47 protein-coding genes, 2 tRNA genes and 1 pseudogene are annotated in these 50,719 nt (G+C 49.7%); 22 read left to right on the top strand and 28 right to left on the bottom strand.

Annotated elements, in window-relative coordinates; translation table 11 throughout:
• The 4 genes from AB1757_29495 to AB1757_29480 all read right to left on the bottom strand — a co-directional run.
• A partial coding sequence (locus AB1757_29495; protein MEW6131200.1) for an Ig-like domain-containing protein occupies positions 1-3,601 on the bottom strand: 3,601 nt, incomplete at its 3' end.
• Between the two features lie 406 nt (positions 3,602-4,007).
• Positions 4,008-4,538: a tail fiber protein gene (locus tag AB1757_29490; protein MEW6131199.1), complete on the bottom strand. Its 531-nt coding sequence runs from the start codon at positions 4,536-4,538 to the stop codon at positions 4,008-4,010.
• A 126-nt stretch (positions 4,539-4,664) separates the two neighbouring features.
• Complete coding sequence (locus tag AB1757_29485) at positions 4,665-5,174, bottom strand: tail fiber protein (protein ID MEW6131198.1); 510 nt, start codon at positions 5,172-5,174, stop codon at positions 4,665-4,667.
• Between the two features lie 11 nt (positions 5,175-5,185).
• On the bottom strand, positions 5,186-5,689 hold the full coding sequence (locus AB1757_29480; protein ID MEW6131197.1) for a tail fiber protein: 504 nt from the start codon (positions 5,687-5,689) through the stop codon (positions 5,186-5,188).
• Between the two features lie 476 nt (positions 5,690-6,165).
• On the opposite strand from AB1757_29480, the gene AB1757_29475 reads away from it, so the two are divergent.
• Positions 6,166-6,648 (top strand): hypothetical protein, encoded by a 483-nt coding sequence (locus AB1757_29475; protein ID MEW6131196.1) that lies wholly within the window; start codon positions 6,166-6,168, stop codon positions 6,646-6,648.
• A 161-nt stretch (positions 6,649-6,809) separates the two neighbouring features.
• Here AB1757_29475 and AB1757_29470 read toward each other — a convergent pair whose 3' ends face one another.
• The 8 genes and pseudogenes from AB1757_29470 to AB1757_29435 all read right to left on the bottom strand — a co-directional run bounded on the left by AB1757_29470 (position 6,810) and on the right by AB1757_29435 (position 12,149).
• On the bottom strand, positions 6,810-7,283 hold the full coding sequence (locus AB1757_29470; GenBank protein ID MEW6131195.1) for a GNAT family N-acetyltransferase: 474 nt from the start codon (positions 7,281-7,283) through the stop codon (positions 6,810-6,812).
• A gap of 2 nt (positions 7,284-7,285) precedes the next feature.
• Positions 7,286-7,582 (bottom strand): hypothetical protein, encoded by a 297-nt coding sequence (locus AB1757_29465; GenBank protein MEW6131194.1) that lies wholly within the window; start codon positions 7,580-7,582, stop codon positions 7,286-7,288.
• A gap of 3 nt (positions 7,583-7,585) precedes the next feature.
• Positions 7,586-8,077 carry a GNAT family N-acetyltransferase gene (locus tag AB1757_29460; GenBank protein ID MEW6131193.1) on the bottom strand — a complete coding sequence of 164 codons (492 nt, stop codon included), beginning with the start codon at positions 8,075-8,077 and terminating at the stop codon, positions 7,586-7,588.
• 110 nt (positions 8,078-8,187) lie between these two features.
• Positions 8,188-8,475: a DUF167 domain-containing protein gene (locus AB1757_29455; GenBank protein ID MEW6131192.1), complete on the bottom strand. Its 288-nt coding sequence runs from the start codon at positions 8,473-8,475 to the stop codon at positions 8,188-8,190.
• A complete protein-coding gene (locus AB1757_29450; GenBank protein MEW6131191.1) occupies positions 8,472-9,071 on the bottom strand; it encodes a YggT family protein in 600 nt (199 codons plus the stop codon). Before AB1757_29450 ends, AB1757_29455 begins: the two co-directional genes overlap by 4 nt.
• 6 nt (positions 9,072-9,077) lie before the next feature.
• Entirely contained in the window at positions 9,078-9,776 is a 699-nt protein-coding gene (locus AB1757_29445) for a YggS family pyridoxal phosphate-dependent enzyme (protein MEW6131190.1), read from the bottom strand.
• A 76-nt stretch (positions 9,777-9,852) separates the two neighbouring features.
• Positions 9,853-11,625, bottom strand: coding sequence for an aldehyde dehydrogenase family protein (locus AB1757_29440; GenBank protein ID MEW6131189.1), 1,773 nt, complete (start codon positions 11,623-11,625; stop codon positions 9,853-9,855).
• Between the two features lie 254 nt (positions 11,626-11,879).
• Positions 11,880-12,149, bottom strand: a pseudogene (locus AB1757_29435) (BMC domain-containing protein).
• 235 nt (positions 12,150-12,384) lie between these two features.
• Here AB1757_29435 and AB1757_29430 point away from each other — a divergent pair.
• The 7 genes from AB1757_29430 to AB1757_29400 all read left to right on the top strand — a co-directional run bounded on the left by AB1757_29430 (position 12,385) and on the right by AB1757_29400 (position 16,471).
• Positions 12,385-13,272 (top strand): helix-turn-helix transcriptional regulator, encoded by an 888-nt coding sequence (locus tag AB1757_29430; protein ID MEW6131188.1) that lies wholly within the window; start codon positions 12,385-12,387, stop codon positions 13,270-13,272.
• Positions 13,273-13,726: 454 nt separating this feature from the next.
• A complete protein-coding gene (locus tag AB1757_29425; GenBank protein MEW6131187.1) occupies positions 13,727-14,032 on the top strand; it encodes a thiamine-binding protein in 306 nt (101 codons plus the stop codon).
• 12 nt (positions 14,033-14,044) lie between these two features.
• Positions 14,045-14,314 (top strand): hypothetical protein, encoded by a 270-nt coding sequence (locus tag AB1757_29420; protein MEW6131186.1) that lies wholly within the window; start codon positions 14,045-14,047, stop codon positions 14,312-14,314.
• A gap of 38 nt (positions 14,315-14,352) precedes the next feature.
• On the top strand, positions 14,353-14,571 hold the full coding sequence (locus tag AB1757_29415; GenBank protein ID MEW6131185.1) for a hypothetical protein: 219 nt from the start codon (positions 14,353-14,355) through the stop codon (positions 14,569-14,571).
• Positions 14,572-14,676: 105 nt separating this feature from the next.
• Positions 14,677-15,357: an outer membrane beta-barrel protein gene (locus AB1757_29410; GenBank protein MEW6131184.1), complete on the top strand. Its 681-nt coding sequence runs from the start codon at positions 14,677-14,679 to the stop codon at positions 15,355-15,357.
• A gap of 134 nt (positions 15,358-15,491) precedes the next feature.
• Positions 15,492-15,992, top strand: coding sequence for a hypothetical protein (locus AB1757_29405; protein MEW6131183.1), 501 nt, complete (start codon positions 15,492-15,494; stop codon positions 15,990-15,992).
• 23 nt (positions 15,993-16,015) lie between these two features.
• Positions 16,016-16,471, top strand: coding sequence for a YetF domain-containing protein (locus AB1757_29400; GenBank protein ID MEW6131182.1), 456 nt, complete (start codon positions 16,016-16,018; stop codon positions 16,469-16,471).
• A gap of 127 nt (positions 16,472-16,598) precedes the next feature.
• Here AB1757_29400 and AB1757_29395 read toward each other — a convergent pair whose 3' ends face one another.
• The gene (locus AB1757_29395) at positions 16,599-18,197 is read right to left on the bottom strand and encodes an alpha-N-arabinofuranosidase (GenBank protein ID MEW6131181.1); all 1,599 of its coding nucleotides are present in this window, start codon (positions 18,195-18,197) and stop codon (positions 16,599-16,601) included.
• A 633-nt stretch (positions 18,198-18,830) separates the two neighbouring features.
• On the opposite strand from AB1757_29395, the gene AB1757_29390 reads away from it, so the two are divergent.
• Positions 18,831-21,908 (top strand): diguanylate cyclase, encoded by a 3,078-nt coding sequence (locus AB1757_29390; protein ID MEW6131180.1) that lies wholly within the window; start codon positions 18,831-18,833, stop codon positions 21,906-21,908.
• Positions 21,909-21,947: 39 nt separating this feature from the next.
• On the opposite strand, the gene AB1757_29385 is transcribed toward AB1757_29390, so the two are convergent.
• From AB1757_29385 to AB1757_29375, 3 genes are all read right to left on the bottom strand, one after another.
• Positions 21,948-22,019 (bottom strand) — tRNA-Cys (locus tag AB1757_29385).
• Positions 22,020-22,090: 71 nt separating this feature from the next.
• Positions 22,091-22,165, bottom strand: a tRNA-Gly gene (locus AB1757_29380).
• A 67-nt stretch (positions 22,166-22,232) separates the two neighbouring features.
• Positions 22,233-22,946 carry a choice-of-anchor D domain-containing protein gene (locus AB1757_29375; protein ID MEW6131179.1) on the bottom strand — a complete coding sequence of 238 codons (714 nt, stop codon included), beginning with the start codon at positions 22,944-22,946 and terminating at the stop codon, positions 22,233-22,235.
• A gap of 207 nt (positions 22,947-23,153) precedes the next feature.
• On the opposite strand from AB1757_29375, the gene AB1757_29370 reads away from it, so the two are divergent.
• The gene (locus tag AB1757_29370; protein MEW6131178.1) at positions 23,154-24,491 is read left to right on the top strand and encodes a lysophospholipid acyltransferase family protein; all 1,338 of its coding nucleotides are present in this window, start codon (positions 23,154-23,156) and stop codon (positions 24,489-24,491) included.
• Here AB1757_29370 and AB1757_29365 read toward each other — a convergent pair.
• Genes AB1757_29365 through tsaB form a run of 3 tightly spaced genes read right to left on the bottom strand, consistent with a single transcriptional unit; the run spans position 24,460 to position 26,317 of the window.
• Positions 24,460-25,008: a DUF4367 domain-containing protein gene (locus AB1757_29365; GenBank protein MEW6131177.1), complete on the bottom strand. Its 549-nt coding sequence runs from the start codon at positions 25,006-25,008 to the stop codon at positions 24,460-24,462. The genes AB1757_29370 and AB1757_29365 overlap by 32 nt on opposite strands.
• Positions 25,009-25,031: 23 nt before the next feature.
• A complete protein-coding gene (rimI, locus tag AB1757_29360) occupies positions 25,032-25,544 on the bottom strand; it encodes a ribosomal protein S18-alanine N-acetyltransferase (protein MEW6131176.1) in 513 nt (170 codons plus the stop codon).
• Between the two features lie 14 nt (positions 25,545-25,558).
• Positions 25,559-26,317, bottom strand: coding sequence for a tRNA (adenosine(37)-N6)-threonylcarbamoyltransferase complex dimerization subunit type 1 TsaB (tsaB, locus tag AB1757_29355; GenBank protein ID MEW6131175.1), 759 nt, complete (start codon positions 26,315-26,317; stop codon positions 25,559-25,561).
• 240 nt (positions 26,318-26,557) lie between these two features.
• Between tsaB and AB1757_29350 the strand changes: the two genes are divergently transcribed.
• Positions 26,558-27,595: an ATP-dependent 6-phosphofructokinase gene (locus AB1757_29350; protein MEW6131174.1), complete on the top strand. Its 1,038-nt coding sequence runs from the start codon at positions 26,558-26,560 to the stop codon at positions 27,593-27,595.
• Positions 27,596-27,718: 123 nt separating this feature from the next.
• Here the strand turns inward: AB1757_29350 and AB1757_29345 are convergent, their stop codons facing one another.
• The gene (locus AB1757_29345) at positions 27,719-28,375 is read right to left on the bottom strand and encodes a hypothetical protein (protein MEW6131173.1); all 657 of its coding nucleotides are present in this window, start codon (positions 28,373-28,375) and stop codon (positions 27,719-27,721) included.
• Positions 28,376-28,690: 315 nt separating this feature from the next.
• On the opposite strand from AB1757_29345, the gene mutS reads away from it, so the two are divergent.
• The 4 genes from mutS to AB1757_29325 all read left to right on the top strand — a co-directional run bounded on the left by mutS (position 28,691) and on the right by AB1757_29325 (position 33,296).
• Positions 28,691-31,357, top strand: a complete 2,667-nt coding sequence (gene mutS / locus AB1757_29340) for a DNA mismatch repair protein MutS (protein ID MEW6131172.1) — start codon at positions 28,691-28,693, stop codon at positions 31,355-31,357.
• A 4-nt stretch (positions 31,358-31,361) separates the two neighbouring features.
• Positions 31,362-32,114, top strand: coding sequence for a glycosyltransferase family 2 protein (locus AB1757_29335; protein MEW6131171.1), 753 nt, complete (start codon positions 31,362-31,364; stop codon positions 32,112-32,114).
• A 78-nt stretch (positions 32,115-32,192) separates the two neighbouring features.
• On the top strand, positions 32,193-32,702 hold the full coding sequence (locus AB1757_29330) for an alpha/beta hydrolase (protein ID MEW6131170.1): 510 nt from the start codon (positions 32,193-32,195) through the stop codon (positions 32,700-32,702).
• 54 nt (positions 32,703-32,756) lie between these two features.
• On the top strand, positions 32,757-33,296 hold the full coding sequence (locus tag AB1757_29325) for a hypothetical protein (GenBank protein MEW6131169.1): 540 nt from the start codon (positions 32,757-32,759) through the stop codon (positions 33,294-33,296).
• Between the two features lie 4 nt (positions 33,297-33,300).
• Here the strand turns inward: AB1757_29325 and AB1757_29320 are convergent, their stop codons facing one another.
• Together AB1757_29320 and AB1757_29315 are read right to left on the bottom strand one after the other, a co-directional pair.
• A complete protein-coding gene (locus AB1757_29320; protein ID MEW6131168.1) occupies positions 33,301-34,407 on the bottom strand; it encodes a glycosyltransferase family 4 protein in 1,107 nt (368 codons plus the stop codon).
• Positions 34,408-34,848: 441 nt separating this feature from the next.
• Positions 34,849-35,367, bottom strand: coding sequence for a hypothetical protein (locus tag AB1757_29315; protein ID MEW6131167.1), 519 nt, complete (start codon positions 35,365-35,367; stop codon positions 34,849-34,851).
• 127 nt (positions 35,368-35,494) lie between these two features.
• Between AB1757_29315 and AB1757_29310 the strand changes: the two genes are divergently transcribed.
• The 7 genes from AB1757_29310 to AB1757_29280 all read left to right on the top strand — a co-directional run bounded on the left by AB1757_29310 (position 35,495) and on the right by AB1757_29280 (position 42,099).
• Positions 35,495-35,683, top strand: coding sequence for a hypothetical protein (locus tag AB1757_29310; protein MEW6131166.1), 189 nt, complete (start codon positions 35,495-35,497; stop codon positions 35,681-35,683).
• Between the two features lie 79 nt (positions 35,684-35,762).
• Complete coding sequence (locus AB1757_29305) at positions 35,763-36,638, top strand: prepilin peptidase (GenBank protein MEW6131165.1); 876 nt, start codon at positions 35,763-35,765, stop codon at positions 36,636-36,638.
• Positions 36,639-36,690: 52 nt separating this feature from the next.
• Complete coding sequence (locus AB1757_29300; protein ID MEW6131164.1) at positions 36,691-37,257, top strand: Uma2 family endonuclease; 567 nt, start codon at positions 36,691-36,693, stop codon at positions 37,255-37,257.
• 67 nt (positions 37,258-37,324) lie between these two features.
• On the top strand, positions 37,325-39,058 hold the full coding sequence (gene ggt / locus AB1757_29295) for a gamma-glutamyltransferase (GenBank protein MEW6131163.1): 1,734 nt from the start codon (positions 37,325-37,327) through the stop codon (positions 39,056-39,058).
• 58 nt (positions 39,059-39,116) lie between these two features.
• Positions 39,117-40,121, top strand: coding sequence for a tetratricopeptide repeat protein (locus AB1757_29290; protein MEW6131162.1), 1,005 nt, complete (start codon positions 39,117-39,119; stop codon positions 40,119-40,121).
• A gap of 69 nt (positions 40,122-40,190) precedes the next feature.
• The gene (locus AB1757_29285; GenBank protein ID MEW6131161.1) at positions 40,191-41,774 is read left to right on the top strand and encodes an AarF/ABC1/UbiB kinase family protein; all 1,584 of its coding nucleotides are present in this window, start codon (positions 40,191-40,193) and stop codon (positions 41,772-41,774) included.
• A 67-nt stretch (positions 41,775-41,841) separates the two neighbouring features.
• Positions 41,842-42,099, top strand: a complete 258-nt coding sequence (locus AB1757_29280) for a hypothetical protein (protein ID MEW6131160.1) — start codon at positions 41,842-41,844, stop codon at positions 42,097-42,099.
• A 14-nt stretch (positions 42,100-42,113) separates the two neighbouring features.
• On the opposite strand, the gene AB1757_29275 is transcribed toward AB1757_29280, so the two are convergent.
• From AB1757_29275 to AB1757_29250, 6 genes are all read right to left on the bottom strand, one after another.
• On the bottom strand, positions 42,114-42,581 hold the full coding sequence (locus AB1757_29275) for a HEAT repeat domain-containing protein (GenBank protein MEW6131159.1): 468 nt from the start codon (positions 42,579-42,581) through the stop codon (positions 42,114-42,116).
• Positions 42,582-42,741: 160 nt separating this feature from the next.
• The gene (locus AB1757_29270; protein MEW6131158.1) at positions 42,742-45,252 is read right to left on the bottom strand and encodes a PBP1A family penicillin-binding protein; all 2,511 of its coding nucleotides are present in this window, start codon (positions 45,250-45,252) and stop codon (positions 42,742-42,744) included.
• A gap of 162 nt (positions 45,253-45,414) precedes the next feature.
• Positions 45,415-45,897: a hypothetical protein gene (locus AB1757_29265; GenBank protein MEW6131157.1), complete on the bottom strand. Its 483-nt coding sequence runs from the start codon at positions 45,895-45,897 to the stop codon at positions 45,415-45,417.
• A gap of 16 nt (positions 45,898-45,913) precedes the next feature.
• On the bottom strand, positions 45,914-48,694 hold the full coding sequence (locus tag AB1757_29260) for a TonB-dependent receptor (GenBank protein MEW6131156.1): 2,781 nt from the start codon (positions 48,692-48,694) through the stop codon (positions 45,914-45,916).
• On the bottom strand, positions 48,687-49,520 hold the full coding sequence (locus tag AB1757_29255) for an alpha/beta hydrolase (protein MEW6131155.1): 834 nt from the start codon (positions 49,518-49,520) through the stop codon (positions 48,687-48,689). Before AB1757_29255 ends, AB1757_29260 begins: the two co-directional genes overlap by 8 nt.
• Before the next feature lie 249 nt (positions 49,521-49,769).
• Positions 49,770-50,591, bottom strand: coding sequence for a DNA methyltransferase (locus AB1757_29250; protein MEW6131154.1), 822 nt, complete (start codon positions 50,589-50,591; stop codon positions 49,770-49,772).
• Positions 50,592-50,719: the final 128 nt, after the last annotated feature.

Genomic DNA, 50,719 nt, shown 5'->3' with positions numbered 1-50,719 from the left:
GAGTTGCCGAGGAAACGCTAGCGGGTTCAAGGCGAAGCGGAGTAACTGGCGAACTGCCGCTGGCCTCTTCACTGGCAAGTTCAGGAATGATGAAGCCGAGGCTTGCCGCATTCGGCACCCGTCGCACCGATGGTGTGAGTGTCGTTTCCATCAACGGGCGAAGTTTGCGCGGGGTTTTGGTTTTGTCCTTGAGGTATTCCAAACCGAGTCCGCGCATCAAGACGGTGAGTAAGTCCATCTTGCCGTGCGCCAGACTCTTTTCGGTGGTTTGCAATTCGCGGTCGGGAACGCCCACCATAAACTCGTTATCATCATAGATGGTCAAATCAACAAACCATCCGTAACCGGCTGCCAATTCATCAACCTTGATAATATCGCCCTCTCTTCGGGCAATCTCACCATTGGGTAAATCGGCAAGTTCAAACCGCACATTGTGCAGTCTCGCCAATTCATCCGCAGAAATACCTGCCTGTCGCCACCTTTCTATTGCCGCTGGCACTAACCATTCAAGTTCATTTTGGCGAAGTTTTTCTATTGACTCATTGGGTTTGATTAATAAATGGGGGACGCGAAGCGTATCGGTCATGCTCAAGGAAGTGGCTTCACCAACTTCGGCTTTCGCTTCGTCAGTTCCAGTTATCGCATCAGCCATGATTGGGCCAGCAGTAAGTGCGCAATTCACATAGTTATCACCGGAAATTACGTCCACACCGCCGCCTGCCGGATTGTCAGCAGCAACTTTGGCTGCGGCGTTGGCTCCCGTAGTAGGTGACGGCGCAAGTCCAACAATGCCGAAATCATTTACGGTAGCAACGGTTCCCTGTTTACGAATACCGATGCCCTGATTGACGCCACTACCTGCACTGGTATTGCCGGTCATTGTCATACAGAGTGTAACGTCACCTGCGGCGCTACCGGAATCAACCCGGATACCGTTACGGTTCGTCAAGGTTGGAGCGGCAACCGTGTTGTTCTGGATGGTCACATCCATGATTGCAAGCGAAGCGCGGGCAATTGCACGTACGCCAAAGCCTTCATTGGCGCTGATGTTGTTATTGTTAATTGTAAAGTTATAGTTAGCTTGCGATGTGCCTAATCCGGCTGGGCCATCATCAGCCTGTACGGCAATCCCAGAAGAACCAGCAGTATTATTTGAGACCAACGTATTGTTGGTAACAGTAGTTGTGCCGGTGACGCTACCTCCCATAAAGACAGTAACGCCGATTCCCGCATAATTTGTCATAGGATTGTTGGCATTGATGGTAAAGTTACTGACCCCCACCTGTCCGTTAAAACTTACCTGGATAGCGTTAGTCCCCATTCGATTGGCAGCGCTTGCGCCTGAAATGGAATTGTTTGAAATATTGATAGGGGTGCCGTTTGCACCGAGCGTTGATGATGTACTGTTTGAACCGTTGCCGCTCCCGCCACCTATAAAAATTCCAGCCCCGCTCGGAAAGTTTGAAATCGTATTGTTGGTAACGGTTCCCGTAGTCAAATGTGCGGTTGTTGCAACTGACCCCTGCTGTAGCACAAGAATGGCTGAACCAAGGGATGTTGCGCCTGAAGTGGAACTGGTTAGGGTGTTATTTGTGATCGTTAGATTGCTGATGGTGCCGTTGCCATTTTCGATTTGAATGCCATGACGACGGGCGTTCGTCAGGATGTTTTGGGTGATCGAAACAGTACCTGTAAGAATCGTGCTGGTGAAGGTGCCGGTTCCGTCATTAAACGCAATATTACTCTCTTCGTACTGACCGACTGCTGCCGTGCCAACATTGTTGATCGTACCATTTTTAAATGTGAAGTTAGTGACTTGTTGCCCATCCACACCGCTACGCCCGATACTTTGAATATTCAGGTTTGTGAATGACGGATTGGTCATGTTTGTCAGTGTAATCGCATGGCTGGTGGTATTTTGAATGGTGCCGCCAGAGCTATTGCCACCAACTGAGGTGTTCCCATTTCCGGTCACAGTAAAGCTGCCAGTTGCATTGGTCACAATAATTCCATTCGTCCCGCCATTGGCCGAAACACTGGTTAAGGAAACCTGTAGTGGCGTTGTCCCACTGGCTTTAGTGATTTCGACAGCAACTGCGCCACTATTGCTGATTGTTCCGCTCGTTATCGTCAGTGTATTGGTGTTATCAGAGGCGTGTAAGGCTCGCTGATTTGCGTTTGGACTAATGTCGAGGTCTGCAAAGGTAAGCGTACCGGTATTACTACTTAATCTTACTCCTGTACCTCCGCTGGTTGTTACGCTCACATTACCCAGATTGACGGTAGCTGAGGAATTCTGAATCAATATCCCACTACCGGTGGAGCCGGATATATTCGTCGTTCCGCTTGTCGTCAGCGATCCACCAACCCCATCCAAACTGAATCCGGTCGCGCCGCTGGTTGAGGTAATGCTGATATTGGAAGTTGCCGTAAGCGTGCCGGTCATAAGGTTGAGGGCTTGCCCTGTACCGTTCATCGTGACATCAGCTATGGTCAATGTTCCGAAATTAGAGCCACCAATATCTGTCGTTGAATTGGCGACCGTGAAACCACGTAGGGTGTTGCCTGACGCAACGTTGATGGCGTTTGCCGCACTGGTAATTGTGGCGAGTGTGCCGCCGGGTGCGAGCGAAGGTAACGGATCACTATTCGGCGCAAGGGTAATCCCTGCAAGCGCCACGAGACTTGCGCCGTTAGCATCCTGACCGATAAGCTTCTGGTTGTTTTCCAGCGTCACCGGACCAGTATAAGCGGTAGCACTTTCATAAATGAAAATGTTGTCACCTGCTGCCGGGTTGCTCACTCCAGCGTTACCATTGACCGCTTCAAAGGCAGCAAGCGTCTGGAACGGATGAGTTAACCTTCCATTGCACCCCGATGCACAAGCCCCGGCATTGTTGTTGATAAACCAAATCATCCCACTGACGGTAATCGTCACCGTTGCGCTGTTGCTTCCGGCACTATTGGTTAGGGTATAAGTAAAAGTATCAGCCCCTTCAAAGCCCGGTGGCGGATTATAGGAAAAACTGCCATCCGCATTCACTGTCACATCCCCGCCATTTACACTGGTCGCGTCGAATGCCGAAATCGTGGCCGCCGGAACCCCTAAATAATCATTCGTTAAAACGCCACTTCCTGCGGGGATTTGGATACGGACATTCCCCGTTGCCGTATAGCTTTCGTTGACCGCAACCGGTGTGGCTTTCAATGACCCCGGCACCAGCGTCGTATTGGCATCAATGGTGTCCGTGAAATTCACCCCCGTTGCATCCATGCTTGCGTTGCTAATCGTCACCGTATAAGAAATCGTGCCGCCGGGACTCACCGAGGCGGGCGAGGCGGTTTTCGTAGCCGTCACAGTTGGCGCGAATAACGCTGCGTAAGAGCTGGCGCTCGATAACGAAGCGCCCGGCGCTGAACTTGGCTCAATGCCCCTTGGTTCTCCGGTCTCGGATGCATTATTGGCTTCAACCGCAGTCAACGAATTGACTGAACCGGAAGACATCGGCAAACCGGAAATTAATAGAAAAAACAGAACCAGAGAACAAAACACTAAAACGATTGGATTGCGAAACGCAGAGGATGAGGCGGTTGATTTCATCGGATACTCCTTAAAAATTCAGGGCGTTAATTTTTACACATCGTTAGAAACTTAAACCGAATCTCGAAGTTAGATTGGCGTGCTGCTTGCGCTATCCCAACAGGGAGGAATCAGGAAAGCGAAATGGGAACTCTTAAATGCTCAAATCGAATTTTGACAACCGGTACATTTCATCACTGATAACTGAATACTTTGGATTAAAATATTATTCGTAAGCTACCAAGACGTGCTTCCTAATCTTTGTCCGGTGATGTCTTATATTTACTGAGGGGCTTAAATAATGCCTTCCGTGCGCAGGCGATACTACCAGCGCCTGGTTTAAAATTCAAATTGCTTTGATTATTGCTCAAATCATTAGCTGCCGGAGTTTAAAAACGGGGCAGTTATTGGCTGCCCCGTGCTGGTTCTAGGTTCGCGGCGGGAAAACTCCCTGTAGCGCGATACAAAAGTAAAACGTCAGGTAAGGCTGCATATTGTTATGCGGCTGATCGCCTCCAGCAGGCGCAAGCGCTTGGCCAGCCATCCCAACCAAGTTGTTTGCCGTACCATATAGATTGATACCATCGCCCATCGCAAAGAGTTGACCGGCTCCGCCAACATTCACCTGATTTTCCAAGGCGAGTTGTGACGAAACGGACATCTGGTGAGGATGCGACGGAATCTCGCTTTCAAGAAGCGTCACGGTTTCGCTGCCACCGGTTTCACCAAGGTCATGAAGCGATAGACCAGGTCCTTGACCTGGATGCATGGGCGCTCGCCCTTGCAAATCGGGTAAGGCAAAATTCGATTTCCCGTTCCCGCCGTAAGTCGTTCCAAGCAACGAGAACAAGGCTGTGTTTTGTGAAAGTGGCATCAATTGCCCGTCACACCATGCCCACCCCCTTGGCGCAAAATTGAAGGGGAAGATTCTGATTTCAGCAACAAATGGATCTGCCATGAAAATCTCCTGTAGATATGATCAATTCAGGTGAATTGATTTTAACCCCTGACCATTAGTTCCCATCATTAAAAATCCATAACAGAAACTACCGTATTTTTTGCGACCTTTCGATTCACCATCTTTTTATGTTGGTGACGGGAAAATTCCGAACAGCGAAATGATGAAATCAATGCAAAGGTACGGTTGAAAATTCGTATGGGGTTGACTTCCTCCAACTGGCGCGACAGCCTGTGGTGACAAGGGTTGCAACGGAGCATCCGTGCCATAGGCAAAAACACCTGCCACAGTGATTCGTGCGCCAACATTACCTGCCGTATCCGTTGACGAAGCTGACGAACTGGAGCCCAGCAGTGGATGGCTGTGTGCGGGAATTTGTTGCACAGTCAACGTGATCTCTTCTGCGCCTCCGGTTTCTGCCAAAATAAAACCATTGCCCTGATGGATAGGAATGCGTCCGCGCAAATCAGGAAGGGCAAAGGTTGATTCCCCGTCCCCGCCATAAGTCGTACCAATCAACTGAAACAGGGTTTCGTTCTCAGAAATGGGAAGCAGTTGCCCTTCACAGAACATCCACCCAGCCGGTGCAAAGTTACCGGCAAACATTCTAATTTCTCCGACATAGGGTTGTGCCATAAATTTTCTCCTTAGTTGGGTGATGGAAAAATGCCCTGTAAGGCAATACAAAACGACAGGGTCAGAAATGGCTGCATATTCAAATGAGCCTGAGAACCGCCTACATTCCCAATGCTTCGGGGATCCATTGCCTGTAGGTTCGCCGGTCCGCCGTAAGCCGACTGGGGATTTGATTTGCCCAGTACAGTCGTGTTGGCCGGTGTGTTGACAGCGTTGTTAGATGTGCCTTCGAGCACATGAGTGTGGGTCGGCAACTCGGCAATCGATAGGGTGTGCGCCTGTTCGCCGCCGCGTTCACCAAGTGTATGCCCACTGCCAACATGAATCGGCACCCGCCCGCGCAAATCCGGCAAGGCAAAATTGACGCGACCATCACCGCCGAAAGTTGTGCCAAGCAGAGAAAACAATGCTTGATTTTGATTGATGGGTAACAGTTGTCCGTTACATAATGCCCATCCTCTGGGAGCGAACACGAAACTCATGATTCGGATTTCGGATAGGAAGGGTTCTGCCATGTATTAGCCTCCTCTTAAATTAAATTTTTTCTACCCCCTAAAACAAACGGCAAGACAAAGAAATGACTGGTACTGCTTAGAAACTACACACAAAAATGTACCGATGGTTCGATATTGCTTTACAACAGAGTTTTGAAAGAAATGGTTTTTATTACTTTGCGAAATTGTTTCAAAGTCTAGTGAATCTCAAAAGCATCAAAAAATAAATTAAAGCTATTTTTCTGTTGAGTTCCGGTCGTGAATTCTATTAGTGATTCAGAACCCCGTCAAGCGGCGTACAATTATTTTAAATTTTGTTCAGGTGATAATTCGGTTTGCGCGCATAAGCCACCTTCCATAATCCATCCTTTGCAGGAACCAAAGTTTTGAAAAGTATTTTTAATCCCCGATTTCACTAAAAAACATGTGAATGTTTACGGGCTTACGATTAATATCACCCTGCAAGGAGTTTAATTTAAACCTGTTGGAGAAAAATAATGACGATTTCAAGAAGAAACTTTATTCAAAAAGGGAGTTTGGTGGGAATTTCGGCAGTCGCAACTTTCACTCTACCCAGCCTCGCATTCGGTCAATCCGCCGGCAGCAAAAAACCCGTGAGTTCAGGTAGCGGTACGGTCAGCGAGCCTTCAGGAAACACCACGCTCGACAGTTTGACGAGAGCAGATTTTGCCAGCGTCTTGCCCTCAACCTTCATTATCAATCACCCAACCCACGGCAGAATCGAAGTCTATTTGAAAGATGTTGAAGACCTCAGCCCGGACATCTTTAAACCTCATGCCAGCAAAGGCATCGAATGTTTCAATCTGATTTTTGCCTGTCAATCTACGGTAGAACTGGGACAGGGAACCTATCAATTCGAGCATGAAAAACTGGGCACTTTTGAATTACTGATCGTTCCGGGAAAACGCTTGCGATACGGACGCGATTATGGCGCGATTATTAATCGCCTGTACCCATAACTAATTTATCCATCGACCGGGACTTCAGCGGTCAGGCAATCCGGGTGTTTCCCAAATTCCGGCTCGTTCATCAGGGAAGGAGACACCTCACAGGCTTTTCAACCCGATAATTCAACAGGGGGAGCAGGCGTAACCTCAAGCGCCTGTCGATACCTTATTGTCTAAAGCGCTACCGGCGTCCATTCCATCAATACATTGATGCCGTCGTTTTCGACCGGCTTAAATCCGAGTCGCTCAAAAAGCTGTAAGGATGGATTAAAGACTTCGACGTGAATACGAATGTGTTTACCGGACGCCTGAGCTTCGTTGAGGAGCGATTGAATCAGCGGTTTGCCGATACCGCGACCGCGATAGGCAGGCAAAATGGCAATGTCAACGATGCGAATTTCCGATTTGCCGCGATAGACATAAAGTCGTCCGACCGGCTGTTCAGCAAATAAAATAATGTCGAATTGCGCTTCGGCGTAATGAGTGCGGTAATGATTTCGTTGCGCCGCAAATTGCGCTTTAATAAAAATAGCTTTTTGCTCGGCGCTCCAGGCAACCAGGGATAATTCATACTCGCGGCTTGCCCCGTACAAGGCGAGCAGCAACGCTTCGTCCGCTTCGGTTTCAGGTCTTAGGGTGACGGTCATAATTACTCGCGAAAATAATTGAAGATGGCTTCGTAATAGACGCCCTGATTATCTTTTTTGATCGGCACCAGAAAAAGTTCCAAATCGCCCAGGCGTTCATGGCTTACCGGATAAATCATCTGTTGCAAAATCCAATTGATGGGACCGCGAAAAATCAAGGAAAACTGTTCCTGCTTGTCGGTCGTGCCGAGATCATTACATTCCAGCAGTTCCAATGGAAAAATTGTTTCCTGCGCTTGGACATTGAAGGTTGTATTTAAACAGACATTGAAATCTGCTCTGGTCAATTGTTCACTCATGGATTATTCCGCCTTTTCTGGAGTCGCACCATCTGGTAATCGTCGCATAAAAAAATAGGCGCTGTCTTGGCTGACGATGGCAAAACCCGACCGCTCATATAAACGAATTGCCGGATTGTGCTTTTCGACATTCAAGCTAACCGGTTTGTTCAACCGCTGGGCTGCATCACATAACTCGCCAAGCAACTTCGCGCCAAAGCCGCGATTTCGGTACTCGTTCAATAACGCAATATCGACCAGGCGAAATTCTTCGCCCCGGTCGCTCACAAACATTCGTCCAATCGGGTTTTCATCCAACAGAATGATTTCGTGCGCGGCATTGGGATTTTGAAATCGATAGGACTGTTCCCTTGCCTGATGCTGCATTTTCAAAATCAGGTCGAGTTGTGATTGCGCAATTCCCATCCCCGCAAAATCAGCAGCACGAACTTCGCAGTAGAGTTCGTAAAGAAACCCTTCATCACCCGTGCAGACTGGTCGTTTACTTAAAGCCATAGTTGAATCGGTATTGATTACCTGAAAAATCAGCAGCGCAGTATACGGCAAAAAAAAGCCGGGTTTCAAACACTTAAATGTCGGTTGTGGTGTCGCCAGTAAAATTTTGCTTAACGATTGAGAATTTCCTGCGCCTGCTGTTTATTGACCTGGTGTAAGCGAATGATTTTATCTCTGCCGCTGTCACCGGCAAGGATGTCAACCGACTGAATGGGAATATGAAAAAGTTTGGCGAAAAATTTACGGCACTCGGCATTGGCTTTGCCATCGACGGGCGGCGCGGCAAGTTTGATTTTTAACGCCTGCCCATATTCGCCGACGATTTCGGTTTTCGCGGCGCGCGGTTGCGCATGAATTCTAAAGGTCACCGCGCCGTTTTTTTCGGTTATCTCGATCACAGCAAAACCCCGCCAAATAAACCCGCAAAAATGCCCATCGCAAAGCGCACCAGTAAAAGCGCCACCATCGGCGATAAATCGAACATGCCGACAGTTAGATATTTCCTTAATGGTTTGAGCAACGGTTCGGTAATTCTAAAGATGAACCGAAACAAACGATTGCCATAGCCAACCCCTAAAAACGGCAAAACGATTCTCAGCAAAATCGCCAGAATGTACAAATCGCCAATGATGTAAACCACCATTAAAAGCGCGAATTTCAGCGAGAAGGTGTCTCGACGTAAAGCGGTATTGACATCAAGCAAAATTTTGCCGACCTGCCAGATGGCATCGGCACAAATCAACCCGGTAAAAAAGATGATGGCTCCGGCAACCAGCGGCAATAAATCATAACGCGATGACCGCCCGCTGAATTGATAGCGCAAGGGTCTCACCATCGGTTCCGTCAGGTGCGTCAAATGATAGGGAATGCGCGCAAACGGATTCACCCCGGAAAACGATAAAATCACTCTCAATAAAAACAGTGAAGCGAAAGCTATCGCTCCCCAATAAATCAAATTCCCCAACCAGGAGATTGCAAAAATTAAGTAATCCAAATTCGCTTACTTTCCTCTCTCTCCAAAAATTGCGCTGCCGACACGAACCAGCGTCGCGCCCTCTTCAATGGCAACTTCAAAATCGTGACTCATACCCATTGAAAGCTGAGTTAATTTCTTAGCCTCCGGTCGCGTGCGATTGACCTCATCAAGAATTTCCCGCAACCGTTTGAAGTAGGGGCGGGTCTTTTCGACATCCTCAAAAAACGGCGGCAATACCATGAGACCCTGCAACCGCAGGTTGTTTGCCGCATCCAGGGTTTCGACAATCGCCGCAAGTTCACTGACATCCGCGCCCGATTTCGTCGCTTCGCGCGCCAGATCAACTTGAATCAAAACGTCTATCGTTCTTCCCTCTTCACCGGCAATGCGGTCAAGGCGCTGCGCCAGTTCGCAACCATCAATCGTGTGAATCCAGGCAAAGGTTTTCACCGCCGGTCGCACTTTATTGGATTGCAGATGCCCGATGAGATGCCAATTGATGCCATCGCCTTTCACCAACGGCGCTTTTTCAACCGCCTCTTGAACCTTATTTTCGCCAAGCACACGAACCCCTGCATCAACTGCCTGCTGGACAATCTCCGGTGCAAAGGTTTTCGATACCACGACCAGCGTAATGTCATCAGGATTTCTGCCTGTGCGAGTTGCTGCGTTTTGAATCCGTTCTTTTACGCTTGCCAGGTTGTCTTTAATTGTTTCACTCATTCGTTTCAATCTTAGCAAGACAGCGATTCAGCGCAAAGCGGCAAGTTAGGACGATGGTTTAATAAGAAAGGTTGATTTATGAACGGGTAAAAATATTATTAGCTTCCCCTAAATCGCGCGCTGATGGCGTGATGATGGTTTTTGCATTGACATGAATCTTTTCGCCTTTTTGCAAAGCGCGTCGCACATCGTCTTCGCAAACAAACTCATGAATGACTCTGTGATTATTCGATGATGCTTGCACAGATGGCGGGGGCGCAGGTGGCGCAGGTGGTGTGACCGGTGGCGGCGTCTGCACCTGCACAATAATCGGTTGCGGACTCGTTGGCGGCGTTGGCGCAGGTTGGGGTTGCGGCTGAATTTGTTGCGTGTGGCGGTGAACCTTTGCGCCGCGTTCAGCCAGGAAACGGTCAACCAGAGAAGTTATTGCTGCGCGGTCAACCGCTGTCTTGGTTGTGGAAACCGCTTGCGCAGCGGTTTTCATCTCTACAGGCAAACGATTGATGGCTTTGGTTTCAAAAGCGATGCGTTTGACATCGACCAGATGGCGCGGCGAAATATTATCGGAAGTCACATTGCCGCCCCACGAACCACACCCCAAAGTCATCGACGGCTCAAGGTCAGTGGTAAATCCGATTGCCCCATGCGTTGACGGGCTGTTGACAATCACCCGCGACACCGGCATCCGTATGCCGTATTCGCGCGCCGCATCACGGCTCTGCGTATGAATCGAAGCGGTGTGCCCCATGCCGCCAAATCTTAAAATTGCGGCGGCGCGTTCACAGCCTTCTTCGAGATTTTCGACAACATAATAAGCCAGGAGCGGCGAGAGTTTTTCCATTGAAAGCGGAAACGTTTTGCCGACACCGGCAAGTTCAAAAACCAAAGCGCGGGTGCCATCGGGAATCGTCAGCCCTGCCATCTCGGCAATCACTTTGGCGCTGCGACCGACGATTTTGGCATTGAGTTTAACCTCTGGCGTGGCTACAACTTTTTCGAGCGCATCCTGTTGCTCTTTATTTAAAAAGTATGCGCCTTCGGCAGCGAGTCGCTCGCGCACCTCTTTATCAATCGGGCGTTCGACCACGATAGCCTGCTCCGATGAACAGATGGTGCCGTTATCGAAACATTTGCCGGTGAGAATATCTTTCACGGCTTTATGAATATTCGCCGAGCGTTCAATCATCGCCGGAACATTTCCGGGACCGACACCGAACGCCGGTTTCCCGGAGGAATAGGCAGCGCGCACCAGCCCTATGCCGCCGGTCGCTAAAATCACGGCGGTGAGTTTGTGCTTCATCAATTCCTGAGTGCCCTCCTGAGTGGCGTGCGTCATACAACTCACAGCGCCTGCGGGAAGCCCTGCGGCTTCGCCGGCAAGGCGCATCACCCGCGCGGTTTCATTGATACATTGAGCAGCCGCAGGGTGCGGACTCAAGACCACGGCATCACGAGCTTTGATAGAAATTAATATTTTAAAAATGGCTGTGGAGGTCGGATTGGTGACCGGGATGATTGCCGCGACCACGCCGCGCGGCGAAGCGACTTCGATGATGCTGTCGGTCTGTTTGAGAACCCCGACGGTCTTCATCGGCTTAATGAAGTTATAAATCTGTTCGGCGGAAAAACGGTTCTTGGTATTTTTATCGGCGGCGCTGCCAAAACCGGTTTCCAGGTGCGCCATTTCACCTAAGCGATAACTCTCTTCAAGGGCGGCGCGCGCCATTGCTGCGACAATTGCATCAACCTTTTCCTGTGAAAATGTCGCAAGAATTTTTTGCGCGGCGGCAGCGCGTTCGACCAAGTCACGCGCCTGCGTTAAGGATTGATTGTTAGGGTCGTCAGACATGGGTTAGATGAGTATGGCGCTTGGTACTTTATGCTTCGTGGTCACATCAACCTGGCAGGTACAGGCAAACCAGGAAAAATGTGATTAAAAATTCAACGTACCTGTCACCAGGTTCAAAGCACAAAATACCAAAAAATTTATTTCCGTTCTTTTTTGCCTTCGGTGAGCGCGCGCGAACCATCACCACCGGCACCGGTAGAAAGTTGACCTTGTCCGCCGTTGGTCAATTCGTGAACCGATTTAATGGTTTTGCTTTTTTCCAGAATGTATTCCAACTCTCGGTGTGGACGCGGTATGACATGAACGCTGATTAATTCACCGACGCGCCGGGCGGCGGCAGCGCCTGCATCTGTCGCCGCTTTTACCGCGCCGACATCGCCGCGCACAAACACTGTGACATAGCCCGCGCCGATATATTGTTTGCCGACGAGTACGACATTCGCGGCTTTGGTCATTGCATCTGCGGCTTCGACGGCTCCCACAAAGCCTTTGGTCTCGATCATGCCGAGAGCTTCCATTGACATAAATATTCCTCCGATTTCGGACTGTTGATGCTTATTCAAAGATGGGCATCAGCGATGAAAATTGTTGCTTCTTTGATGCTCAAATGATTTTCTTAACAAAGAGCATCAAAACTAACAAAACACCTATAGGCAGTCAAGCAAACTGCTTGACACCCAAGCCCGGCAACCATAAGATTCTGTTTGCATCCGTAAGCCCCAATAACGACAGGAGAAAAGAGAGGTCGTGCAACAACTTATGCCGACTCTAGGCGAAGAGCTAAGACGCAGACGCGAACAACTCAACATAGACCTTAACGACATCGCTGATTCCACCAAAATAGGGATTCGTTTTCTTAAAGCCATCGAAGCCGATAACTATGCGATATTACCGGGCGGCATCTTTACGCGCTCGTTTATTCGCGCTTTCGCTAAAAAAGTCGGCATGAACGAAGATGAAGCGATGAATCTTTATGTGCAGCAGGTCGCGCCGCCACCGGTTATCGAACAACCGGAAGACAATCATAAAAAATCGTCGAAACAACCGCCTTCAATTATTCAAGCTTACGAAAATCAGCCGCCGGTCATTCGCAAGAAACCTGCCAAGACCTCAACCGAAACCAACTGGTCGAGTGTGCTCATCATTATTGGAATATTAATTGTCGTCGGCATCATCATCGCCGCGCTCGTCCGGCAGATTAATAAGAATCAAGCGGCTCAGGTGGTCATTCCCGAAAAGCCCAGAATCGAACAACCGCAAGCGGAAGAACCGTCGCAATCGGCATCTTCGCAAAATTCATCGCAACCCACGCCAACCGCTGAACCGCCACAGGCACCCAGTGTCAATGCCGGCGATACCTTGAAGGTGAGAATCGAAGCCAAAGACAACGATATATGGATTCAGTATCAAGCCGATGAAGCCAAACCCGCGCAAGTGATTTTAAAACCCGGCGAAGGTCAGGATGTGCCGCCCGCTCTCTCGGCTGTCAAAATCAAATATGGCAATAAACAATCCTTGAAGTTGATTATCAACAACAAAGAAGCAAATCTGCCGGTTGATTTACCGGAATGGAAAGGCAACATTTTAATTTCACGCGATACCTTGCCAACCTTTTTTCAAACCCAATCCCCGGCACCTCCGCAATAGATTTTCATTAATCGAATCCATCTCACCTTTTATATGCCTGGTCAACGTTCATCCCCTCTGCGGGGATTTTCGCTTTCCCCTGTAAAGTTGCGGTTATTGTCACGGTCAAGCCCGCTCGGCAAACGAATTGGCGTGTTTAAAAATTTCGCTCATCCCTTCTCAGCCGTTGTCTTGCTGGCACATGGGTTGCTCTCTGACCTCAACGTGAGAAACATTGACGCATGAATGAATAGGGGTGTCTGCATCCATGACATCGCTGCATTGATTACGGTCAACGATGGGGTGAATAAAAGTTGAAGCGAATAGCGCAAGAGAACGGCGGCGATCAAACCCTGCCGGTTGGATAACCAGTTACTGAAACCTTGCCGACTCTCGCGTTATGAACCATCCCTATTGCTCAAGGGGTGATTGCGGCGACGCCCTGTCAATACTGAATGATGAAGGGAGGAAAGAGATGTTAGTTGAGTTTTCAATCCTGCCGCTTGGAGCCGGTGACCACCTATCGGGGCCACTCGCTGAAATTTTAAAAATCGTCGATACCTGCGGATTGCCTTATAAACTGACGCCTGGGTCAACTTGCGTTGAAGGCGAGTGGCAGGAGGTCATGGAAGTCGTCAGGCTCTGTCATCTGCGAATGCGTAATCATTCAAAGCATGTGATTACGACGATTAAAATCGAAGATGAAGAGGGGGTGACGAATAAAATTACCCGCAACATCACCTCGGTTGAAGCGGCTGCCGGGCGCAAACTCTCAACCTGAACAGGACGGCTTATGTCACAAACCTTAATCATCATTATGATTGTCGCTATCGTGGTGGTCTTTTCGTTGTTCATCCTGTTCGATAACCCCGGCAGAAAACGAAAAGATGACCGGGATGCGAAAAAAACCGAAGATTTCATCGACAATCCCAATTTCTTATATCAATCGCAACAACCCGCTGAATTGCAGATTGGCGAAGAGCGTGAAGTAGATCAATTATCGCGTTTTGCGCCCGATGCGAAACCTCGCGAAAGAGGCGCGACAACAATTGAGAAATCATAAAACCAACGAAAAGCATTTTATATTCAGGAGAAACCACAATGAGCAAAGACCCAATGATTGACGAACGCCCAACCCATATCCCACCCGAAAACCCGGATGACCCTTTGCCGCCAGACCCGCTCAACCCTGATGTCATTCCTCCGAACCCTTATCCGGTAACCGATCCGCCGCTGCTTCCTGAAGAGCCGGATGTTGAACGCGAAGACCCGTTACCCAATTCGGATGATCCAAACCCTAATGATATTCCGCTCTTTTAATTGACTGGCACAATTGTTTGGCAGGCAAAAGAGCACGTGGGAAAAACCTTAACGCCAGCATTCGTTAAGGCAAGGAAAACCATAAAAGGAGTAGTAAAAAGTCGTATGCGTAAACTAGTTTTGGCAACCGTTTGTTTGATTATTTTGTCCACTGGGGTTTTCGCTCAGAGTGGCAAACGAGCCGATTTTTTCATTGGTTATTCAAACCTTCAGGCTGAAGGCATCCCGGATAGAAACGATCCCGGAAACATATTCGATGATGATTTCTTCGGTAGACGAGTAGGTCTGCATGGCGTGAATGCCTCATTCACAGGGTATTTCAATGACTATTTCGGCATCACCGGAGATTTCTCTTTTCATCGGAAGAAAGATACAGAGGTTTTCGGTCCCAATGATGAAGATAGAATTGACACCCGGGTAGTTTATTTTATGGCTGGCCCGAAACTCAAATACCGCAACCCCAGCCGGTTTGAGCCATACGTCCATGCGCTTTTCGGTGGCGCTCACACGCGCTTTGAAGTGGAATCGCAATTCCCTATTGCCGGCGGCAGTTTCACCGAATCTTTTGATACGGGGGCGACAGATTTTGCGATGGCTATAGGCGGGGGTGTCGATGTTCGCCTTTCGGATAATTTCAGCTTGCGATTGATTCAAATCGATTATGCGCCGGTTTTTTTGAAAGACCGTTCTGTTCAAAGACTCGGACAGGCAGGCGCAATCGTGCCATTCACGCTGGAATCTCAAAGACAGGATAATGTCCGCATCTCTGTCGGACTGGTCTTTTAAAAATATTTAACGAGAAACTGGCACAGGCACCGAGAGCCAGAAAGAGTCCAGAGGAAAGTCTTAACGCCCCTGTGCCAGTCTTTATTCCCGTAAGCTGGAGGTTATTCAGCTTACTTGAAATTTTACAGTTTAAAATGTCTGATGCCGTCATACAGGTAGCTCAAGACCTTGTCCATCAACAACGCGAATGGATGATTGAGCGCATTGGCTGGCTGCTGATGAGTCTGCTGGTACTGGCAGCACTGGTCGGATTACTCGGCACGGGACCTTTAAGCGATGCTATGGTCAGGGATGCCAATTCAACGCTTGAGGCAGAATATCGCAGGTTCGCTCGTTATCAAGCGCCAACCGTTTTAAGAATTCACCTGTCGTCGCAACCCGCTACAGATGCAATCACGCGATTATCCATCAATCGCGATTTTATTGATCGAATCGAACTTCAACGCATTGACCCTGAACCGGTGCGGGTTGAAGTCACGGCTCGACAGTTTATCTACAATTTTCAAATCAGCAATCCGCCACAATCTTTAACGATTACCCTGCGTTACAAACCGGATACCTATGGTCGCCTGCCCATCAAGCTGACAACCGATGAAGGGGCGAGGCTCGCTTTCACACCCTTCATTTACCCATAACATTTAACGGAGGGCTTGAGTTTATGGATTCCGTCATTCGCGGTCTTGTGGTCTATTTCGTCCTGTTAATCATTTTCCGATTATCGGGAAAACGGACGCTAACCCAAATCACCGATTTCGACCTGATTTTATTGCTTATCATCAGTGAAACGACACAGCAGGCAATGGTCAGCGATGACCATTCGATGACCAATGGATTGTTGTTGATTATCACCTTGATTGGCACCAGTATCGTTTTATCTCATTTAAAACAATGGTTCCCCGCTTTAGACAAATGGTTGGACGGCACGCCGCTTATCATTATTGAAAATGGCAAGGTGCACAAACATCGCTTGCAAAAGGCGCGCATTAATGAAAATGACATCATGACGGCAGCGCGCGCATTACAAGGGTTGGAGCGCCTCGAACAAATTAAATACGCCATTTTAGAATGCGATGGTGAAATCACCATTGTGCCCAAGAAGGAAGCAAAGCTATAAACATCATCAAAGAAAATTTATTTGATAGCGATGGCAATCCAGGTCTGAGAGCGGGTTGAGCAATCAGCAAACCGGCAAACAAAATTTCTCGCTCCCTCTCAAGTATTCAGGCTATCTCATCGCAACATCACGACTGTAGTTCCAATACCACGACCGATTTCGCCGGGATGTTGAGAATCACTTGTGTGTCTTGAATCTTATAGCCGCTAAATGGCGCAGGTTTGATGGCATTCGGTTTATCAAAGGTGTTGATGGCGTTCATCATTGCAGCGGTAAGCACTTCGCCTTTGATGTTCTTTACGGTTGCGCCTGCAACGCTGGTCGTGATTTCGATAGCTCTATTGGGGTCGAGGTTGACGATTGACAGATGCAGTTTGCCATCTTTGTCGCGTGAAGCCGAAACATTCAACGATGGGACCGATGCCTGCTCCAGTTTATACTCCGGCGCGTTGAGTTCGCTTGGAATCAGCGTCGCGCCTTGATGGATTTTATACATTTTGAAGATGTAGTAGGTCGGCGTCAGAACCATCTTCTCCTTGTCGGTCAAGACCATCGCCTGTAACACGTTCACCATTTGCGCGATGTTCGCCATCTGCACGCGGTCTGAGTGGTTGTTGAAGATATTCAAATTTATTCCCGCCACCACGGCGTCGCGCAAACTGTTCTGCTGATAGAGCGCGCCCAGGTCTTTGCCTGGCTCGGCGTCGTACCAGGTGCCCCACTCATCCACCATCAACCCAACGCGCTTTTGCGGGTCATACTTATCCATAATGGCGCTATGCTTCTGGATATACTCATCCATGCGCAGGGTGCGAACAAGCGTTGCATGCCACTCTTTTTCACCGAACTCAGTGGCAGACCCTTTGCGTCCCCAATCACCGGTCGGCAAGGTGTAATAATGCAGCGACAACCCGTGCATATATTTTGCCGCCTGTGCCATGAGCACTTCCGTCCAGGTGTAATTGTTATCATAAGGACCGACGGCGAGTTTCTGAATCTTATTGCCGGAATAGTTTTTGATGAAGGTCGCATAGCGACGAAACTCATCGGCGTAATATTCGGGGCGCATTTCTCCGCCACACCCCCAACTCTCGTTGCCCACGGCAAAATAAGGAATCTTCCAAGGTTTATCGCGTCCATTCTGGCGGCGCAGACGAACCAGTGAGGAATCGGCGTCCGAAGTCATATATTCAATCCATTCCATCATCTCCTGCGGCGAGCCGCTGCCGAGATTGCCATTGATGTAGGGTTCGGCTCCGAGCATCTCACATAAATCCATGAATTCGTGTGTGCCAAAGGCATTCGTATCCACACCGCCCCAACTCGCATTCGGTCGTCTAGGTCGTTGGTTGCGCGGTCCAATGCCGTCGCGCCAGTGATACTCGTCGGCAAAGCAGCCGCCGGGCCAACGCAACACCGGCACGTTCAACTCTTTCAAGGCAGCGACGACATCATTGCGCAGCCCACGGGTGTTGGGGATGGGCGAATCTTCGCCTACCCAGAGTCCGCCATAAATCAACCGCCCCAGGTGTTCGGCGAAATGTCCATAGAGGTTGCGGTTGATTGTGCTTTTGGGTTGATCGGCGCGAATCACCAATGAAGCTTTGTGTGGTTCGGGACTTTGAACCTGCGCCCGATGAGAAATTGATGTAGCGAGAAAAACGAGTGCCAATGTAGCAGCCCATAATGATGTTCGGTTGAGCAAAAACATTTGCCGGGAACGCATAAATATCTCCTCCAGACCAGAGTGTAGCGCAGCAATCCGCTGCCACTATAATCAAGAAAAATGTGTTAGTGATTGATTATCAATGAGACTATTTTTTAGTATCTTGAGCTTTCAGTGATCTGTCGGATGTCCGGTCAATTTTTACCCTGTCTGAATCTTTTTTTCAACCACCTACCGAAAGCCTGAATTTCTGGCAATCGGTTTTTAGTATTTGGTTCAGGAAAGACTTAGTGAAAACCATTGTGGTGTCCGCAAATTTCGGCACCCAAGTTTTATTGCAATTTTGCAATGACGGTCGCTGATTGAAAAGAATGGCGGCGATTGGAATCGAACCGATGATTATGAATTTTGCGGGACTAAGGAAAACTTTTGTACAACCTTATACCAACTTGTCAGTCATCGTACCTCGATGACTTTATTCTCTCATTCAATTTTCGATTACCAACAAAATCCGGTCTATCTGATGAGGGTGTCCTCAGCGTAGCGAACTTCGCGAGATTGGCGCTCCCCTTCAGACAATTGCAAAACCCTAAAACGAACAAAAGGCTTGATTTTATTAGCTTCTGAGCGATGATGGGCACTGTATTTTACAGGCAATTCGCAATCATATTTAAAAGGATATGGTGGCAGTTTATGGCTTATCGTTCGGCTTTTGTGAGGGAATCTTCCGACCAAAATCAAGTCTACTGCCGGTTCGGCAGGGTGCTATTACTTTGCCTGTTACTTAGCGTCTTGACAACCACCGAGGCGTCAGCGCAATACCGCGTTGAGCACTACACCACCGGCAACGGACTGCCGCAGAATACGATCTCGGCGATTACCCAAACCCGCGACGGCTACCTCTGGTTTGCCACCTACGACGGACTGGTGCGTTATGATGGGATGCGCTTCACCAATCTCGATAAAGGCAATTCGCCGGGCATCAGCAGCAATCAATTTTTATCGCTGTTTGAAGATGACCAGGGGAGGTTGTGGGCGGGCACGGCAGATAGCGGGCTGGTGGGGTATTACAAGGGCGTCTTCACCTCGCTGACTCCCGCGCAAGGATTACCCAACAAATATGTCGGGCGAATGCAACGCTCCGAAGACGGTTTGCCCATCCTCTTTTTCGACACCGGCGAGTATAACTACCTCCGTTGGACTGGAGACCAGCGACTGACCTCGGCAAATATCTTTTTATGGACCGCAGAGCAATCGTTCGTTCCCATTGATGAGCGCCCGGTGAACGAGTTTATTGATCGTTCACAGGCGCGCTGGGTCATCGAACCGGGCAAACTGATGCGCTTCAAAGGCGGGCAGCAGACCAGCTTTCCCGTGCAACTTACGCTTGATGAGTTTTTTCGTTTCCGCTACGAAGACCGCGCCGGGAATATATGGTTCGCTTCCCGCGATAACCAGGTCTATCTCATCGCCGGCGATACCCTGAAGCATTACACGCAAGTGGACGGACTTCCCTCTTATTCCACTATCAAATTTGCCGGCGAAGACCTGGAAGGAAATGTCTGGCTCTACAGCCAGCGTCGCGTCATGCGTTATCGCGACGGTCACTTCACCATCTATACCGCGAAAGATGGAATCAACAGCAAAAATATCCGGGCGGCATTTTGCGACCGTGACGGCGCCATTTGGGTGGGCACCAATGAAAACGGCTTGTACCGTCTGACGCGGCAATTTCTGACCGCGTATTCACAATCCGACGGGCTGCTCGCCAACATCGTTTATCCGATTATTGAGGATCACACTGGCGCGATCTGGATTGGCGGTGGCGGCGGCATGAGCCGTTTCGCTGACGGCAGATTTACCGGCTATCTGCTCGACCCGTCACGCAAGCCTCGGTACAAAATTGTTGCCGCCGCGCCGCCTGAAAAATTTCCAGGCTCCGGGGCACAATCATTTTGTGAAGATCGCGAGGGCGGTTTATGGATTGGCATTGAAACGGGCGTATTGCTAATGAAGAACGGGCAGTTGACCGACCGCTCGGAACTGACCCAATCGGTAGCGCCCGATGCCATCTTTGAAGATCGCGCGGGCAATCTCTGGTTTGGCACCACCAAAGGGCTTTTCAAGGCGCAGGCGGGGAAATCGACTTTATACACCACCAAAGAAGGTTTACCGAACAACGGCGTAACAGTCATTTACGAAGATCATCAAGGCACGATATGGGTTGGCACACGCGGTGGGCTTGCGCGTTCTGTGGGCGACCGCTTCGCGCCATTGACGGCAGAAGACGGGCTGGCTGGCAACCGCATTCGCAGCCTTTACGAAGACCGTGACGGCGCGCTCTGGATCGGCACCTTCGATAGCGGCTTAACCCGCTTGAAAGACGGGCGGTTTACCGTCTATACCGTACAGACCGGGCTGTTCAACAACGGCGTCTTTCAAATTCTTGAAGACCGCCGCGACAATTTCTGGATCAGTTGTAACCGCGGCATCTATCGCACGAGCCGCAGCCAGCTCAACGACTACGCCGAGGGCAAGATTGCTGCCATCCACTCGGTCGCCTACGGTACTCAAGAGGGCATGCTCTCCGTCGAATGTAACGGCGAGCGTCAACCGGCGGGCATCAAAGCCCGCGACGGCAAACTCTGGTTCCCGAATCAGAAGGGCATTGTGATGATTGACCCCGAAGCAGCGCCGCACGATTTGCCGCCGCCGCTGGCAGCCATCGCAGCGGTGATGGTTGACCGCAAGAGCGCGAACTTCAAAGACGGCATTACTCTTGAACCGGGTCAGGCTAATTTGGAGATTCAATTTACCGCGCCCTGTTCGGTCAAATCCGAATATGTGCGGTTCAAATTCCAGCTCGCGGGACTCGATGAAGAATGGACGGAGGCGGGGACGCAACGTTCGGTTTTTTACCCGCGTCTGCCGCCCGGTCATTACACTTTCCAGGTCATCGCCGCCAACTTTGACGGCGTTTGGAATGAAACCGGCACCACGTTGCAAATTTACATGAAGCCGTACTTTTATCAAACCAAATGGTTCTATGCGGCATGTGCGCTGGGTTTCTTGATGCTGGCGGCAACGATTTATATTTTGCGCGTGCGGCAACTGAAAGCCATTGGACGCAGGCTGACCCAATTGGTCGCCGAGCGCACAGCCGACCTGGTCGAGCGCACCGAACAACTCGTAGTCGCCAACGAGAAGTTGAATCAATTGGCTACTCTTGATGGGTTGACCAACATCGCCAACCGCCGCCGTTTCACCAACTTTTTAGAGCAGGAATGGCAGCGCGCTCGGCGGGCGCAGACACCGATTTCACTGCTCTTGATGGATGTGGATTACTTCAAACTGTACAACGACACCTACGGGCATCAAGGCGGCGATGATTGTTTGAAGCAGGTAGCCGGCGTGCTGCGCGATTCGATCAGGCGTGCTTCTGATTTGGCGGCGCGTTATGGCGGCGAAGAGTTTGCAGTCATCTTGAGCGAGACCGAAACCGAGGGGGCAATGGTGGTCGGCGAAAGCATACGGATGCAAATTGAAGCCTTACAAATTCCGCATCGCAGTTCAAAAGTAAACTCGGTTGTGACCATCAGCCTGGGGGTTGCCACCTTGATTCCATCGCCAGAGGTGACGGCAGATGAACTCATCGCCGCCGCCGACCAGGCGCTTTATCACGCCAAAGAACAAGGGCGCAATCGTTGCGTTGCCCAGGTCGAAGCGCAGGCTGTGGACCATACTGCGCAAGGATGCCCACAGGTTGTTTGATAAAGAAAAGGGAGTGCTGCCTGAGTTTTGATTTGAAAGAGGCGGCGATCGGAATCGAACCGATGAATAAAGGTTTTGCAGACCTCTGCCTTACCACTTGGCTACGCCGCCGTTTTGAAGCTTGAATTATCAAATGAAAAGCGAAGGCGGCTTGGGTGTGCCCTGCCTTCGCTTTGAGCTTTTGGAGCGGGAGACGGGATTTGAACCCGCGACTTCGACCTTGGCAAGGTCGCACTCTACCGCTGAGTTACTCCCGCTTGGCGAATGTTCAATATAGCCTCGCGGCTTTAAGCCTGTCAACTCCGCCTGCAAATTTTTTATTGGTCATTTCATCAGCGCCGGGCAAAGCGCGCTCGAAACCACTTTTGGGGGTTGCGGGACAGCGGTTTGCGGGGTCGCCGAAGCCTTCGGTGAATCGCTCATTTGATAAATTAAAATGCCGATAAATGAAAGGATTAAGATGACGGATAAAATCAATAACCGCTTTTTAGGGCGCGGGCTTTCCCTGGTGGTGATTTTTTCGACCGCGTAATTAGGCGTTCTTTGATAGGAGTCGCGTGTCCTGTTTAAATTTCCAAAATCTCTTTGCGGGTCGCCGGTTTTCGCCTCATAAAAACCATGCCGGGGTTTTACGATTTCGGCATCAATGACCAGTGAATGAAAACTTTTCGTCGGGTCATTCGATTTGATGCGCAATACACTTGATTGAAACCCCGTGGCAACCGGGCGAAGGCGAATCATCAAGCGGGTCTTTTCGCCGGGTTGCAAGGTGAGCGGCAGTGGCACTTTATCCAATAAAAACGGGGCTTCAGGCGGAGTTATTGCCGAAATCACCAATGCCTGTTTGCCGATATTTTTGATAAAAACCATTTCCGATGCGGCGGCATTCTGAGCAACCTTGCCGAAATTGACGGAGGTCAGATTAATGGCAATGCGCGGTTGTTCGCCGGTCAGCTCAACCGGGTTTTTGGTGTCGGTCAGGGGGCGAAAAAAGATTGCGCCTTCGTTGATCATTTCAATCTTGCAACCGCTGTACATATCTTGTTGTCTCCAAAACCTTGTGCATTAACTCGCCATAACCGTGCAAGGCAAGTGGATTCTTTGCTGTAAAGTCAAAATGGTTAATCGCCCGGTTATTTCATGAAATTTTTAAAGATGCCGGTGTGCTCCCCAGTTCGGGACTATTGCATTCGGTTAAGCGGTATGGTTAATTCGTTGCTGTTTATTTGAGGAACGCCGAAAGTTATGTTGAATATCTTAAAACTTCTCGCCTTACCGTTTTTCAAAATCTGGTTCACTGTGGAGTATTATGGACTCAATAATGTGCCTAAAGATGGCGCAGTCATCCTTGCGGGCAATCATCCTTCTTACCTGGACCCGGTGCTGGTGGCGTTGCCTGTGAAACGAGTCATACGATTTATGGCATGGGATGCGCTCTTTAAAGTCCCGCTTCTCGGTTTGGTGATTCGCAAACTCGGCGCTTTCCCGGTAGACATTCGCAAAGGCAAAGGCGAATCGGCGTTTATGGAAGCCGTCAAAGTTTTACGAAATCAGCATGCCCTGGGCATCTTTCCCGAAGGGCAACGCTCCGAACAAGGACCGATGGGCGAACTGAGAACCGGCACCGCTAGACTGGCGATTGAAACCAACGCGCCGATTGTGCCGATAACCATTGGCGGCGCTTATCGCGCCTGGCCGCGCATCAAACTTTTTCCTAAACCGGCAAAAATTATCGTGCGTTATCACAAACCGATTTATTTAAATCCAACCGACATTGCGACCCGCAAAGATGATCGTGAATATCATAAAGAGGTGATGAATCAAATCGCCCAAGCCATCAATCGTTCGCTGAGACCGGCGCTGCGCGGCGATACACATTTTGAGCAATGGTATAAACAACCGCCGTCAAACCTTCGCATCTACGAATGGGTACCGCTGGTTGCCGCGCTCATCAGCACTTTGATTCTGGTGATTCGCGGTTCATTTTTTACAAATTGGCAAGCCGTCTGGTTGCCGCCGCTCGGTTATTACCTTTATCTCATCACCGATTTGCTGTTGATCAAACCGTCACGTTTTGCCAAGTGGGTGCGCAACTCTGCGCCGGTCTGGTTGATGCTCATCTGGCATCATGGATTGACCGCCACCCTTGGAGTACCCGAAGGTGAAAAAAACGGCTTGCTGATTGCCACTTCGCTTGCGGCATTCTTTGCTTTCTTCTGGGAAGATTATTTTACTTTGCAGAAATTCGTGCGCGGTCTGGTGGCGGTTTATTATTTATCGGTTGCCATGTTGCTCAACTGGTCAAACGGGCTTGGCATGTTCACCAGCCTTACGGTGTTTATTATCGCTTTCTGTTTCTGGTTTCGGACGATTTATTACCAGGCAACGGTTACGGTCTTGAGTCTCAGCCTCGCCTTTGCGCTTCTATCATCAAAGCAGACCGACTGGCAATTGCTCTCCTATGCAGCTTTAGGCATTGCCATCATCGGCTATCTGCAAACCTTTATCAGCGCCGCTTACGATATTCGCAGACAAGGCACGGTCAATGACCTCACCGCTGCAAATAACGGAGCGACTTCATAATCTTCATGGCTTCCTGTAAAGAGATTTTTGAAGCCGTGAGCGAATAGTATTGAAGCTTTTTTGAACCGCTCGCCTGACGACGATTTTCTATCCATTCACCCCAGATTTCGGTTTTGTCTTCCACTTGATACCCGACTTCCAAGCCGTTATTGAAATAGGGATTTTTGCCTTTGAGAGTTTTCACGGTTTCAACACTGCCGATGCCATCGTCTGCCGATTGAATGGCAAAGGTTGCCCCACGATTGTTGGCATAACGAATCGTGTAGCCGGTGGTGTATTGGTCTTTTTCGATCTGCACTTCATCAACGCGAAAGCCCGCAGGTATATAGGTCGGAATGGCAACCGGAATGCGCAATGCCAACAACTCGCCGACCTGTTTATCGCTTAACGCCGCAAGAATGCCTTGAGCAAAAGCTTTCGGGTCTTTGCTCTGCGCCGCAGCGGATTGTGAAAAACCGGCAGTAAGAAAAATAGAGATGACAAGCAAAATTACCGGGCAGTGGGTTTTTAATTTCAAGCCGTTTGTCTCCAAAAAAATTTTCAAGCGTATAATTCGAGCCGCATCACAAATGCGTCTTCGGTTGGAAAGCGATAATAATCGCGCCTGCGGTTGACGTATTTGAAACCCATTTTTCGATACAGCGATTGCGCCGTTTCATTGGAGGCGCGGACTTCTAAAATCGCAAATGAAATGCCGCGTTGCCCGCCAAATCCCAGCGCGGTTTCCAACAGTTTACGCCCGACGCCGATGCGTCTGAAACCGGGGTGTGAAGCAATATTATTGATGTGCATTTCATCTTCGACTGTCCATCCCGCAAAAAAGCCCAATATCCGGCGTCCGACATCTTCACTGGTTCGCGCCACCAGCATAATCGCCGAAGGGTTGGTGAGGATTTCGCGTTTATATGAATCATACCCCCAGCGATTCAGCCCGGAGATTTCTTCAATCTCGACGACTTCACTCAAATCGTCGAGCGTCATCCAATCGACGGTAAACATCTGTTGTGAAGGTGAAAATCCATTATCCTCAAACCTGCTAACCTGCATCGCCATTTTAATCCCCTGGTTTACCCTTGAACTTTTATTTTAATATCCGCGCCACGCACATAGGTCGCCTGTAAATTTTCTGCCGAGACCGCCGCGCCCGTTTGCATCTTCAAAAAACCGAGTCGGGCAATTTCTTCAGCGAGAAACCCCGAATGCTGATGGATGCGCCAAATTTTTGGTGATGCGGTTGTTGAACCGCTACCCTCATCAAGCGAAAATTGCTTTATCGCCTGATGATGCAAATGCGCACCGTCGCCAACGATTACTAGATTATCAATTTGTGCGACGCGCTCCAACGCTTTTTCTATCGCGCTGACCTCAGGCGCATTGCGCGCCAATGGCTCTCGCCGCTCGTTCAACTCAAAAAGTTGTGAATAGACTTCGCCTTTATAGGCATTCAGCATTGAACAAACCGTGGTGGCGAAAGGAACCGCCGCCGCCCAGGCTTCAAGCGATGAAACGCCAACTGTCAACTTCCCTGTCGCCGCGGCAAACGCTTGCGTCGCCGCCATCCCGACGCGCAACCCTGTAAACCCGCCGGGTCCCGTGCAGACTGCGTATAAATCAATCGCTTCGATTTTCACACCGACCGCCTCAAGCAGATAATCAATCAGGTTCCAGAGTTTGGTCGAACGGGTTTCATCGAGTTCGGCTCCGAAGGTCGCAATGATTTTTTCGCCACGGGCAATCGCCATGCTCGTGAGTTTGGATGAAGTATCGAGCGCGAGAATGAGCGGTTCATTATCGCCTTGAGGTTCACCGGTTTCCCTGTTGGACATAAAATTCGCCTCTGCCCGTCACCTAAAATTCGTTTGCCTGAAAAAATTTAAACGGTTTCCTGAGTACACTTGCAAACGAATTTAAAGCCCTATCAATTTTACAAATTTGACATTGAAACAAAGGCGGGATTATATAGTTTCCTTAAAGACTGAGACAACCTCGCAAGTTCCGACAGGCATAAACGGGCGTTTGGCTTCGACTACTCGGCAACAGTTTTTAAATCGAGAAAGAGACAGGAAATGGGTAAATATATTGGCATTCTAACAGGGGGCGGCGATTGCCCTGGTCTCAATGCGGTCATCAGAGCCATTGTGCGTCGCGCCATGCAGGAAGACATCCCTGTGCATGGCATACAGTCGGGTTGGCTTGGTCTGGTAAACGGCGACATCAAACCGCTCTCACGTTATTCGGTAGCCGGCATTCAATATAAAGGCGGTTCGATTTTAGGCACTTCGCGTTTTAGTCCGCTCGAAGATAAAAGCGCCTTAAAGAAGATGCGCGACAACTGGAAAAAATTCGGTTTGGATTCATTAATCGTGGTCGGCGGCAACGGCACACTTTCTGCTGCGACCCAGATGTGGCGCGATGAAGGCTACCCCATCGTCGGCATTCCCAAAACCATTGATAACGACATCGTCGGCACCGATTACACCATCGGCTTCGATACGGCGGTGTCCATCGCATCGGAAGCCATTGACCGTTTGCACACCACCGCCGAATCGCAACATCGGGTGATGGTTGTTGAAGTGATGGGGCGACATACGGGATGGATTGCCACACACGCAGGGCTGGCGGGCGGAGCCGATATTATTCTGGTTCCCGAAAAACCCTTTCGCATCTCGGAGATTTGCGAAATGTTGCAACAACGCCAGGCGGTGGGCAGAAATTTTTCCATCGTCGTGGTTGCCGAAGACGCCCGCCCGCACCCGGACGAAGATTTTCTCAGCGAAAAACAACGTGAGCGCATTTACCGGGAAAACCGACTGGGCGGCATTGGCGCGCTGGTCGCCATTCAAATCGAAAAACGCATCAAGCTGTCGTCGCGGGTGACGGTGCTCGGTTATATTCAACGCGGCGGTTCGCCTACGGCATTCGATAGAGTTCTGGCAACCCGTTTAGGAGTACACGCGGTCGAGATGGTTTTACGCAAAGAGTTCGGCAGGATGGCGGCCTCTTGCGGATTGCAAATCACTTCGGTGTTGTTGGAATCGGTCGCCAATCGCCTGAAGCCGGTTGATGAAGACATCTTCCGCGTCGCTGAAATATTTTTCGGGTAATCACTTGTTTGAAAAGTTCACGCAAGCCCTCAGGTCAAATAAGTTTGATTCAATATGATTGTTTCGCGATTTGCACATCTCAATGCACATTTGAGTTTGCGAATAAAATTTTTTGCCGAATCCCTATTCGACTACTTGAAGGTTCACAAGATATAGGTAATGCGCTTGCCCAACCGGAAATGCTTTCATCCAGAATGGCGCATATCCCGGTTGCTTGGCTAGAAATATATCTTGAGAGCGCGGCCAAATGCCTTGAGTAGAGACCACAAATTCTACATAAATCTCATTTGGCGGAATATGGACGTTCCAAGCGGTATTCTCGTCATTAAAGTAAATCAGGAATTTTCGTCCAACTTGAACGAATGCCGGAAGCCCATTAATCGTGTTCTGTGTGCTGAATGTTAAACCGGTGAAAAACGCGAATTCCCCTGACACTTGGCCATCAGGATTGCGCGCTTGCAACTTAACGATTTCATCTATCGGTAATCGCTTGTTCGCTTTGTTGACTTTTAACTTCGTCGTCGGCGTCACTTCATCAAGGTAACTTTTCACCTTCACGCCATTAACCAACAAAATTGTCCCTTCAACAAAATTCTCCCCTTCAACGGTCAATAATTTTTTCACCATCGTCGCTTTGCTGATTTTCGGAAGCAAGGGGTCAGCCATCAAGCGTGTGGTTGAAGCCCAAGCTTTGGTCTGCGTAAACGGCGGGAGCAGACCGGGCAAGACCATCCCCATCAACAGAATGATGACAAGAAAGGCGAGTTTTTTGCGGCGCATTGCTTTACCTCTTCTGGGAAACTTCAATCACTCAATTGAAGTTTTTTCGCTTTATTTATTTTCCTATTTCGCCACCAGTATTAACTCAAGTTACCTGCACTTGTAAAGTGATATGACTTCCTGCAAGAGGCAATTGTCAAGACCTCCCTTTTATTACTTGAAAAAATAATTTAGCGAAGCGCCAAACTACAGCCTTTGTGCTTCTTAATGACCAATGAAAATGGTATGATTTCGCTGCTTCAAGGGAAGTAACAATAATAAAATAGGCAACGATTTAATAAAGCCCGAATAACCTCAACCTATCATTAACCAATTATGCAACACGCGACGCCAATGCTCAGGCAGTACCATGAAATCAAACGCCAACATCCGGGCACACTGCTGTTCTTTCGTTTAGGCGATTTTTACGAACTCTTTTTCGATGATGCCATCATCGGCTCGAAAGAGATGGAAATTACCCTGACCGCCCGCAATCGCGAAAAAGGTCAACCGGTGCCGATGTGCGGCGTGCCTTATCACGCCGCCAGCTCTTACATCGCCAGACTGGTGCGCAAAGGGTATCGCGTCGCCATCTGCGAACAGACCGAAGACCCGAAAAAATCACAAACCAAACTCGTGCGCCGCGAAGTCGTGCGCATCATCACCCCCGGAACCGCGATTGATTCGCAACTCCTGGAATCGCGCGATAACCATTATCTCGCGGCGGTCTGCGGCGGTGGACTGGGCATGGGCGTCGCTTTTCTCGATTTATCAACCGGCGAATTTGTGGCTACAGAGTTCACTGGCGACGCCGCTTGGGAAAGCGTGCTAGAACAACTCGATTGTTTCAGCCCGCGTGAAATTCTCTTTCCGAAATCGCTTGAACCTTTATTCAAACCGCAGAAAAAATCTGAAGAATCAACCGCTGAAAATGGCAACGCCAATCGTCAACCCGCGGCATTTCATTTAACCAACTGCGAGCCGTCGCTGAATCCGCTCGATGATTGGTTGTTCGCTTTCGAGTATGCGCGGGGACTGCTGCTGACGCATTTCGATGTTGCGTCGCTCGATGGATTCGGACTCGGCGGCAAAGAGATTGCCATTTCGGTTGCCGGCGCAATCATCCATTACGTTCGCGAAACTCAAAAAGCCGAAGCCAATCATATATCGGGTATCTCCTATTTTGAGCCGAACGATTATTTGATGCTGGACGCGCCGACGATTCGCAACCTCGAATTGATTGATGCGCTCGATGGCGCGCGTAATAACACCTTGCTTGGCGTGCTGGATGAAACGGTTACAGGGATGGGTTCGCGTCTGTTGAAACAATGGCTGCTGCGCCCTTCGATGCGTCTTGGCGAATTGAATGCGCGACTGGATGCGGTAGCGGAACTGAAAAACGCTTTAATACTGCGCGACCGTTTGCAAGCGGAATTAAAGCGCGTCGCTGACCTTGACCGCTTGATGGGGCGCGTCAGTCTCGGTCGCGCCACCCCGCGCGATTTAGTGGCGCTGAAAACTTCAGCCGATACCATTCCCAATGTCAAAGAAATGCTTTCGGATGCCAACTCATCGCTGCTTGAAATTCTTAACGAAAGCCTCGATGAACTCGCGGACTTGCGCCAACTCATCGGCGCGGGACTCGTCGATGAACCGCCGGCAACCGTGAATGAAAGCGGCTATATTCGCAGCGGCTATAACCCAGAACTCGATGAACTGCGGGCGATTTCGAGTTCAGGCAAAGGGTTCATCGCAGCAATCGAAACCCGCGAACGTTCGCGCACCGGCATCGCCACCCTCAAAGTCAAATTCAATAATGTATTCGGCTATTTCATCGAAATCAGCAAAGCCAGTTTGAAAAATATCCCTGCCGATTACGAGCGCAAACAGACGCTGGTGAATGCCGAACGCTTCACCACGCCGGAATTGAAAGAATATGAGCAGAAAGTTTTAGGCGCGGAAGAACGCATCACGGAAATCGAGCAACAACTGTTCACCGAAATTCGCCAGTCCATCGCACAGCAAACCCGTCGCGTGCAGGCAACCGCGCAGGCGCTGGCGACGCTCGACGTGCTGCTGGCGCTCGCTGAAGTCGCGGCGCGCCGAAATTACTGTCGTCCGCACCTGACCGAAGATGATGAATTTTATATCCGCACCGGGCGTCACCCGGTCATCGAAGCGATGGGCGAGCGTTTCATTCCCAACGATACCTATTTGAATAATTCGACAGACCGTTTGCTCATCATCACGGGTCCGAATATGGGCGGCAAATCGACGTGGCTCAGGCAGTGCGCATTGATTGCCGTAATGGCGCAAATCGGTTCCTTCGTTCCGGCGGACGAAGCGCGGCTTTGCATACTCGATAGAATTTTCACGCGCGTCGGGGCTTCGGATAATCTGGCGCGCGGGCGCTCGACGTTTATGGTTGAGATGACCGAAACGGCAAACATTTTAAATACCGCGACGCCGCGCAGTCTGGTGTTACTCGATGAAGTCGGACGCGGCACCGCGACTTTCGACGGCTTGTCGCTTGCCTGGGCGATTGCCGAATACCTGCACGACAATTCGCAACACACCGCGAAGACCTTATTTGCCACGCATTATCACGAGATGACCGACCTTGCGAAACTCTTACCGGGGGTTCGCAATTATCAAATGGCTGTGAAAGAATCCGGCGGTTCGATTGTATTTTTGCGTAAAGTCGTCGAAGGCACAGCGTCGAAATCTTACGGCATCGAGGTCGCGCGACTTGCGGGACTTCCCCGCGCAGTTGTCGAACGCGCCCGCGAGATTTTAACCAACCTGGAAGCCAACGAACTGGATGTGATGGGCAGACCCAAACTCGCGCGCCATCTGCCGTCGCGTAAAAAAGCCCCGCAACCGACGCTCTTTGAAGCCGCCAACGAAGTTGTGATTGATGAGATTCGCAATCTTGATTTGCAGGAACTCACGGGCGAACAGGCGGTTCAGGTGTTGCAAAAGTTGAAAGAACGAGTAATGTGAAGCGATGAAAATCAGCGCGACGCTCATCACGCTTAACGAAGAGGAAAATATTCAAGCGGCGATTGAATCGCTCGCCTTTGCTGATGAAATTATCGTCGTGGATTCCGAAAGCCATGACCGCACGCTTGAGATTGCCCGTCGGTTTACCGATAAAATTTTCACGCAAAAATTTTTGGGCTATGCCGCGCAGAAAAATTTCGCCGCTGACCAGGCTACCCACGATTGGATTTTCAACCTTGATGCCGATGAGCGCATTACCAGAGAACTGGCTGAAGCGATTGAGCGATTGAAACAATCTGAAAATATCCCGGAGTCGGCATTTGCGATGCCGCGCAAGGTTTTTTATCTCGGCAAATGGATTAAACATTCGGGCTGGTATCCCGACTACAAAATTCGTTTATACAATCGCCAACAGGCGCGCTGGGAAGGCGATTATGTTCACGAGTCGGTAAAGACGACGGGCGAAGTTAAAAAATTAACCGGCGACATTTTGCATTACACGGTAAACAGCGCGTCCGAACATCACTTGCGAATCGACCGTTATACCACGCTTGCCGCCCGCGAAGCGTTTTCAAAAAATCAACGCGCCACATTTTTTTCAATCGCCCTTTCGCCGGTTGTGACGTTTGTGAAAACCTATGTATTCAAACTCGGATTTTTAGATGGCGTTCAAGGACTGAGCATCGCTTATTTCGCGGCGCAGTATGTGTTCCTGAAAAAAATCAAACTCTGGGAACTGCAACATTCAAAGCCATAGATTTGTCAGTAACCACTGCGCGAGCGGCTTGATGATTGCTTGCACGGCTCGCTTTCCGGTACTGACCTTGAGCAGTTTATGAAAAGAGGAAAAGTTCAGTTTTGTCATGGCAAAGAGAGCGGGCCCTGGGGCGTGAAGATTCAACGACTCGCGCGGGTTGCCGAAGCGCAAGGCTACGAGGTTGAAAGTCTCGATTATTCGGGCATCAATAATCCCGATGAGCGCGTCGCGAAATTATTAAAAGCGCAAAAGCCGGAAGAAAATTTAATTCTCGTCGGCTCAAGTATGGGGGCATATGTGGCAACCGTTGCCTCAAAAACCCTTGCACCCGAAGGACTTTTTTTGATGGCTCCGGCGGTTGAGGTGTCAGGATACCGCAGTCCCGATTTGCTGCCGACAGCCAAACACCGCGCTATCGTTCACGGCTGGCGCGACGAATTGATTCCCCCGGAAAACAGTTTTCGATTTGCGGCAAAACACCAAATCGCCCTTCACTTGATTGATGGTGACCATCGCTTAAACGATCAAATTGATTTGATTGAAAAGCTATTCAACCTTTTTTTGACGACGATTGCCGAGAGTTCATAACTTCATGCGTCGCCGTGAAAATTTCAGCTACAGTTCGCCACAGGAGGCAAATCAATGATAGCGCACAACTGGGGCAAGCATTCGCATCCGAAACTTTTCAATTATGTAATGAATGAACTTTCAAAGATTCATTCGATTCCTGCAATTAGTTCGGCTTTTTTAAGACATGGATTTGCGACGAAAGCGGCATTGATTCACGCCTTGACACCGGGCACTTTTCCAAGGATTCAGTTGGTTTCCGGGTTGACCGATTATAAGGGGAAAAAAGTTTTTGGATTTACTCCACCGCTGGTCACCAGTCCGCCGAAATTGCCCAACGGCACTGCGCTGATTCCCTTTTCAATTTGTATCGAAGAGATTTTGGCAACTGAATTCCAAACCGGCAAACCGCGAACCGGAAATACCATATCGGGAAAACCGGTTTTAAAAATCGGCGCGACGATTTTGCATGAACTCTGTCACTGGGGAGATTGGCAAAGCCACGGGCGCTTTACCGATGGCAAAACGATTGATGTGGATGGCGATGGCACGCCGGACGCGCTGCTTGAACACGGCGAAGATTTTGAGTTTGAAGTATACGGCGCATTGATTTAATGGCTTAGGATTTTTTAGTGAGCAAGCCGGTGTACAACGCTTCGATTTGATCAATCACATTATCGCGACCAAACCGCGCGCTGGCATCAATCTGCCCTTGCATGGCAAGCCGGTCGCGCATTGTCGAATCCGCCAGTATCCAGAGTAATTTTTGCGCCAGCGCATTCACCTCCCGCGCCGGGAATAACGCGCCGGTGACATTGTCTTTGATGATGCCTCTGATGCCGCCGACATTTGAGGCAAGCACCGCCCGGCGACAAGCCAGCGCTTCAATGGTGACCAGCGAAAACCCTTCGTCCCACGAAGGCACGACGACGACATCGACCGCTGCAAGCAGTTCAGGAATGTGATGCACATAGCCCATAAAGCGTATGCGACCGGCGATGCCTAAAAACTCCGCAAGTTCTTTCAACCGATGAGTGAACGGTTCGCCGTCTTCCTGTTCGACACCGGCAATTAAATATTCGACATCCGAACGGCGTTGTGAAATCTGCCCGATGGCGCGGACGAACTCTTCCTGCCCTTTTTCAGGAGTGAGTTGTCCGATGCAGGCAACCGAAAGCGGGGCGCGGATTTGAAACATGGCGCGCGCCGCTTCACGGTCAATCGTATGAAAGCGCGTCGGGTCAATCCAGTTGGGGATGACCTGCACTTTTTCAGGAGCGGGCGCGATGCGTTCCAGAATAGAATTTTTTACGCTATCGGAAACCGCGATGAATGCCGAAACATTTTCGAGCATCCAGCGATAAATCGGATTGCTTTTCATCGGCAGGTAATGATGGCGGGTTAAAACCAGTTTGCAATTCTTGGCGCGTCGCGCAGCCATCGCGGCAATGAAATAATCTCTGCCAAGATGCGCGTGAACAATCTCAATGCGATTTTTAATAATCAATTCGGCGATGGCTTTGCTCGATTGCACATCGAGCGAATTGCGAAGCGGCAACTCCTGCCACGAAGCGATGACCCCGGCAAGCGGTTCACGCAGCGGGCTGTTCGGGCGAACTGCCAGATAAACCGCATGACCGCGAGAGGCGAGGGCGCGAACCAGATCGGCGACATGAACTTCGCCGCCGCCCATTTCGCTTGCCGAACAGATTTGCAGAATTCTCATGCCGGTAGCCCGTGTTTTGTTCCCACTAACATTGCGAATCTACTGTTAGTTGAAATTCGCAATTTTGATTCTTTGCTGTTACCTGATGATGAGTTGTAACTTTGAATAAACGGGAACCTAGACTAAAGGATTCACACAACTGTGCGCAAGCAGGTTCAAGCGCCCTAACACCCTAAACCGGCACTTGGTTGTTGCCTCAGATACATTGAAACCCGGCAAGCAATAGAAATACAGCCGCTTTACGGGGTGGGTGCTCGCCAAGCAATTACGAATGGTCATTTCCCACGGATGCTCAGGTCATTTATTACCGCCAACCGCTAGCCCGGCTGGATTGTTTCCTCATCAGATACGAGCAACTGACCGGGCTATCGCGGAGGCAGCGGTTAATTCAAAGATTGGCGAAAAGAACAAGTTTCCGCCCTCGCATCATTCAGGTAATGGTCAGGGCAGATTGATGGTCAGGGCAGCAGATTTATTGTTATTTTCGTTGCGCTCTTTTACACGGCAGTAATCTTCCACGAATTCGTCGCCGGCACAGCTATCGGCGATAGCCCAGAGTGAAACTCTCACCCCGTGTGTGGAAGGATTAAAGACTGCATCTCCTGTAAACGTCACGCTCTTACCGGCAAGCAGATTGGTTCTTGTCCAGGGAGACCATTGGTCGCTTTGACCGGGAACGGCGAACATCACGGCAAAGATGCGTCCATCAGGTCGGCGATAATCAAGCGAGACTTTGAATCTGGCAGCCGGAGCGTTGCCTTGATTTTTTACGACAACCGCAATCGGAACTCTTGCCGAGCCATCGACGACTTTGATGTCACCAATGACCTTTATTGAGCTAACCAGGTCTGGATAAGCAATCTGAGGCGTCGCGCCGGACGTCGAAGTAGATGTAGCCCCTGTCCAGGAAACGAGGATGAAACTAACTGCAAGAAAAATTGAAATTGATTTGGTTTTCATGTCACCCTCCTTTTAGAAAAAGGATTTTCTCTCTTCCCGCTCATCGAACACGTCGGGTGTAGGCGGTTCACGAAATCATAACGGCAGGTAAGTATTGTTCAACTTAGGAGTATAAGGAGCAAGTTATATGCCAGTTCAGAAGCAGGTGGAGCATCTGGAAATACCCGAAAACCGGATAAATATTGAGTTAATTTCACCACAAATGAGCGACTTTACCCATCGTTTAGGTAACTTCACTCAGGCTCTGACAAGGGTTGAGGAGGGCGAAGCGCTAAATCGCTCAAAGGCGTCTGCAATAACTGCGGATGTAAGGTGAGAATAAATATTCTTGACAAGATGACAACACACCAATTTAATCCCTGTAGCCCTAATTCCCATCTGTCAGAAAGGCTCAGATGAATATTCCCGCAGATTTTCCGGTCGGCGTTGTGGTTACGATTTTCGGATTGTTGATTGGCAGTTTTCTCAACGTTGTTATTTACCGGGTTCCGCTTCGCGAATCCATCGTCTTTCCCGGTTCGCATTGCCCGCATTGCAATACGCCGATAAAGGCTTATGACAATATCCCGGTGCTGGGTTATCTAATGCTCGGCGGCAAATGTCGCAGTTGCAAAGCGCCGATTTCGCCAATCTATCCGATGGTCGAACTCCTGGTCGGCATCCTCTATTTTTTGTGCTTTCTCAAAGTCCGCAATCAATTCTCCTATGAATGGCAAACCCTGCAATTTTACCTGCATCTGGTTGCCAATATCGTTTTCGTGTCGGTCATCGTGCCGCTCGTATTTATCGACCTTAGACATAAACTCTTGCCTGATGTCATCACCAAGCCCGCTTTGCTGGTGATGTTCGTGTTGCGCGAAATCGCCCCCGACCCGACAATCACATCGACAACACGGGAAACTTTTCATTTGACCGGTTTGCCCGATTGGTCAGTAGCGCTCATTGGTTCCGCCATTGGCGCGCTGGTTGGCGGCGGCAGTCTCTGGTTGGTGCGCGAAGCCTATTATCGTTTGCGAAAAGTCGAAGGCATGGGGCTTGGCGATGTGAAGATGATGCTGTTTGTCGGCGCGTTTTTGGGCTGGCAACTCACCGCCTTGACGATATTTCTCGCTTCGCTTTTAGGTTCAATCATCGGCGTGTCGTTGATTGCCATGCGCGGCGGCAACATGAAAATGGAAATTCCTTTCGGCGTCTTTTTAGGTCCCGCCGCGCTGATTTCCCTCTTTGTCGGGCAGAGCTTTCTGAACTGGTACTTGTCTATGTACAAGTGAACCCATTATGCTTGGTGCTGAAGAAAACCCGATAAATACAGGAGTTTTTCAGGTGGCAGCAAATCCGCAACATCGTTTAACCTTTGCAGAATATTTGGCTATCGAACGCAACGCTGAAATCAAAAGCGAATTCGTTGCTGGCGAAATGTTTTTGATGGCGGGCGCAAGCACAAATCACAATCGAATCGTCAGGAATGTCCTTCGCACATTAAGCAATCAAACATTGGAAGGTGATTGCGAAGTTTATCCCAGTGATATGCGCGTGAAAATCGAAAAGCTGAATCAAGGCAGGTATCCGGACATCTCGATTGTTTGCGGCGAACAGCTATTTGCTGATGAACAAAAGGATTCATTGTTAAACCCGACCGTGATTATCGAAGTTCTATCAGAATCCACCGAACTTTATGACCGGGGCAAAAAATTTCAGGATTATCAATCCCTTGACTCGTTGAGGGAATATCTACTGATTGCGCAAACCCCTTACTGCATTGAACAGTTTATCAAGCAAGCCGAGAATATCTGGACGTATAAAAAATTCACCAATCCGGATGACATCGTGCAGTTTGAATCCACTGATTGTACGCTGTTGCTTAAAGACGTTTATCTCAAAGTTGCTTAATTCGTCTGCCGCATAGAAAATAGCTTCACGCGCATTCTGCGAAAATCAGCTTGTCAACAGGAGCCTTATGAGAAGAAAAATCTTCGTCGTTTACCTTGCCGTTTCGCTTATCGTCACAACCTTTGTCACCACAGCGCCAGCGGTTTCGCGAGAACCGGTGCGCGCCCGTCACGGCGTGGTCGCCTCGACCAGTGAAATCGCTTCCCGCGTCGGCGTTGAAATCATGAAACGCGGCGGCAATGCGATTGATGCAGCGGTTGCCGTAGGACTCGCGCTTGCCGTGACCTGGCCCTCGGCGGGCAATTTAGGCGGCGGCGGATTTATGGTGATTCGCAAAGCCAATGGCGACACCGAAGTCATCGACTATCGCGAACGCGCGCCGCTTGCCGCTTCACGCGATATGTACCTCGATAAAAACGGCGAGGTGATTAAAGGCGCGTCAACCGTCGGCTATAAAGCCACAGGCGTTCCCGGCAGCGTCTACGGCATGCACCTGGCTTTAGCGCGCCACGGCAAGTTGAATTGGACGCAGGTGGTTGAACCTGCCCGCAGGCTTGCCGCCGAAGGCTTTGAGGTGAATTATCATCTGGCTCGCAGTTTGAAAGGCACCTCGAAACTGCTCGCGCAATTTCCCGACAGCAATCGTATCTTTTTGCGCGATGGCAAATTCTATGACGAAGGCGAACGATTGGTTCAACCGGAACTCGCCGCCACTTTTGCCCGCATCCAGAAAAACTGGCGCGATTTTTACGAAGGCAAAACCGCAGAGATGATTGTCGCCGATATGAAAGCCCACGGCGGACTCATCACTTTGAAAGATTTGAAAGATTATGAAGCGACGATTCGTAAACCTCTGGTTGGCAAATATCGCGGCTGTGAAATTTTGACCATGCCACCCCCTTCATCGGGCGGCGCGCATTTGATTCAAATGCTCAATATGCTCGAACATTATGAACTCGGCAAAATCCCGCATAATTCCTCAGACCATGTTCACCTGCTGGTGGAAGCCATGAAACGCGCCTTTGCCGACCGCGCCGAATTCATGGGTGATGCCGATTTCGTCAAAGTGCCAACCGAAGGCATCATCGCGAAAAAATATGCCAACGAAATGGTCAAAACCATCGATATGCAACACGCTACGCCGAGCGCACAAATCAAAGCCGGTGCGCCGACTACTTATGAATCGACAGAGACGACGCATTACACGGTCGTCGATAAAGAAGGCAATGTGGTGTCGAATACTTATACTTTGAACGGCAGTTACGGTTCGGGCGCGACCGCCAAAGGCACAGGCGTTTTGCTCAATAACGAAATGGATGATTTTACTTCTAAAGTCGGCGTGCCAAATATGTTCGGATTATTGCAAAGTGAAAACAACGCCATTCAACCGCGCAAACGCCCGCTTTCGGCAATGACGCCGACGATTATTTTGAAAGATGGCAAGGTCTGGTTTGCGGTTGGCAGTCCGGGTGGTCCAACCATCATCAACACGGTTTTACAGGTCGTCGTCAATGTCATTGATTACGGAATGAATATTCAAGAGGCGATAGATGCGCCGCGCTTTCATCATCAATGGATGCCCGATGAAATTCGTTACGAGCCGTTCGGCTTAAACGCCGACACCCGCAAGGAACTGGAACGGCGCGGGCATCTCTTTCCTAAACGGACGGGCGCAGGCGGAGCCACCGAAGATGTCGCCAGTTACATCGGTGATGCGCATGGCATTATGATTGACTGGAAAACCGGTATGCGGCTCGGCGCATCCGACGCCCGACGCGGCGGTCAGGCGGTTGGCTATTGAATCCGGTAAATTTCAGTTTTTACTTCAGCTCCGCATTCTGCATAAAAGGATGTGTCCAATGCGACAAAAGAAAAATTCGCTTATAGGTTTGTTGATGTTTTTCGCTTTGATGTTGGTGGGCGTTCAAACACTTGCGCAAACCGATAAAGCCAATCAACAGGGCAATCAAACGGCGCTGCCGAGAATCAATCCCGCAGATGTTTTGAAAAGCATCGGCAGAACCTTGCCGTCGGTTGGCGAACCTCAGCCACCAGAAAACCCCAATGCCAAAACCCCTGCCAATGCCGAATACCATTTCAATTACGGCAGGTGGCTTGAAAATCAATATCGCTATCTCGAAGCCGAGCAGTCCTATCGCAAAGCCATTGATATTGATTCAAGCAAAGAGGTCTATCACATTCACCTGGGGATTCTGCTTTTCAACCAGCAACGGGCGGATGACGGGATAAAGGCAATTCAAAAAGCCATCGACCTCGCGCCACAAACCGCCGGTTGGCATAGCCTCCTGGGTTATATGTATGCGCGCAGCGGCAAATTCAACGAAGCCAACAGCGAATACAAAAAAGCGATTGACATTGAACCCTATAACGCCGAATTGCGCGCCGGTTTTGGGCGCACCTTGCAGGCGCAGAAAAACACCAAAGACGCTGAAAAGGAATTTAAGCGGGCGACTGAGTTAGAGCCGAGAAATGTTAATTGGCAAATGGCGATGGGGGTCTTTTATTTCGAGACCGGTAAACCCGATAAAGCCGATAAGTTTTTCCAAACTGCCACTGGACTTGCTCCGAAAAATTCCGCAATTCACAATCAATACGGCTTAAATTTGATGATGTTGAACAAATTCAAAGAAGCTGAAAGCGCTTTTCAATCGGCAATCAAATTGGATGGTGACATCGCCGTTTACCACAACAATCTGGCAGGCGCTTTGTATAATCAAAAACGCTACCCTGAAGCCCGCAACGAGTGGCTCCGGGCTGTCGAGCTTGAACCCGAAAACGCGCAATACAAACGCAACCTCGCAACTGTTGAAGCAATGCTGGGCATCAAAAAATCCGCCTCCTGATATAATTCACCCGGATGTGTCAAAATAGATTTGGCAACGTCGCGTGAAAATTTTTCGTATGGTGTTTTGATGCAAGAACAACGCCTGAATGGTAATGAAGCGAAGCGCAACGAACCGGCAAAGGTTATTCCTTTTTCCAACGAATCGCCAAGCCCCCTCCCCCTAACCTCTAAAAATGAGCTTGCGAAAATAGAGACTCAACCGCTCGACAACACAAATCAAAAGGCGAATCAACCAGAAGACCACAAAATCGGCTTAAAGGGATTACTGCGTTTACTGAAAATATTTCTTTCCTTTGCGTTGTTTTCAATGCGTTTGCTCTGGAATCGTTACGATTGGCGTCTGCGTAAACATTTTCCCGAAGCCGACACCTTGCACGAGGAAGGCGAAAAACTCCGCGAAAAGTTAATCAAACTGGGTCCGACATTTATTAAAATCGGGCAGACGCTTGCCACCCGCGCAGACCTGCTGCCGGTTGAATACATACAGGAACTCACACAACTGCAAGACCGCGTGCCGCCCTTCCCTTCGGAACAGGCGCGACGCATTGTTGAACAGGAATTGCACGTCAAAATCGCTGACATCTTTCAAAATTTTGATGATGCGCCGATTGCCGCCGCCAGCCTCGGACAAGTGCATCGCGCAGTTTTACAGACCGGACAAACCGTCGCCGTAAAAATTCAACGCCCGAATATCACCGAACAGATTGAATTCGATTTAAAAGTTCTGCGGCGCATCACCACCAGGCTTGAACGCTATCCGAATTTAATTCGCGGACTGGATTGGACAGGAACCCTCAATGAATTCCGCTCGACGATTTACGAAGAGATGGATTACGCGCAGGAGGTTCGCAATGCAGAGGTCTTCAAACAAAATTTCGTCGAGTGGCGAGAGGTTTATGTGCCGCGCATTTTTGCGGTCTTTTCGACGCGGCGCGTCATTGTGATGGAATTTATCGAAGGGTTCAAAGTCACTGATGTTGATGAATTAGAGGCTGCGGGATTGGTGCCGCACGAAATCATCAAACTATTGGCAAAGACTTACTTCAAACAACTGCTTGAAGACGGCTTTTTCCATGCCGACCCGCATCCCGGAAATTTGCGCGTGATGCGCGACGGGCGTTTAGCGTTTTTCGATTTCGGCATGGTCGGGCGGATGCCCGTTGAATTGCAATCCAAACTCATCAATGCCTTCTTTCACATCGTTGAAAAAGACGTTCACGGCTTGGTTGAAGACATGATTCGTTTGGGTTTCATCGAACTCAAACCCGAAGAAGAAGAGCGTTTCAAACCGGTCATTCAGGGAATTTTTGACCGCTATCTGAATTTGAAATTGAAAGATGTGAACTTCAAGGAATTGACCTTCGATTTAGCGCACGTCATTTATGAATTCCCGTTTCGCATTCCGGCAAGTTTCACTTATATCGTTCGCGCCATCATGACTTTGGAAGGCATCGGCACCCAGGTTGACCCGAATTTTAATTTCTTTGAAGTGGCGAAGCCCTATGCGAAAGGGTTTATGTTCAAACGCGAAGGGCGCTATCTGCTTAAACAACTGGTCAGCGGCGATTCGGGCAATATCGAATGGAATAAAGTTTGGAAACTGGCAAAGATGGCTTTGAAATATTACTGGCAAGGCGAAAATAAATTATAAAATATGGTGATTTTGACACTGACAAGAAACTATTCTAAACTGAGGTTACTTGAAAGCTGGAGGTGAAATGTTGAACCCCAATATTGCTTTACTGACAGCCGTGCTTTCTGTCATTACCATTGTTTTTTCAATCTTCGGAGCATCATGGCTCAATCAACGCTCGACTGAGCGCGCGATTGATGATTTGAAAAAAGGGTTGGAACAACGTATTGGTGACCTCGAAAAACGTTTTGATGAAAGGTTCAAATCTTTAGAGCAACGGTTAGACAGAATTGAACGCCAACTGGAAGCGATTTTTAAACCGGTTTTTCCACCGCGAAGCTAATTCCACTTTATTATCTATTCAATATTGGTAGACCTTTGCAGTTTGGTGATGGCTTTTTGTAAGGCGGCGCGGGTTTGCAAAGCTTCTTCAATTTCCAATCGTGTTTGCAAGGCTTCACTGGCTCGCGCATCGCCAACCGTCGCCAAGGCTTCGGCGACGGCGCTTCGCACATTGGCATCGCTATCATTCAACGCTTCAAGCAATGCCGGGTAAACCAGGGAATCGCGCGCCCCCTGCCGACACATCTCGGCAATATCCTCGGCGGCGCGTTGACGCGAAGCGGGCGATAAATCGTTTAGCGATTCGATGGCTGAAAATATGCGGGATTCTTGCGTAACCGATGAACCGATGCCGATTTCCTCTTCGCTCGCATAACCACGCCGTTTCAAATACAACTTTTCATTGTGATTCAATTGGCTGTTGCGCTTTGACCACCAGAGATAAACTGCGCCAGCCAGTAGTAAGAAAATTATGAAAGCCATCTTTGTTAAATGCGGATTGCGGATTGCGGATTGATTGAGGCGAGTAACTTGCCCTCAAAACACATTTTGTAATTGCCTGAGAATCAGGCAAAAATGGGTCGGGCAAACCCTGATCAGCGGTTGGCAACGGAAAATCCGCATTTCGCAATCCGCAATCGTTCTATCCGTTTTTGCCGCGTTTTTTCTTTTCGGGTTCTTTCGCCGGTTCAGGCGGCGGTTTCGGGCGATCATCAACTTTACGCGGGCGGTCTCCCGGTTCAGTCTCTTCCATCTTAGGCACGCGACGCGGCGCAGGCTTAGGCTCCTCATCCTTCACGGCGCTTTTCGCATCATCCGCGGTGTCGTCTGTGGTCGTGGTTACAGCGGTTCCGTCACCACCAACGCCCGCCTCTTCATTCGATTTGCGCACCTTGTCAGCCATTTCATCGCAGCGGGACTCGACATCTTTATCCATGCGATCAGGCGCATTCGGATATTTGTCGTTGGGTTTACCAACCATGAACTTATCCATGAAACTGATCCACATCGGTAAAGCGGCTGTGCCACCAGCCTCTCCCTGCCCAAGGGTTTTCTTCTGCCCCGGATAACCAATCCATACACCGGTTGAATACGTCGGCGTATAACCGATAAACCAGGCATCCGTAAAATCGTTCACCGTTCCGGTTTTGCCGCAGATATTGCGCGGACCTAAAACTTTACTGCCGCCTATCGCGGTCGCCGTGCCGCCGGTCACTACCCCGCGCATCAACACGCGCATCTGTTCTGCGACATATGGCGAAACCACTTTGCTGCTTTCGGATTTCCATTCCTGTTTGACATTGCCATCGGCATCCGTGACTTTATCTATCAAATGCGGATGCACGCGCACGCCATTGTTGGCAAATGCGCCATAGGCGCTCACCATATCAATCACCGGTTCTTCGGTTGCGCCAAGCGCCGAAGGCAGCACACGCTTCATAGGATTCGATAATCCGAAACGCTTGACCATATCCGCGCCTTTGTCTACGCCGACCATCGCAAGCAAGCGCACCGCGACGACATTGACCGATTTCTTTAAGGCATCGGCTAAAGTCATTGCGCCGCCGCCTGAGTCGCCACCGTAATTTACCGGCGACCACCCGGTATTCGGATCAACATAGGGCGCGGCGCTTACGATATCACCGGGCTTCAAACAGTTTTCAATTGCCGCTGCATAGATGAAGGGTTTGAAGGTTGAGCCGGTCTGGCGTTCAGCCTGTGTCGCGTTATTGAATTTTCGCATGAAGAAATCATAACCGCCGACCATCGCTTTAACTGCCCCGGTCTTCACATCCAAACACACCAGCGCCCCGTCAACCGTGGGCATCTGGTCTAAGGTGACATCGAGTTTTTTGGCGTTGTTATCAACTTTGTTGACTTTGAAAACCGCCAGGTCACCTTTTTTCAAAAGCTTCGCAGGCGACCCGCCCGCCCAACTGGTATTGGCATCGGTAAGGGTTGCGGTGTAATCGCCAAATTTCACTTCGGCTTTCTGTACATCAACATAAGTGATTAGCCCAAACAGGTATTCGCCTTCGATATAATCGCCGAGCCAATCCGGGTGAGTGAAATGGTTGAGGTCACCCAATTTTTTATCGAGAATATTAAACAAATTGCCGCGCCATTTTTTCCCGTGACGCGCTTCATAAGCGTGCAGTCCTTTGCGAATGGCGCGTAGCGCGTCGCGCTGGGCTTTGGCATCAATGGTCGTGTAAATGTTCATGCCGCCGGTGAGCAATTCATCAGTGCCAAAGGTTTCATCGCATTCCTGCCGCACCGCTTCGACGAAATAGCCATAAATCGTGTTGTTGTTCTGTTGTTGCGGGCTGAGGTTGAGTTTGATTTCGGTATTTTTAGCCTTTTTATATTCTTCGTCATTGATGTAGCCGACCTCGCGCATGCGATAGAGAACAATATCGCGGCGGTCTTTTGCGGCTTTCAAATCTCTGGTCGGCGCATATTGACTCGGCGCTTGCGGCAACCCCGCAAGCATGGCGCATTCTTCGAGCGTCAAATCTTTCAAGGATTTTGAAAAGTAATATTGCGACGCGGCTTCAAACCCGTAAGAGCCGCCGCCCAGAAAAATCTGATTGCAGTACATCTCCAGAATTTGCTCTTTGGTGTAGTAACGTTCGATTTGCAGAGAGGTGAGAATCTCGCGAATTTTTCGGGTGTAGGTTTTTTCCGGTGTGAGAAAGAGGGCGCGCGCCAACTGTTGCGTCAGCGTTGATGCGCCTTCCGCTTTGCGACCGAGAAAAACGTTTTTAATCGCCGCCACGCCAACGCGCACAGGGTCTACGCCAATGTGCTGATAAAAGCGGTCGTCTTCGATGGCAAGGATTGCCTGTTTCAAACGGTCGGGAATCTGCTCATAGGTAATCGGAATGCGGCGTTCGAGCGAAAATTCCCCGACCACGGTTTTACCATCATCGGCAATCACCCGGGTCACCAGATTGGGTCGATAATTGGCGAGTCCCTCGACCTCTTTGGCTTCCTGTGTCATCCCCGCCTGATAAGCGACGGTTGCGCCGAACATCACCCCCGCGATGATTGACAAAATCAACAGCGACAGAAATGTGTAACGGCGAAAAAAGCTTTGAAACCAATTCGGTTTGAAACCCAATCGAGTTGTATAGGCTTTTATATTTGGCATAGCACACCTTTAAAACATTGGTTTGAAATGTCTGCGAGAAGTTCTGACACCTGATACAGCGTACAGCACCGCTTGCAAGCTTGTAAAGCGACGCGGTTTTCGATTCTCAGAAGTCAGAATGGGTTGGTTGGCAATGATTTTTCAGGCGCGACGCTTTGCGGTTCACCCTTTAAACGATTTGGCAATCTTCGCAGTTACCGTGTCGTAAATATTTTTCTGCGACTCATCATATTCAATGCGAAAAGTTTTAAACACGCCGTTTTTAAGCAAGGTCTTTTGATAAAAAATCTTTTCGCCCGCTTTACCCGAAACCACAAACCAATCGGCACGTAAAATTTTATAAGTCACCTGCCGGTCATCTGTGGGGGCACTCGCCTCTGCAAAAGCTTCTTTCAATTTCTGATTCAAGGCATTATGCGAACCGTAAACCAGCAAGACCGCGCGACCATCTTTAGATATAAATTTCTGCCCGTCGCCATTGTCGGCTTCACCTTGCGGAATCAATAAATCCGCCGGATAGGCAATCGCATAGGCGAATCGCGCATTGGTATAAGTTTGATAATTTCCCTGCGCGTAAGCTTGTCTGACGCACAGCAACCCCGAAATCAGGGTCAAGCCAAGCAGGAATAATTTCATGAATTTCATTCAGTCCACCATCGTTTCAAAAAGAAATTTTTAATCCGGCAAAGAAATTTCTGCCGGGCGCATCGACGCCTGAGCCATGATAGCGATAATTTTTATCGAACAGATTAAACACCCCTCCATTGACGCTCAATTGTTCAGATAAGCGAATGCCGCCGCGCAAATTCAAAACTGCAAAACCCGGCGTCGCCACATAGAGAGGCACACGGGTGTTGTCATCTACGATTTTCACACCATTGACGATTGCGCCAAGCGGCAACACGCGATCACCTATCTGCGCCAGCGTTTCATTGGTCGGCGCAAACCGGTCGTCGCTGGTTCCGAAAACCCCATCGCCTCCGGCATTGATCAATCCACGCGCCAGCGAACCGTTGAAAAAATCGCTAATATCGCGTCTTCTTCGCGCTGCGCCAATGCGTTCATCGGTGAGGTCGCCGCCACTTAAACGTTCCTGTCTCCCGGAAAAATTACCGCTCAATTCGCCCCAGTATCTGGAACCGAGCGGTTGATAACGCAAACTTAAAACCGCGTGTTGCGGCGGCAATCTTCTGACAAATCGATTGGGGTTTAATTCCCTGCCGACCAGATAAGCGTAGTTGCCTTCAACCACAAAACCCGAACTCAAAGACCAAGCCGTCTGCCAATCGAAACCGTAGTAACGAATCTCCCCTTCATTGACGAAGGCTTTCACGGCGCGCGCATCAAACGCTGTCGCCACATTCACCACCCCTTGAGCGCGTTGAGCAGCCGACGGTGCCATCACAGTAACAGGAATTCCGGCAAGCGTGGTCGGCGCATTCGTCGCATCGAATACCAGTGTGCGACGGACAATCGGGTCCTGCAGTTCGGCATCGAAAACATGGGCGCGGCTATAAAATTTCCGGCTTCTGAACGTCAGTCCGAATTCAAAATTGAACAGCCGTTCGGGGCTTAAAGGTTTTACCGCTTTGCCGCTCGATAAAACGCCTTCTCCGTCACTGACGCCGATGAACGCCTGCGACGAAACCGCGTCCGCAGCCGGTATCTCAAATCCCAAATCGTTCAAGCCCAAGGCTCCCAGATCATTTAAATTCGGGGCGCGAAAGCCTCGTCCAACCAGAAAATTAAATGCCAGATTTTGCCGCGCCTGCCAGATCAAATTGCTATTAAAGGTCAAGTCTTCGTAGCCTTGCCGCGCGTCAACGACGCCGAGACTCATGCCGGTCGCCGTCAGATTGCGGTCTGCAAAGGCGCGAAAGCGAATGCCGGTAAATCGCCCGCCAGCCACGGCGCGCAATTTTTCCCGAATCAGCGACAGGGAATCCTGAACGTACAGCGCCGTGGTCGTATACCGCGAACCATTGGGATAAAGCGCGCGCCTTGCTGTGCGGTTGCCGTTTAACGGGTTGGTTTCCCATCGCCTCGAAGCGATTTTTTCATGATAGATTTCGCCGCCGAAATTCAATGCCTGATGAGTGCCAAGGTGAGTCGTCCCCTGCAATGTGTAGCCCAAGACATTCACCGTACTGTCGTCGCGGGTAATCAAGCCGGTTGCCAGCAAGCCCTGTCTGACGGTGCCATCGCGTTGCGAATTGATGGAAAACGCGCCGGTCAAGGAATCCAGGAAACCGGTTTTCAGTTTATCGTATCGCGCATAAAAAAATCGCAAGCCCTGCGGGTCAAATGCGGATTGCAATCTCCCCAAGCCGCCCCACAAATCTTTATAGCCGCGCACATCTGTGGCATCGCTTTGCTGATACCAGAGCGTCAGATTCTGTTCGGCGCGCAATCGCAGCGCCAGTTTGCTGTGCCAGCCATATTGCGAAAATCCTGTATCCTGCTGGCGATTGCCATAAAGCTGGCGAACCTGTTCATGGGAAAGTCCGAAAAATTTGTGAAAGACCTGATGCGAATCAACGCCCTGTCCGGCGCGCAAATCATTATGACGACGCAGGCTTCCGCCGAAAATCCACGCGAAATTTTTTCCGCTTAGATTGACGCGGGCACTTACGCTTGCCCCCGAATCGGCGCTCGCAGCCATTGTCTGCAACTCGCCGCGAAAACGGAGGCTTTCGCTGAAAGTCGGTTGCAAGGTCAACAGGTTAATCGTGCCGCCAAGCGAATCGCTGCCGTATTGCGAACCCGTCGGACCAAGCAACAGTTCAATGCGTTCCGCCTGCCCCGGTTCAATGAAAGCCAGATATTGATTGGGACCCGAACGAAAAGTCGAATTATTGAAGCGAATGCCATCGATTAAATTCAAAACGTGATAGCCGGTTAGCCCGCGCAAGAAGGGTGAAACCTGCGCCGGGGCGCTCTGCTGAACCAGAACCCCTGTGCTGCCTTCAAGCGCGTTGCCAATGGTTGGCAAGGGTCGTTCCTGAATTTCGCTCTGTTCTTTAATCAACACCAACTGCGCGGTTTTGTCGGTTGAAAGCGCCGCGCCACGCGATGCCGTCACGGTGATTTCTTCGCGCACCTGCGCAATGCCGAGGACGATGATTACCGGCTCGACCTCCCCCGCTTTGATTTCCAATCCGGTTTGGCGCGACTGAAATCCAGCGGCAGATATTTTCAATAGATAAGCGCCTGCCGGTACTGCGCGAAATGAAAAAGCCCCCGATTCATTGGTGAGGGTTTCCTGAATCCCGATATTTTGCGAGGTCAATAGGTTGACTCTGGCTTGGGCAATCGGATTGCCACGTTCATCTTTAATAACACCGTGTTCTGAGGTTTGACCTTGTACGCTCATCGCGGCAAGCGCGCAAATCAAGAACAGCAAAGCGAGGCATCGGGTTATCTTCATCGGTGAATTAGTCATGGTTGAGATTGATTCCGAGTTCACGCAAAGCAGCAGGATAGCGGTTGAGGGCAAAGATGACAATATCGTTGTGCCCCGCCTGGTCGATCAATATCAGGCGGCGCGGTTCATTGGCGGCGGCAAATAATTTTTCACTGTGCGAGAAAGCAATAATGTCGTCCGCTTTTCCGTGAACCAGTAAAACCGGGCACTGCACGCGGGCAAGTTTACCGAGGTTGCGAAATTTATCGAATGGTAGAAGCGGAATGCGCGTCAACACGCGAAAGGCAGTGGTAAAGGCGCTCTCGGCAATCAGCGCCGCGACTTCTCTTCGCGATGCCAGATCGATTGCCACACCGCAACCCACCGAATGACCGTATGAAATCAGGCGAGAAGCGGGAATCTGTTTTTCATTGATTAAATAATCATAGACCGCATCAATGGCTTCGTAGGTCGAAGCTTCCGAAGCCACCCCATCGCTCAGACCATAACCCGGATAATCATAGGCGCAGACGTTGACCCCGAGGCGACGGATGGCTTCGAGAATGGGACGCATGCCGCCTAAATCTTCGGCATTGCCGTGACTGTATAAAACCGTGTATTCGGCTTTTTCGTGGGCGAGAAAAATCGCGGCGATGCGGGTGCCGTTGCGGGTTTGCAGTTTCAAAATTTCCGGTGAATCCTGATAACCCGGCTTCGGCGGTTGAAAGATGATGCTGTCGGAATAGAACCAGGCGAGAAGCAGCAATCCGACATAAACCAGTAGGGGAATTAACAGCATAGAACGTATCAGGCGTTTCCACGAAAATTCGCCAATCAGCAAGCGTTCAAAATTCGGTTCAGCCATTCTACACGTCGCGAAAAAGTTATTTCATCAAGTTACCATTCAACCCCGTGTGATACAAACCGCGTAGAAAAATTTTGGTTCAAAAAATTTCAGAGGCGCAAACAAAGTGACTCGCCTGCGCCTGCAAATTTGATCAACCAACGCCCCGCGTGACTGAGCGGCGTAACGCTGAAAGTAACCATACAAAACTCGCTTCGGCGGCTCCGGTCGAACTCATTGTTATGCCCGTCTTGGCACGCACAAGTTGTTCTAGCTTTGTTTAGCAGTGTCAAAGAATAGTTCCAGTTGATCTGAGTCTGGTCTTCGGTCTTTCGGTAACTCAGTCATTCCTGTTGTACGCGCTGCGGCGCACACTTCGCCCCAACTTATAAAGTAATTATCAAAATACTCAATTGGAAACTTGCTATTGGCCTGCACCTCTTTTCTATTTGGAAGGTGTCCCAACTCGTGCGCGATTCGCTTTACGTCTAGCTGCAATTTCTTTTTGGTAACTTCATATCTTTGTTTCGGCAATCGTTGTACGGGGCTGTTCTTGGCGATTGGGACAATATCGGACTTACCAAAGGGATTACCACCTAGCTCAATCTGTTCATGGCGCTGCAAGGCAATACTGTGATACTGCTGCGAAAGCTCAATTCCGATATAGCCTCTATTCATTTGTTGTGCTACGAGTGTGGAGGTTCCCGCGCCATTAAAGCAATCAAGAATCAATTCATGCGGGCGCGTAAACAACGCAAAGAGTCGCCTCATCAGAAGGGGAGGAAGCTGACAAGGATGGTCAACGCGGCGGCTATTATGTTTCAGACGATGAATGTCATACCAAACATCGCTTATATCAGTTCGGTCACTGCCCGATCTTTGCCTGCTAGCCACACAAGAGGACCGGACACAATAGAACTCTTGAAGTGGTTTAATGTATGACTCTGCATCAACATCATTCATGGATGGAAACAAGCTGGGCAGTGATCTCGGAGAACCTTTTGAGAAACAAAGTATGGCGTAGTGAGATGGCATGATCATGCGCACAGGAAAGCTAAGGCTCTCCCAAGCAATCCAAGCCTGAAAATTCATTAGAGGGTGTAAAAAATTTTGTGTAAACGGTCATAGACCCGTAGAGTTTTTATTCTACGATTGGAGGGACTATGACTAAAGAATCTTCTTCTATTAATATTGACCTGATTGACCAACTCCTCAAGGAC

It is taken from the genome of Acidobacteriota bacterium (assembly GCA_040754075.1).
Lineage (GTDB): Bacteria > Acidobacteriota > Blastocatellia > UBA7656 > UBA7656 > JBFMDH01.
The sequence above is the reverse complement of the archived record's forward strand: the minus strand, read 5'-3'. Positions and strand labels throughout refer to the sequence as shown.

Coding starts and splice junctions, on each gene's coding strand:
- AB1757_29410 (MEW6131184.1), top strand. CDS start 14,677: ATGCGTAAACTAGTTTTGGCAACCGTTTGTTTGATTATTTTGTCCACT.
- AB1757_29430 (MEW6131188.1), top strand. CDS start 12,385: ATGCCGACTCTAGGCGAAGAGCTAAGACGCAGACGCGAACAACTCAAC.
- AB1757_29485 (MEW6131198.1), bottom strand. CDS start 5,174: ATGGCACAACCCTATGTCGGAGAAATTAGAATGTTTGCCGGTAACTTT.
- AB1757_29320 (MEW6131168.1), bottom strand. CDS start 34,407: ATGAGAATTCTGCAAATCTGTTCGGCAAGCGAAATGGGCGGCGGCGAA.
- AB1757_29460 (MEW6131193.1), bottom strand. CDS start 8,077: ATGGCTTTAAGTAAACGACCAGTCTGCACGGGTGATGAAGGGTTTCTT.
- rimI (MEW6131176.1), bottom strand. CDS start 25,544: ATGGCGATGCAGGTTAGCAGGTTTGAGGATAATGGATTTTCACCTTCA.
- AB1757_29425 (MEW6131187.1), top strand. CDS start 13,727: ATGTTAGTTGAGTTTTCAATCCTGCCGCTTGGAGCCGGTGACCACCTA.
- AB1757_29260 (MEW6131156.1), bottom strand. CDS start 48,694: ATGACTAATTCACCGATGAAGATAACCCGATGCCTCGCTTTGCTGTTC.
- AB1757_29470 (MEW6131195.1), bottom strand. CDS start 7,283: ATGACCGTCACCCTAAGACCTGAAACCGAAGCGGACGAAGCGTTGCTG.
- AB1757_29315 (MEW6131167.1), bottom strand. CDS start 35,367: ATGAAAACCAAATCAATTTCAATTTTTCTTGCAGTTAGTTTCATCCTC.
- AB1757_29250 (MEW6131154.1), bottom strand. CDS start 50,591: ATGAATTTTCAGGCTTGGATTGCTTGGGAGAGCCTTAGCTTTCCTGTG.
- AB1757_29400 (MEW6131182.1), top strand. CDS start 16,016: ATGGATTCCGTCATTCGCGGTCTTGTGGTCTATTTCGTCCTGTTAATC.
- AB1757_29270 (MEW6131158.1), bottom strand. CDS start 45,252: ATGCCAAATATAAAAGCCTATACAACTCGATTGGGTTTCAAACCGAAT.
- AB1757_29370 (MEW6131178.1), top strand. CDS start 23,154: ATGTTGAATATCTTAAAACTTCTCGCCTTACCGTTTTTCAAAATCTGG.
- AB1757_29395 (MEW6131181.1), bottom strand. CDS start 18,197: ATGCGTTCCCGGCAAATGTTTTTGCTCAACCGAACATCATTATGGGCT.
- AB1757_29255 (MEW6131155.1), bottom strand. CDS start 49,520: ATGGCTGAACCGAATTTTGAACGCTTGCTGATTGGCGAATTTTCGTGG.
- AB1757_29285 (MEW6131161.1), top strand. CDS start 40,191: ATGCAAGAACAACGCCTGAATGGTAATGAAGCGAAGCGCAACGAACCG.
- mutS (MEW6131172.1), top strand. CDS start 28,691: ATGCAACACGCGACGCCAATGCTCAGGCAGTACCATGAAATCAAACGC.
- AB1757_29310 (MEW6131166.1), top strand. CDS start 35,495: ATGCCAGTTCAGAAGCAGGTGGAGCATCTGGAAATACCCGAAAACCGG.
- tsaB (MEW6131175.1), bottom strand. CDS start 26,317: ATGTCCAACAGGGAAACCGGTGAACCTCAAGGCGATAATGAACCGCTC.
- AB1757_29330 (MEW6131170.1), top strand. CDS start 32,193: ATGAAAAGAGGAAAAGTTCAGTTTTGTCATGGCAAAGAGAGCGGGCCC.
- AB1757_29345 (MEW6131173.1), bottom strand. CDS start 28,375: ATGCGCCGCAAAAAACTCGCCTTTCTTGTCATCATTCTGTTGATGGGG.
- AB1757_29405 (MEW6131183.1), top strand. CDS start 15,492: ATGTCTGATGCCGTCATACAGGTAGCTCAAGACCTTGTCCATCAACAA.
- AB1757_29415 (MEW6131185.1), top strand. CDS start 14,353: ATGAGCAAAGACCCAATGATTGACGAACGCCCAACCCATATCCCACCC.
- AB1757_29280 (MEW6131160.1), top strand. CDS start 41,842: ATGTTGAACCCCAATATTGCTTTACTGACAGCCGTGCTTTCTGTCATT.
- AB1757_29480 (MEW6131197.1), bottom strand. CDS start 5,689: ATGGCAGAACCCTTCCTATCCGAAATCCGAATCATGAGTTTCGTGTTC.
- AB1757_29275 (MEW6131159.1), bottom strand. CDS start 42,581: ATGGCTTTCATAATTTTCTTACTACTGGCTGGCGCAGTTTATCTCTGG.
- AB1757_29420 (MEW6131186.1), top strand. CDS start 14,045: ATGTCACAAACCTTAATCATCATTATGATTGTCGCTATCGTGGTGGTC.
- AB1757_29465 (MEW6131194.1), bottom strand. CDS start 7,582: ATGAGTGAACAATTGACCAGAGCAGATTTCAATGTCTGTTTAAATACA.
- AB1757_29445 (MEW6131190.1), bottom strand. CDS start 9,776: ATGAGTGAAACAATTAAAGACAACCTGGCAAGCGTAAAAGAACGGATT.
- AB1757_29390 (MEW6131180.1), top strand. CDS start 18,831: ATGGCTTATCGTTCGGCTTTTGTGAGGGAATCTTCCGACCAAAATCAA.
- AB1757_29350 (MEW6131174.1), top strand. CDS start 26,558: ATGGGTAAATATATTGGCATTCTAACAGGGGGCGGCGATTGCCCTGGT.
- AB1757_29475 (MEW6131196.1), top strand. CDS start 6,166: ATGACGATTTCAAGAAGAAACTTTATTCAAAAAGGGAGTTTGGTGGGA.
- AB1757_29335 (MEW6131171.1), top strand. CDS start 31,362: ATGAAAATCAGCGCGACGCTCATCACGCTTAACGAAGAGGAAAATATT.
- AB1757_29265 (MEW6131157.1), bottom strand. CDS start 45,897: ATGAAATTCATGAAATTATTCCTGCTTGGCTTGACCCTGATTTCGGGG.
- AB1757_29325 (MEW6131169.1), top strand. CDS start 32,757: ATGATAGCGCACAACTGGGGCAAGCATTCGCATCCGAAACTTTTCAAT.
- AB1757_29305 (MEW6131165.1), top strand. CDS start 35,763: ATGAATATTCCCGCAGATTTTCCGGTCGGCGTTGTGGTTACGATTTTC.
- AB1757_29490 (MEW6131199.1), bottom strand. CDS start 4,538: ATGGCAGATCCATTTGTTGCTGAAATCAGAATCTTCCCCTTCAATTTT.
- AB1757_29375 (MEW6131179.1), bottom strand. CDS start 22,946: ATGTACAGCGGTTGCAAGATTGAAATGATCAACGAAGGCGCAATCTTT.
- ggt (MEW6131163.1), top strand. CDS start 37,325: ATGAGAAGAAAAATCTTCGTCGTTTACCTTGCCGTTTCGCTTATCGTC.
- AB1757_29440 (MEW6131189.1), bottom strand. CDS start 11,625: ATGTCTGACGACCCTAACAATCAATCCTTAACGCAGGCGCGTGACTTG.
- AB1757_29290 (MEW6131162.1), top strand. CDS start 39,117: ATGCGACAAAAGAAAAATTCGCTTATAGGTTTGTTGATGTTTTTCGCT.